This is a genomic window from Streptomyces sp. CA-288835, from assembly GCF_050936385.1.
Classification (GTDB): Bacteria; Actinomycetota; Actinomycetes; order Streptomycetales; family Streptomycetaceae; genus Streptomyces.
Genome location: NZ_JBNJMW010000001.1, coordinates 3,816,779 through 3,873,143, shown reverse-complemented (window position 1 = coordinate 3,873,143; position 56,365 = coordinate 3,816,779). Strand labels below are relative to the sequence as shown.

The window sequence follows — 56,365 nt, the reverse complement described above, 5'->3', positions numbered from 1 at the left end:
GCGGCGATGAAGGCGTCCGGGGTGCAGTTCGTGACGCTGCTCGCGCTGTCCGACGAGGGGGCGCCCGCATACGACCGGGAGCATGCGGCGGCGCTCGCGGCGCTCGACGCACCGGCGTTCGCGTGCACGCCCGACCTGTTCCCGGAGGTGATGGCGGCGGCGATCGAGAAGCGCCCGCTGCCGATACCGGACACCGGAAGCCCGGTACGGTAAAAAGGGGCCGCGCGGGGCTAGTTGGAGGAAACCGGACATGAATGTCCAACGGGCACGGGGGGCTTGCGTAACCTCCCGACTCGCATGCAAGGATCGTCGCGACTTCAACGGTGCGCAGTGTGCCGCCCCGCCCGTTCGTACCCGTCGTACCCGCCTCGTCCCGCCGCACGGGAGGCTCTCCCCGTTTTGACCGTGTCGACCCTGTCAGCCGCACTGCCCGGTGCCGCTCTGCGCATGACGCGCACGGCGGCCGGGCGGCGTGCCCTGCAAGTGGGGTTGCTAGTGGGCGGGTTGTTCGTGCTCGGGTTGCTGTGCGGGGAACGAGCGGACGCGGCGGACGGTGCGGACACCGTGACTTCGAGTGTGACGGCGACCGGCGTCGTGAGGTCGGTGACGGATTCGGCCGAGCGCGTGGTCACGGGCTCGGTCGGAGCGGTTGCGCAGGGCGTGAAGCAGGCGGGGGCGGAGCGGCTGGGTCCGGAGCAGCGGACGGCGACTCCGGACGGTTCCGGGGCTGAAGCCACCGGGGCCGGACCCTCCGGCGGACATGGCGGGAGCCGATCCCGCGATGTACTCGACGGGCTCAGCGGCCTCGTCGGCCTCAGCGATCCGTCGTCCGAAGCGGACGGCTCGCACGGAGCTGACGGCTCCTCCGAAGCGGGCGGCTCCTCCGAAGCCGAAGCCGGCCCAGAAGGTGCCAGCCCCGCCCGCGGCCAGGGCGCCGCTCCGGGCCAGGGTGCCGGCCCGAGTGAGGGCGCCGCTCGGGGCTTGGGTGCCAACCCCGGCACCAGCTCGAAGCCCGGCGTTGAGACCCCGGCCCGCCCCCGCACCGTCGACCCCCTGGCCCCCGTCCACAAGACGACCCGCCCGGCGAACGACCCCGTGAGCGACGGAGTCCACCGCGTCGTCCGCCGCGTCACGGAGCAGGCCATACGCCCGGTGGCCGAGCAGGTCGTTCGGCCCGTCACCGACAAGGTCATACGCCCGGCCACCGCTGGCGTCGTACGGCCGATAGATGGCCTGGTGGAACAGGTCGTGGGCGCTGGGACCGCCAAGCCCCAAGCGCCCGGGTCGCCCTGGTGGCCGCCCCTGGCCCTACTTCCCGGGCTTGAACTGCCCGCACTCCCGCACCTGCCGGGGCTACCCGTTCAGCCGGGTCAGACCTTGCCGGTGGGTTCGCAGCCGCAGGTGCCCGGTGGGGCCGCGGACGAGAACGGGTCGGCTGGGCAGGACACCGGAGAGAAGTCCGGCGACGGTTCCATGGGCGCGTACGGGCCGCAGTTCAGCGGCGGTCACGCGGCGCCCGGTGCCGGTGTGCACGACAACGATGAGGGTGCGCGGGGTGCCGCGCAGCCGCCCGCGCACCAGGAGCACGAGGGTGCCCCGAAGGGTGCGCTCGGGCATGGTTCCGCGGCGGACAACGGTTCGCCGCGGCATGGCGACGCGCATGCCGTCGCGTTCAGCAACCGGGCTCAGCTGAGGCTGGTGCCCGGTATCGCCGCGGCGGTGACCGCGGCCGAGACCAGGGACAGGTACCGGGACATTCCCGTATTCCCCGGCTAGGGCAGTCCTTCCCGCGTTGACCTGCCGCGCGGGGGCGGAACAGGTCTGCCCGTCGTCCGGACATCCCTCTGATCTCCGGACACAGCCAACGGGATCCGGACCGGAGCCGCTGCTGACCCCACCGGTCCTCAACTCCCCGGACCGCTAAGGGACTCGGCGCCGCATCCGACACCGGAAGCCCCCCACTCCCGAAGTCATCAAGTCTCGGTATCCCGAAGGATCTGAAGCACGCATGCACAAGAACATCCGCCGTTCCATCGTCATCGCCGCCGGAGTCACCGGCGCGTGGGCGCTCGGCTCAGCCGTCGCCAGCGCTGACGAACTGCCCAAGTCGACCGCCTCGGTACCCGACGCGTCCCTGTCTGTGGACGACGTGGACGACGCGGTCGGCAACGCGGCCCAAGAGGCCGACAGCCCCGTCGGCGAAGTGGCCGACGACGTCCTGCACGACGTCTCCGACGCCTCCGCCACCGCCTCCGACGCATCCACCGTCACCGACAAGATCGCCGACATCACCGGCGCCACGACCGCCACGGCGCAGAACACCGCCTCCGGTACGACGGCCAAGGCGCACGACGCCGTCGCCGGTACCACCGCAAAGGCGAAGGCGACCGCCTCCGCAGAGACCAGGACGAAGGCGGCCGACCAGGCCCGTCAGTACGTCGAAGCCGAACTGCCCGCTCTGCCCGCCCACGAGATCGCCCGGGCGAAGGCGGCCGCGCAGGAGGCCAAGTCCGAGGCGGCGCACGCCGTTTCCGACGCCGCTGGCCCGCAGGGCGAGGTCGACTACCTCTTCGGCCCGCTGTCGACGTTCGCCCCGGAGGTCGAGCAGGCGCTCGCCGCCGCGCAGACGAGGCTCGCGGCCACCGAGCGCACCGGGGCGGGCGTACCGTCCGACGCCCGGGCCCAGGTCCGGCAGACGGTCGCCACCGCCGACCGGACGGTCGCGTCCGCGGGCCGCACGACCGCCCCCGTCCGCACCACGGCCGACACCGCCCGCCAGACCGTGAACGGTGCCCCGGCCCAGGCGCAGGCCACCGTCATCGCCCTCCCCACCACGGTCCAGGGCATCCACGAGACCGCCACCCCGGTCGTCAGCGAGACCGCCGCCTCCACCCTCCCGCCCTTCGCCGCCGACGCCGTCCACGGCGTCACGCCCGTCGCGAACGAGGCCTTCCACGGCGTCGCGCCGGTCGCAGGCCAGGCCGTCAGCGGCGTCACCCCGATCGCCAACCAGGCCATCAACGACGCCGTACCCGTAGCCAACCAGGCCATCGCCGAGACGACGGCGCTGGCCTACGGAGTCGCGGCCGACGCGCAGACGCACGCGCACGGTGTCGCGGGCGAAGCACAGACGTACGCAGGCGGAGTCACCCAGGCCACCACCCCGTACGCACATGGCATCGCCGGCAACGCACACACGTACGCGAACGGCGTCGTCAGCGACACCACCCCCTACGCGACCGGCCTCGTCGGCCAGGTCACCGAGGACACCGCGGCCTCCGTGCTCCCGCCGGTCGCCCGTACCGCCGTGGACGGTGTCGTGCCCGTCGCCGGGCAGGCCGCGGGTGACGCGGGCGTGCTCGCGGACGGTGTCGTCGGCGAGGTGCGGCCCTTCGCGGACGGCGTTGTTGGTGACGTACCGCCGGTCGCGTACGGAGTGGTGGGCCAGGCCGGCCCGTTCGCGCAGGGTGTCGCCGGGCAGGTGCCGCCGTTCGCCGAGGGCGTTGGCGGGGCAGTGCAGCCGGTCGTGGACGCCGTCGTCGGTTACGCGGAGCCCGTCGTGCAGGGCGTCGGCGGCAGTGCCACGACGTTCGCGTACGGCGTCACGGGCGATGTGCAGCCCTTCGCGGACGGCGTTGCCTGTGAGGTCTCCCCGTTCGCGGGCGATGTCGCCGGACAGGCCGGGCCCCTCGCGCAGGACCTGACCGGAACCGTCGAGACCGCAGGCGGACCGCTGGTCCAGAACGCGGCCACCGGCGCCCAGGGCGTCGCCGAGTCCGTCACCCCGAGCTACCTGCCGGGCGCCGCACACGGCACTGCGTACGGCGCCGCGTTCGGCATCTGACCGGACTGCCGTACGCCCAGCCGTACGGCACCCGACCGACTCCGCGGGAACCAGCCGGGCAGCCGAAATCCATCGGCCGGCCGACCGAAAACCCGCGGACAGGGGCGGGTGGTCCCCAATGGGGTGGGGACCGTCCGCCCCGCAACCCCTGAGTGGCTGTTCGCGCGTTCCTCAGGGGCTGTTACAGGGGCCTCACCAGGCCAACCCCAGCCTGGTGAGGCCCTGATCAGAGCCACATCGGACCCGCATCTGTGACCGTAATCACCGCTCAGGTGTGATCTGCGATTTACGACCCCACGGTCAGCGGCGATAACCTGCCAGACGGACATGCCGCGTGCTGGCCACCGTGCCCACGCCCTCTTGGTGACCGCGCAGTCACGTTGCCCTCGCGGCACGCCCACGCAGACCAACGAACCGCGAGATACCTGATAGGGACGGACGCGCGTGGACCTGTTCGAGTACCAGGCGAGGGACCTCTTCGCCAAGCACGGTGTACCGGTGCTGGCCGGTGAAGTCATCGACACGCCTGAGGGGGCGCGCGCGGCGACCGAGCGTCTTGGCGGCAAGTCCGTCGTCAAGGCCCAGGTCAAGGTCGGCGGCCGAGGGAAGGCCGGCGGCGTGAAGCTGGCCGGCTCCCCGGACGAGGCCGTCGCCCGCGCGACGGACATCCTCGGCATGGACATCAAGGGCCACACGGTCCACAAGGTGATGATCGCCGAGACGGCTCCCGAGATCCTCGAGGAGTACTACGTCTCGTACCTCCTCGACCGCACCAACCGCACCTTCCTCGCCATGGCGTCCGTACAGGGCGGCGTGGAGATCGAGGTCGTCGCGGAGGAGAACCCCGACGCCCTCGCGAAGGTGCCGGTCGACGCCAATGAGGGCGTCTCGATCGAGAAGGCCCGCGAGATCGTCGCCCAGGCGAAGTTCCCGGCCGAGGTCGCCGACCAGGTCGCCGACATCCTGGTGACGCTGTGGGAGACCTTCATCAAGGAGGACGCCCTCCTCGTCGAGGTCAACCCGCTCGCCAAGGTCGCCTCCGGCAAGGTCATCGCCCTCGACGGCAAGGTCTCGCTCGACGAGAACGCCGACTTCCGCCAGCCGGACCACGCGGCGCTGGAGGACAAGGAGGCGGCCGACCCGCTCGAGGCCGCCGCCAAGGCCAAGAACCTCAACTACGTCAAGCTCGACGGCGAGGTCGGCATCATCGGCAACGGCGCGGGTCTCGTCATGAGCACCCTCGACGTGGTCGCGTACGCCGGTGAGAACCACGGCGGCGTCAAGCCCGCCAACTTCCTCGACATCGGCGGCGGCGCCTCCGCCCAGGTCATGGCCAACGGCCTGGAGATCATCCTGGGCGACCCGGCCGTCAAGTCCGTCTTCGTCAACGTCTTCGGTGGCATCACCGCCTGTGACGAGGTCGCCAACGGCATCGTGCAGGCCCTGGCCCTGCTCGCCGAGAAGGGCGAAGAGGTCACCAAGCCGCTGGTCGTGCGCCTCGACGGCAACAACGCGGAGCTGGGCCGGCAGATCCTGTCGGACGCCAACCACCCGCTCGTCCAGCGCGTGGACACCATGGACGGCGCGGCCGACAAGGCCGCCGAACTCGCGGCTGCGAAGTAAGGAAGAGGGACTCAGACCACCATGGCTATCTTCCTCGACAAGGACAGCAAGGTCATCGTCCAGGGCATGACCGGTGCCACGGGCATGAAGCACACCAAGCTCATGCTGGCCGACGGCACCAACATCGTCGGCGGCGTGAACCCGCGCAAGGCCGGCACCTCCGTCGACATCGACGGCAACGAGATCCCGGTCTTCGGCACGGTCGCCGAGGCGATCGAGAAGACGGGCGCCAACGTATCCGTCCTCTTCGTACCGCCGGCCTTCGCCAAGGCCGCCGTGGTCGAGGCCATCGACGCCGAGATCCCCCTCGCGGTCGTGATCACCGAGGGCATCGCGGTCCACGACTCCGCCGCGTTCTACGCCTACGCGGTCGAGAAGGGCAACAAGACGCGGATCATCGGCCCGAACTGCCCGGGTCTGATCACTCCCGGTCAGTCGAACGCCGGCATCATCCCCGGCGACATCACCAAGCCGGGCCGCATCGGCCTGGTCTCGAAGTCCGGCACGCTGACGTACCAGATGATGTACGAGCTCCGTGACATCGGCTTCTCCTCTGCCGTCGGCATCGGTGGCGACCCGGTCATCGGTACGACGCACATCGACGCGCTCGCCGCGTTCGAGGCCGACCCCGACACCGACCTGATCGTCATGATCGGTGAGATCGGTGGCGACGCCGAGGAGCGTGCGGCTGACTTCATCAAGGCCAATGTGTCGAAGCCGGTCGTCGGTTACGTCGCGGGCTTCACCGCGCCCGAGGGCAAGACGATGGGCCACGCCGGCGCCATCGTCTCTGGTTCCTCGGGTACGGCCGCGGCCAAGAAGGAGGCCCTTGAGGCCGCCGGTGTGAAGGTGGGCAAGACGCCGACTGAGACGGCGAAGCTGGCGCGCGCCATTCTGGCTGGCTGAGCAGGTTCTTCAGCTGAACGTTGGGTGGGCTCGTACCCCTTGGTGGGGCGGGCCCATCTTGCGTTTCCCGGGGTGGGGCCTTGTTGGGGTGGCACCCGGTGCTGCGCTGCTGTGCCCACCCTCCCCCACTCTCGGCTGCGCTCGAGCGGGGGGACCCCCATCGCCCTACGGAACGATTGCCCACAGCGGTTGCGGGACGACTGCCCGCAGCGGTTGCGGGACGACTGCCCGCAGCGCGCTAACGGCCTTCTGGGAGCAGTCTTTCGGCGCCGTTCGTTGATTCTGACCTCAGCTTTGCTCGTAGTTTCTGCTCTTTGGTCGAGAGGGTGCCGGGGACTGCTCGGGGTGGTACGCCGTGGATCTTTTCGCCGGGGGGTACCGGAGGTTCGTAGTGGCTCGGGGCTGTCTTGACGGTGACGGCCGTCGCCGCGACGAGCAGTGTGGTGCAGGCGATGGCTGCGCGGGTCCAGAGCTGGGCTCGGCGTTCGCTGCTCGTGCGGACCATTGCGGGTTTGGGGGCAGACCGTCGGCCTTGGCGCTCCTTGTCCGCGAGTTTCGACAGTCTCGCCAGGCGGCGTCGTAGCTCCTGGGGATCCGTCAGGTCCGGGAAGTGCTCGGCGATGGCCTCGCGTGCGTGCAGCAGGCGGTTCGCCGTCGCGACGGTGCTCGCCTCCGTCTCGGCCGCGGTCTCCGGGAGGCCCACGCCGAGGCCGTCGTGGAGGAGCAGCGTGCGCCGGTACGGGGGCGGAAGGCTCAGCAGTACGGAGAGCAGGCGGCGGTCGCTCGGGGTGGCGGGCGGTGTGTCCGGGCGCCGGTGGCAGAGGCGCAGCCGGTGCCAGGGCGACAGCGCGTACTCGTGCGCCACCGCCCGAACCCAGCCCGCCGGGTCCGGGTCGACTGCCACCTCCGGCCAGCGCTGCCACGCCAGTTGGAACGCACGGTCCACGGACTCGCGCGCCAACTTCCGCTGTCCGGTGAGGAGATACGTCTGCTGTACGAGGCTGGGGGCGCAGAACTCGTAGAGCGCGTCGAAGGCTCGGGCGGGGGTGAGGGCGGGGGGTTCGGCCTCGGCTACGGGCTCCTGCTCGGCCGCAGGTCGGGCCTGCGGCTCGGGCACGGGCTCGACGGGCACTGGTTCGGGCTTGGATTCAGCCTTGGCAGCGACCGGAGCCGGGCCCGCCAACTCCTGCAACAGCCGTGCGTATGCTTCCCGCCTGCGTCCCTGTGGCGTGGTGCGGCCGGTCTCCCAGGACTGGACCGTCTTGGGGGTGACGCCCACTCTGGCGGCGACCTCGGCCTGGCTCAGGGAGCGGGACTGGCGGAGGCGGCGACGTTCCGTGGGGGGCGGCAGCGGGCTGGCGGGGCTTCTGGCAGGGCTTTGTGTCACTGGGCGCCCCTCCAGACGTAAAAGTGCATAAAACGCATTTTGAGCGACGCGTCCAGAGTTCGCCCATTACGCCGGGAAAGTGTGTGGCGTTGGGAGTATGGCGACGTGACTCACCCGACTCACTCGGCCTACTCGAGACACCCGGCCAAGCCGGCGACGCCGGTCAAGCCGGGCCATCCGACGCGCCTGACCGACCGCGATCCGATCCCGCCGTCCTGGCCTCCATGGTTGCCCGGAGCGGTTGCCGGTTTCGTCGGTGGTGTTCTCGCTGCGGGGCTGGGGCTCGGCTTGTTCGCCGTGCTCGTGATGCTTCTGTGGATCAGTTCGCCCTACCCGGACAGTGGTCCCCACGGGGCGTTGCACATGGCCGCTTCTCTGTGGCTGCTGGCGCACGGCGTTGAGTTCGTCCGCATCGAGACGCTCTCCGGTGTGCCCGCGCCGGTCGGTGTCACACCGCTGCTGCTGGTCGCGTTGCCGGCTTGGCTGCTGCACCGGGCGGGCCGCGATGCGGCGGAGGGTGACGGCCGGGGCCCGATGCCTACCGCTCGCAGTGCGTGGGGCGGTGTGGTCGTGGGCTACCTGGTGGTCGGGGTGGCGGTCGTGTTGTACGCCTTGGGCGGTGTGTTGCGGCCGACGTTGACGGTGGGCGTGGTGTGGCCGCCGCTGTTCGTCACGGCCGTGGCGGGGGCGGGGGTGTGGACGGCGTACGGGCGGCCCGGCGGGCCCCTGCCGCCGTTCGTTCGTCGCGCCCTTCCCGAGGGTGTACGCCATCTCGTCGCGAACGGTGTTCTCGGGGCCGCCGGGCGGGCGGCGGGGGCCGGGGTGGCGGTGCTTGTCGGAGGCGGGGCCTTGCTGGTGGGCGTGGCGCTGGTCTGGGACGGGGCGTTGGCGCGGGCCTCGGTTCTGGAGCTCACCGAGGCGTGGTCGGGGCGTGTTGCTGTACTCCTGCTGGCGCTGGCTTTGTTGCCGAACGCGGCGGTGTGGGGGGCGGCGTACGCGCTCGGTCCCGGCTTTGCTCTCGGGGCCGGGTACGGGACGGATCCCTTGGCCTCGTCGGCCGCGCCGTTGCTGCCGCGCTTTCCTCTGTTTGCGGCGTTGCCGGATGCGGGGGCGGGGACGCCGCTTCACTGGGCCGTGGTGGCGGTGCCGGTGGTTGCGGGAGTGGTGGTGGCGTGGTTTGCGGTGGGGGTGGGGGTGCCGAGGGGTGGGGGCTCGGGCGACGTGGGGGATCCGGCTGAGCGCGGTGAGGTGTGGTCGCGTGGGCGGGTCGCTGGAACCGTGGCGCTTGCGGCGGGTTTGTGTGGGGTCGGCCTCGCGGTGCTTGCCGCTCTCGCGGGTGGGTCGCTTGGGGTGGCCGTGCTGGCCGACTTCGGGCCTGTTTGGTGGCAGACGGGGTCTGCGGCGGTTGGGTGGGTTGCGGGGGTGGGGGTGCCGGTGGCGGTGGGGCTGCGGGCGTGGCGGTTGCGCGGGCCGCGCGGGGAGGCCCGCGAATCCGAGGTCCCGCCTCAGGATGCGGGCAAGTTGTGGCCCGCATCCTGGTCCGCGTCCTGGCCCGACTGGCTGCGGCTGCCCCGGCGCCGTCGGCGGGAGGTGTCGCGGGTCGCAGAGGAGGACGCCGGCCTCGAGCCATACGACTTCCTGCCGGTCGATCCCGTCGAATCGGTCGACCCCTTCGCTCCCGAGGCCGCTGGGGTGGGAGGGTTTTCTTCCCCAGCCCCGCCCCTTCCCGAAACTGGGGCTGCGCCCCAGGCCCCGCCAGGGGTGGGGAGTGACATGACTGGGGCTGCGCCCCAAGGCCCCCCGCCAGGGGGTGGTGGGTGACACTGCGTGTCGCGGCTGCGGGTGCGTTGTGGCTGGTCGCGCCCACGCGGCGGAGCCGCATATGGGCACCGCCCTGCGACTGCCTCCGGCGGTTGAGCAGGGCGCCTACCGGGAGGGTGGGTTCTGTTTCATGGGCGACTGCCGGTCCGTCGTGGCTTGTCGCGCAGTTCCCCGCGCCCCTAACGGGGCGCTCCCCGAACCGCCAGCCACAAAGCTCACCAGCCGCCATGGTCACCAGCCACAACGAAACCGGCACCCTCCCGCCGGGGGGAGGGGACGTGGGCCGGTGCGTCCTATGCCCGTCGCTTAGCTTCGGTCTGGGCACACCAGGACCCTGTGGAAGCACGGGGTCGTATGCCCTGTTGGCGACGGGCTGACGCACCGGACCGCGGCCCCGCACCCACCAACCACCTAGGGGCGCGGGGAACTGCGCGACCAGCCACAACGAACCGTCAGGGGACAACGCACCCAACCGCCGCAGGCAGGGAACCCCTCAACTACGCGACCCCAACAACCCCCGCAACTCCTCCGGCAGGAGCTTGTCGCAGGACTCCCTCGCCGTGTTGGTCAGCGAGTCGTTCACGCACGTGTAGTAGTCGCGGTACACGAGCTGCGCCGTGAAACCCGCTGCGACTATGGCGAGCGCCAGCGACGCGGTGACCAGGCCGCTGATCGCCGCCGTGGTCTGGGGGCGGGCGCCCGGCGGGGGCGCCGGGGTGTCCGGGTCCGGCGTGCGCGGCTTGGCGCGCAGCGTGCTGATGCCCCAGTACAGGGCCAGCGCACCGAGCAGCAGCGCCACATACGGCCAGCTGAAGAGCGCGAAGAAGAAGGCCCATATGCCCGAGAGCAGGGCATAGCGGGCGCGACGCTGGATCGGGTCCGTCGGGTCCCAGCGCGGAGCTGCGTTGGGACCGCCAGATCCTTCCGGGCCGCCCTGCCCGCCGGGGCCACCGGAGGCACCGGGCCGGTCACCGAAACCGCCGCCTTGCGCGGGCCCCGGCTGCCGGTCGCTCCACTGGCTGCCCCAGGGGGAGTGCCCGCCACTGCCGCTCTGCCCCTCGTCAGACCCCTGCCCGTCCGCGGGCCGACGCGGCTGCCACGGCCGGTCCGGCGAGCCCTCCGGCGGAGGCGCGAAGGGGTTGTCGTCCGCCGGCGGAGGCGCCCCTTGCCCGCCCTGCGACGACGAGTCCCCACCACCGGAGGCACCGGATGCACCGGAGGCGCCAGAGGAACCCGAACCACCCTCCGCCCCCTCACCCTCCCGCGGCGGAGTGGCCGACGACGACGAGTGCCGCTCCCGTAGCAGCAGTCCTCCGCGCCCGCCACCCCGCACAGGCGCGACCCCCGACGGCCGGTCGGAAGCGAACGACGGGAAGGACGGGAACGATGAGGGGAAGGACGGGATCGACGAGATCGACGGGAGCGGCGAGAACGACGGGACGTACGCACCCCGCCCCCCTCCCTCCGCGACCCCCGAGGGGCCGGACGCGAGGGAGGGAAGGAGTGGGAGGAGTCGGAGGCTGCGGTCCGGCATCAGGTGTGCGTCTTCCCCTTGGCGAATCAGGTCTGCGGATCAAGCTTGCGGATCAAGTCTGCGAATCATGTTGGTGAGCGGTGGAGCGATATCGATCGTTCGGGCTGGTCGAGCGGGCGGTGAAGCAAGCGGGTGGAGCATACGGCGAGCGGCAGGTCGAGGTTTCCGTTCCCGTCCCGCCCTCCGAGTTTCGTCCCCGCCCCTGGTCAACGTCCCGTGCGGCAGAGGCGTTCCCCCCACCTGGACCGTGTTCCCCGGCGGATGCTTCCCAGACGCTACCTTCCGGCCACGCCCCCGTCCCAAGAGGGCCGAACGCTGTGCCGGTATCGTTGCTGACGGTCGGCCGCTTCGTAGACTTCCCCGTATCAGGGGGCGTGAAGCATTCGTACGACCCTACAAACGCTCTCCCGAGAAAGGGCCCTGCCGTGGCCGCCAATCCCGTGGCCAAGCGCCTCGTCGTGCTGGTCTCCGGATCAGGTACGAACTTGCAGGCTCTCCTCGACGCGATCGCGATGCAGGGGCGTGCCATCTACGGGGCCGAGATCGTCGCGGTCGGCGCAGACCGTACGGGCATCGAGGGCCTCGCGCGGGCCGAGCGCGCGGGACTTCCCACCTTTGTGTGCCGCGTGAAGGACCACGCGACCAGGGAAGAGTGGGACAGTGCGTTGACCGAGGCCACGGCGGCGTACGAGCCGGATCTGGTCGTCTCGGCCGGGTTCATGAAGATCGTGGGCAAGGAGTTCCTGGCCCGCTTCGGCGGCCGGTTCGTGAACACCCACCCCGCGCTGCTGCCCAGCTTCCCGGGAGCGCACGGTGTCCGCGACGCCCTCGCGTATGGCGTGAAGGTCACCGGCTGCACCGTCCACTTCGTCGACGACGGCGTCGACACCGGCCCGATCATCGCTCAGGGCGTGGTCGAGGTCCGGGACGAGGACTACGAGGCCGAAGGTGCCGCTCTCCATGAGCGCATCAAGGATGTCGAACGAAGGCTGCTCGTCGATGTCGTGGGGCGGCTCGCCCGTCACGGCTATCGCATCGAGGGACGAAAGGTAGTTATCCCGTGACCGCCGAAGTGACCACGGAAGGCACACAGCGCCCGATCAAGCGTGCGCTCATCAGCGTCTACGACAAGACCGGGCTCGAGGACCTCGCCCGCGGGCTGCACGAGGCCGGGGTCGCGCTCGTCTCCACCGGTTCCACGGCCGGCCGGATCGCCGCCGCCGGCGTACCGGTCACCAAGGTCGAGGAACTCACCGGGTTCCCCGAGTGCCTGGACGGCCGCGTCAAGACGCTGCACCCGCGCGTGCACGCCGGGATCCTCGCCGATCTGCGCCTCGAGGACCATCGCAACCAGCTGACCGAGCTGGGCGTCGAGCCCTTCGATCTCGTCGTCGTGAACCTCTACCCCTTCACCGAGACCGTCGCCTCGGGCGCCTCGCCCGACGAGTGCGTCGAGCAGATCGACATCGGCGGGCCTTCCATGGTCCGCGCCGCCGCCAAGAACCACCCCTCCGTCGCGGTCGTCGTCAGCCCTGACCGCTACGGCGACGTCCTCAAGGCGGTCGCGGACGGCGGCTTCGACCTCACGGCCCGCAAGCGGCTCGCGGCAGAAGCGTTCCGGCACACCGCCGAGTACGACGTGGCGGTCGCGGGCTGGTTCGCCGGAGACTACGCGGGCGATGGCACGGAGTTCCCGGGCTTCATCGGCGTCACGTACGAGCGCAAGAACGTGCTCCGGTACGGCGAGAACCCGCACCAGCCCGCCGCTCTGTACACCGGAGGCTGTGGCGGTCTCGCCGAGGCCGAGCAGTTGCACGGCAAGGAGATGTCGTACAACAACTACACGGACACCGATGCCGCGCGCCGGGCCGCGTACGACCACAGTGAGCCCTGCGTCGCGATCATCAAGCACGCCAACCCGTGCGGCATCGCGATCGGCGCGGACGTCGCCGAGGCGCACCGTAAGGCCCACGCCTGCGACCCGCTGTCCGCCTTCGGTGGTGTGATCGCCGTCAACCGTCCGGTGTCCGTGGCGATGGCCGAGCAGGTCGCCGAGATCTTCACCGAGGTCATCGTCGCCCCGGACTACGAGGAGGGCGCGGTCGAGGTCCTCGCCCGCAAGAAGAACATCCGCGTCCTTCGCTGCCCCGAAGGCCCGCAGCCCCCGGCCGAGTTCAAGCCGATCGACGGCGGCGGTCTCGCCCAGGTCAAGGACGTACTCCAGGCCGAGGGCGACGACCCCGCGAACTGGACCCTCGCCACCGGCGAGGCCCTCTCCGCCGACGAGTTGGCGGACCTGGCCTTCGCCTGGCGGGCCTGCCGGGCCGTGAAGTCCAACGCCATCCTGCTTGCGAAGGACGGGGCTTCGGTCGGGGTCGGGATGGGGCAGGTGAACCGGGTCGACTCCTGCAAGCTGGCCGTTGAGCGCGCCGGGGCCGAGCGGGCCCGTGACTCGTATGTCGCGTCGGACGCGTTCTTCCCGTTCCCCGACAACATCGATGTCCTGAGCGCCGCCGGCGTCAAGGCCATCGTCCAGCCGGGCGGTTCGGTCCGTGACGAGCAGGTCGTGGAGGCCGCGCAGAAGGCGGGCATCACGATGTACTTCACGGGGACGCGCCACTTCTTCCACTGACGCGGACACGGTCACTGACTGGAAGCGCGAACGGCCCGCCGGTGCACCACCGGCGGGCCGTTCCGTTCCCGTTTCCGTTACGTCCTACTGACTGTTTACGTCCTACTGCGCAGCGCCGCCCAGGTGTTGGGCCCCACGTCGCCGTCGACGCTCAGTCCCTTGGCGCCCTGGAACCGCTTCACCGCCCGCAAGGTGGCCTGGCCGAACTGGCCGTCCACGCCCGCGGCCCCGACGCCGTACCCGCGTTTGGTGAGCATGCACTGCACCTGCGTCACCCGGCGGTTCTTGTCGCCGAGTTGCGTGAGCTGGGTGCCGGAGTAGTACGTGCACTGGGTGATCCACGGCGGTTTGGCCGGCTCGGCCGTGCTCCTGGTCGGGGAGGGGCCCGGTGTGGTGCCGCCACCGCTCCCTCCACTGCCACCGCCGTTCCCGCTGGACGGTGTGGCCGACGGGGTCGCCGTAGGCGTGCTGTCCTGCTCCCCGTCCGCGTCGCCCCCGCCCGCGGCTCCAGCTCCGTCCCCTCCGGGGGAGGCGCTCTCCTTGTCGCGCCCGTCCTCCTTCTCTTCCTTCTCCTTGCTGGGGGAGGGGGAGGAATCGGAGGCGCTGGGCAGCGGTGCCCTCGCCTTGTCATCGGGGGTGCGGGTCTCGGAGGCCGTAGGCGACGAAGACGCTTCCGTGTCCTCGTTCGCCGGCCGGGTGAGCAGGAATGCGCTCACGGCGACGGCACACACCGCAAGCCCCGCGACGACGGCGAAGTACACCTTCCTGCGACCGCGCCCGCGACCGCCCCCATTCCCTTGCCCGCCGTCCGGCGGATGACCGGTCGTGGACCCCGGCTGCGGTAAGCCAACCGAGGGCGGACCAAACTGCCCCGGAGGCGTCGGCGCACCGTACGGACCCGGTGGAGTCTGTGATCCAGAGCCGTACGGCGGTGTCTGTGCCCCTACCCCGTACGCACCCGGAGGTGTCTGCGGCGCCCCCGCCCCGTACGACCCCGGCGGCGTAGCCGGCCCGAACCCCGGCCCCGGAGCAGGGGCAGCCCCCTGCGTAGGCGTGCGCAAATGACCGGTCTGCTGGACGGAGGCGTGCCGCAGTACCTCGGCGGCTTGGCGGCGGTCGAGGAGACGGGAGTCGAGCGGCGTCTGCCAAGGGGGCGGCGTGGAGCTGCTGTCGCCGTACGCCTCGGCCGCCTCGATCAGTTCCTGTGGGCTCGGCCGCCCGGCGGGATCCTTGGTCAGGCAGGTGTCGAGCAGGTCGGCCAACGAGGCGTCCATGGCCTCGAGTTCGCGCATGATCTCCGCGTTGGGCTCCTCGTACGCGACCCGGTGCAGTACGTCGACTCCGGTGCCGTCACCGAACGGAGCGTGCCCGGTGGTGGCGTACACGAGCGTGCCCGCGAGCGAGAACACGTCCGAGGCGGTGTCGCAGCGGCCCTCCCTGAGGTACTCGGGGGACATGAAGGAGGGGGTGCCGACGCGGTTGCCGGTGCCGGTGATCGCGCTGGCGTCCACGGCCTGCGAGATGCCGAAGTCGATGACGTGAGCGCCCTGTTCGGACAGGATCACGTTGGACGGCTTGAGGTCCCGGTGTACGACTCCTTCGGCGGACAACGCCGACAGGGCCCGGCCGAGTTCCGCGACGAGGCGCCAGGCGCCGGCCGGTTCCAGTACACCGCATTCCTTGACGGCATCCGTGAGGCTGAGGCCGGGCAGATACCGCGTGGCCATCCACAGCAGCTCGTCCTGGAACCCGGTACCCAGCAGCTCCGGCGCGTGCGGCGGCCCGACCCGGGCGTGCACGGCCGCCTCGCGCTCGAACCGCCGCCGGAAGTCGGCGTCTTCGGCGTACTCGGGCCGGATCACCTTGACCGCGGCGAGCCCCGCCCCGTCGTCGATCGGCCGCGCCAGATACACCCGCCCCATCCCGCCGCTGCCGAGCCGCCCCAGCGGTACGTACGGGCCGATCTGCCGCGGATCCGAGGGCTGCAGCGGGGTGGCACCGGCCTGCTCCAGCGCGGCGTTCCCGGTCGCCGACGAGTGCGGCGACTCGGGTCGCTGGTCTGACATGGGTCCCCCGGGTGGTCTTCCTTCACAAGGTGCTTTTGTGCCACAACAGTTACCCGAGGCTATCGCGAGCTCATGGGTCCTGCCGCCGTCTCAGACCAACGGCTGCTCTGCGTCGAGCCGTTGGTCTGAGTAACTCTGCGGCGGTACGGCAGGAACAGCGGCTCACGGAGTCCGGAAGACTGCTACTCCAACGGCGTTGACCGTGGGTGTGCCCGGCCACAGAATCGGCTGGCCCGTACGGGACTTGTCGACGTGGTACTTGATGGTGATGCCCCAAGACTGGGCGCAGGGCCAGCCGACGCGTGGCGTGCAGGACTGGAGAAAGCCCTCGAACAGCCACTTCTTGACCCCGGACGTCTGAGAGGTCTCGTCAATCTCGGCCCTCTTGATGAAGATCCCCAAGTTGTCCCCGGTGCCGTTCGTCCAGGACGAGGTGCTGGCCGTCCAGTTGTCCGGATTGGAGCCGCACAGCTTGAACTTGACGTTGATCTGACCGTACCGAACCTTGCTGATCGCCGACCCGGGGTAGTACTTCAATGTCTTGTACGTGCACGTCGCCGCTTCCGCAGGGGCGGCACCGGTTATCGGCACCGCGAAGCCGATGACCGCCAGAAGAGCGACGACGAGCGTCACGGCTGCGTTCTTCCTAGGTTTACGCACGATGATTCCCTCCCGTTTTACTTGTGCAGGGACAGGTCATGCGTGCCCCTGCGGGTCCGTGCCAGCGTGAGGGATTCCGGTCCGGGGCAGAACCTCTAAGGTTTTAGGGCAGCAGGGGAAGGGGCATCCCTATAGCCCTGTCGCCTCGGCGCGACGGTGTCAGTCAGCAGCCCCGTCCCCGCAGTGTTCGATCCACCTATGGGACAGCGGTGCGTAGGTGCCCGCCAGGTTTCCTTGGGCGCGTTGGGCGGTGCAGCCGGTTCGGTTGCGGGAGTTCTTGCGGGTGATGTCCTCGCCGACAGGTGTGAAGTCCCGACCTCGGTAGTAGGCCACGCCCCCGAGGCCTGTCGCCTCGTCGCCGTTGTTGAAGATCGACTTCACTGGGCGGTCGCGGGTCCACATGCAGGTCTCCTTCCCCGACAGCCAGTCGGCGTCGTCGCCCTTCCAACTGCACATCTCGCCCATGCCGAACTCCTCGCTGAAGAAGCAGACAGATCCGAAGGGGCAGCGGTGATAGCCGTACGTCGGCCCGTCGTCCCGCATCGCGTACGTCACTGTCGCGGCCAGCGCCAGCACGGCCGCCGCGACGCCGGTCGCCAGGGCGGGGCGGAGCCACTTGCGCGGGCGGAGCCGGGGCAGGCGGGGCGAGCGGGTGGTTCCGGCCGCCTGTTCCACCCGGCGCAGCAGCGAGGCTGTGTCGGTGCAACGGGCGGCGCGTTCCTCGTGCGACGGGGCCAGGCAGTCCGTGATGATCTCCCGCCAGTCCGGGGGGAGTTCGGGGGCCAGGCGTAGTTCCTCGGCGCCGCGCGCGTATCGCACCGTCGCGTCGCGGCGGGCCTCCGTGATGCCGCCCGGCAGGGGGAAAACACCGGTCAGGACGAGGTGGGCCAGCACGCCGAAGGCCCAGATGTCGGCGGTCGGGCGGATCTGCTGACCGCGTTCGCTGATCTCGGACCAGAGCAGTTCCGGTGGTGTGTAGTCGGGGGTGGCGAAGGCTGGGGCGTACGCGTGGGTGCCCTCCATCTCCGCGGCCAGGTTGAAGTCGGCGAGACGGGCGGAACCGTCCTTCATCAGCAGGACGTTGGCGGGCTTGAGATCGCCGTGCACCCAGCCCGCGGCGTGCAACTGGTGCAGTCCCTCGCAGACCTGGGCGAGCAGGCCGGGACCGGATTCCGGAGTGGGCGACCGGTCCAGCAGCGCTGCGAGCGAACCTTCGGCCCGTTCCAGTACGAGGACGGTGGCGCCGTCGAGTTCGGGGTGCTGAGGGTCGTCGACCGTCAGCGCCTCGTACATCCGGATCAGCCGTGGTGAGCGTAGCCGCTTCAGCAACTCTTGTTCGCGATGGGCGAGTTCGCGCAGATGGTGTAGTTGGCGCGGGGTACGGGTGCCCGTCGGCAGGAACTTGAGCGCCGCGTGCCAGGGCAGCGGGCCGGCTCCCTGGCCGGCGACGGTCTCCCCGCCGTCGCCCCCGCCCTCATCACCGGTGCGCCGGGCCGCGTAGACGCTGCCGAACGCGCCCGACGCGAGCGGCTCGCGCACCTCCCAGGGGCCCACCCGGTAGCCCTTCGGAACGGGGACGGCGTACGAGGGTCCGTTCACCGCGCCACCTCGCTGGGGACCGCCGCGAGGACGACGAGATCGTCCTCCCGTACGAGGTCGAAACGGAGCGCGAGCGAGACCAGCGACTCCTTCTTGCCGTAGAGGCGTGGGCCGGGTTCCGCCGTGTCCGGGGCGGGTCTCAGGCGGAGCTTGACCGCCAGGTAGTCGATGTTCCAGTAGACGGAGGAACGGTTGGCCGCGGGCCAGGTGTGCCGCAGGCGTTCCACGAGCTGGTCGACGGTGGGCAGCGGGGCGTGGGGCTCACCGCGTAGCCGCGGTTCGCACAGGGCGGCCAGCACCGCGAAGTACCGCTTGGTGCGGTCGAGGGCGAACGCCTGGGCCGTGGTGGCGCCGGAGAGCCCTGGGCGGTCCGCGCTGCGGTAGGTGTGGCGCGGCGCCCACACGTCGAAGCTGAGCAGATCGCCCGCCGCGGGCAGTACCACGCGCGAGAACTCGAACGACACGGGCGCGTCCAGACGGCCCGGAGCGACCTTGATGTGCTCGCCCGCGCCCTCCGGGTTCTCCACCACGTAGGTCTGCTCCTGGCTGAGGTTGCTCAGGATCCAGAAGGCCCGGTGCGCGGTGATCTCCCCGGCGATCCGGGAGACCCCTGCGTGTGCGATCGCAAGCCCGTTGCCGGCCTCGGACCGGCCGAAGGTGAGCCGCTCACCCGCCGAGAGCTTGATCTGGTCGTCCGATCCAGTGCCGCACGGCGGCACCACAATGACGCTGTACATGGAGTAGTCCCCCTCCTCCTGGCCCAACGAGGGTCAGACTAAGGCGTGTTACTGGGGACATGTCGCGGCGGCGCGACGAGGACACGGCCGTTGAGTGCGCAACAGAACTAAGCCACGCGGATCAATCACTGTTCGTTCGCCTGATGTTCACCCGTTGCCTGCTTGCGAACGGGACGACCCCTGTTCACGCGCCTTGCGGAAGCTCGCACCACACCGTCTTGCCGCCCGTCCCTTGATCCACGCCCCACCGCAGCGCGACCGCGTCGAGCAGCAGGAGCCCGCGGCCCGTCTCGTCGTCCGGCCCCGGTCGACGCCGGATGAGCCAGGCGTACGCGTCCGGGTCGCTGACCTCGAGCCGCGCCCGGCCACCGTCCGTACGGGCCAGACGCACCGTCACGGGGGTGCCCTCGCCGAGGTGATTGATCACGTTCGCCAGCAACTCACTGACGCAGAGCTGCACTTCGGGACAGGGCCGGGCCAGGTACTCGCGCACAGCGCGCCGTACCTCGGGAACGGCCTTGGGGACCGCGAGCAGTTCGAGGACCAGGGGCTTCACCGGCTGCCCGCCGCCTTGTCCAGGGCCTCGGCCAGCTTGCGGGCGGTCGCGGTGTTGCAGTTGCCGAGCGCGACGAGGCCTCCGTGGCGGGGTGGGTAGGTTCCGGCGAAGGTTGTCGCCTCTACGCCGAGGGACGGCAACGTGATGCCGTGCGCTGCGAGCGCGGTGCGGAGTTGTTCCACGTACTCCTGTACGTCGTGGGGGTCGCCGTGGTGGGTCATGGCGGCAGGCCTTCCTGTGCGTTGTGTGACGAACTCGTCACACCTTGACGTCAGGCGGCGTACCGTAAAAGGGGTTTGGGGTCCACGGCCCTGGGTGTGGAAACAGGTGGTCAACGATGGTTGCGCGCAAGGACATTGACGGTTCAGCGAGCGTTCCCGAGTTCTACGGCAAGGAGTTGCGGTGGAAGCGGGAGGAGATGGGGCTCACGCTGCAGGAGACGGTGGAGGGCAGCTTCTACGCCCCTACCTACCTGAGCGAGATCGAGCGGGGCCAGCGGAGAATGCCCGAGGACCTCGCCGGACATGTGGACCGGGTGCTGAAGACGGATGGGTTTTTCGGGCGACGGTGCGAGGACGTACGGAAGGCCAAGCGGAAGGGGCACGCTGGGTACTACGAGCGGGCCTTGGAGGCAGAGAAGCACGCGAAGACCATTGAGGTGTGGGCCCCAACGGTTCTGCCCGGCCTGTTGCAGACGGCCGCGTACGCGCGTGCGGTGGTGCGGGCCACGCATCCGCTGGCGCCCGACGATGAGGTGGAGGAGAAGGTCAGCGCCCGCATGGAGCGGGCTCGCCTCTTCGAGAACGACCACAAGAAGCCGCTGTACTGGGCGATCTTGCACGAGTCGATCCTGCGCCACCCCATCCTGCCGCCGGAGGAGATGGCCGAACAGCTCGACCGCATCGCGGCGCTGGCGAGGCGCCACCGGATCGCTCCACAGATCCTTCCGTGGAACAGTGGGCCGCATCCCTTCATGCTCGGCACGGCCATGATCATGACTTTCCCGGACGCCCCTCCGCTCGCGTATACGGAGTCTCTGCACAGCGGTGACACCATCGACGATCCGGCCCTCGTGGAGGAGTACCGCAGGTCGTACGATCTGCTCAGGGCCGCCGCACTGCCGCCTGAGGCGTCCCTCGCCATGATCGAGGAAGCGGCAGAGGACTATCGAAATGGCAAGCAAGCAGATTGACTTGAGCGCCGCCGTCTGGCGCAAGAGCAGCTACAGCAATGGCTCCGGCGGAGAGTGCGTGGAGGTCGCCGAGGGCTTCGTCGGCGCCGCCCGCTGGCGCAAGTCCAGTTACAGCAACGGCGACGGCGACGGCGGGGACTGTGTGGAAGTCGCCGAAGGCTTCCCCGGCGCCGCGCACTGGCGCAAGAGCAGCCACAGCAACGGCTCCGGCGGGGACTGTGTCGAGGTCCGCGACGACCTCCCCTGCCTCGTCCCCGTCCGCGACTCGAAGAACCCCCAGGGCTACGCCCTCCTCTTCCCCGCGAACGCCTGGGCTCCCTTCATCACCGCGATCAAGGGCGGCGACGTACCGACGAGTTGATCGCCTATGGAGCCTCGACACCGGAAATCCGGTACCTGCTCACCGCGGCGTCGCGGATCTGAGCCGTCTGCTCGGGCTCGGGGCCCGTGCCGCGGAAGCGTTCGAGGTCCTCGTCCGTCTCCCAACGCTCGTACACGTTGATCCGATTCGGCTCGATCAGGTCGGCTGACAGGGCGAAGTCGAGGCAGCCGGGGGCGGCCCGGGCCTGCTCGATCACCTTCGAGCACCCGGCGAGGTACGCGTCGCGGGCGGCAGCGTCCACGTACAGCTTTCCGGCAATGATGATCACGTTTGCTCCAAGTCGTGTGGTGTGGTGCAGCGCTACCGAGACAGACCGCAGCGGCACGGCAAACTCATCGGTCACACGACGAGACACCGCTTAGTGTCGGAATCGTGGAGACAACACATCGGCCCGCAGCGCGGGTGATCTGCCTGGACGCCGCCCACCGCCTCCTCCTTCTCCACTGGCGCGACCCGTTTGACGGGTCACGGCTCTGGGAGCCGCCCGGCGGGGGCATCGAACCCGGCGAGACCCCGCTGAAAGCGGCACGTCGCGAACTGGCCGAGGAAACCGGCCTGGACCCCGCCGCGGTCCTCGACCGTTCGGTACCGGTCGACCGCGACGTGCGGTGGAACGGCAAGCGGTACGTCGGCCAGGAACACTTCTTCGTAGCCCATTTCACCGAGCACCAACCGGAGTTGTCACAAACCGGCCTGCTCCCCGACGAACGAGCCAACCTCCACGGCCACGCCTGGCTCACATGGCTCGACCTGAACTCGCTACCGGACCGAATCGAACCGCCACAACTACCGGCCGTACTCCGAGCGCTGGCGCCCGAGGGCCCCTGGCACGACATCGTTCAGTGACCCGGAAGGGCACCGTCAGAATCGCGATTCGCGGACTCCGGCGTCAGCTGAGGCGGCGGTGGTAACGCAACTTGTTGAGAGAGGCGCCGCCGGTCGTGTCCTCCACGGCCGTTCCGTCCGGGCGCCAGCCTGCGGCTTCGTAGAATCGCCGGGCCCGTTCGTTGGCCTCCAGGACCCACAAGGTGGCTTGCGTGTAGTCGGCCTGTCCCAGGGTCCTCATAGTGGCCTGCATCAACTGCCTTCCGATCCCGGTGCCCCAGGCCTCGGGTATCGCGTAGAGCGTGCCGATTTCCGCGACGGCAGGGGTCTCCTGAGACGGGCCGAAGCTCGCGAATCCGACGATGCCTGCCTCGGTTTCGGCTACCAGCAATCCCGTCCGCGGCCACTGGGCCTCCGCGATGCGTGCCTTCCAATCGGCCTCTTCGCGGTTCTGGTCCATGGCATCGAGGTAGTGCTGGGGAACCAGACCCGCAAAGGCCGCCTGCCAGGAGCGCACATAGACGCCGGCGACCGCTGATGCGTCATCAGGTGACGCTTGTCGAGTCTGCATGGCCGTCATTCTTCAGTTCGCCGCAATCCGGGGCGAGTTGTTTTCGCGAGGGTGACATCGAGTGCTGCCCTCGGACCCGCCGGCAGGCGACGTGCGCCGCAACGCGCCAGGGCCGTGCCCCTCCCTCGCAGGGTAGGACACGGCCCTTGGCGTAGGTGGCGTGAGGGCGCCCGTCAGGCTCAGACCTTGACGACCACCGTGCTGCAGACCTTGTCGGCAAAGGTCTGCTTCTTGTCGTCCCACAGCGGCCACAGGTAGCCGATGTAGCAGGCGGCGCCGTCGAGGAAGTGGGCGATGCGGCGGACGAATGCCATGCCGAAGCCGAGTGGCTGGCCGTCGCTCTCTCGCAGCAGTCGGATGCCCATGGTCTTCTTGCCGATGGTCTGGCCGGTCTTGCCCTCCTGCATGATCATCCAGACCGCCACGCCGATTATGATGACAAAGCCGATGACGCTGAGGATGGCCCCCACTGAGTCACCGATCGCCGCCCCGATCACCACGGGGATGTAGGCGACGAGGAGGACGAGCGAGTCCACCAGTGTCGCGAGCACTCGCGAACCCCAGTGGGCATAGGGGGGCGTACCGCCGTACATCTGCCCCTGCTGCGGGTACTGTCCGCCGGGCTGCTGGGGGTAGCCGTAACCCTGCTGGGGCGGGACACCCTGCGGGGCCTGCTGCGGGTAGCCGTAACCGGGCTGGCCCTGCGGCGGCTGCTGCTGCGGGTAGCCGTACGGCTGCTGCCCACCCTGCGGGGGCGGCTGTCCGTACGGGTTGTTCGGGTCGCCAAAGCTCATGGCGGTGATTCCTCCGTTGGAAAGTGCGGGGACGACGCGGCTTGTACGGAGGAAAGATCGAAGATCGAGCTGATCGCGGTCTGTCCCCCGTGCACTACCCGCGGCACTGCGCGCTCATCGTTCTAAAGGCCAGGCGTATTTGTCCAGCCAGATCCCGGAGGAGTTGTGCAAGTGCAACATCGCTGATCTTCGATGGATACGAGGGACCGTGGCCGATTCACCGGTCGACCATGCGCACATGCAAGTGGCGCTCCCCGGAACTGCCTTCCGGAGAACGCCCTCGTGCTCACGGCGTCAACTGCGGCTCAGTGACGCGGGCGGCTGAACCAGGCGGCGCCGTCCGACCGGCCCACGAACACCGCGATGAGGATCGCGAGCACGGTGTGCACCAGGCCGACGAGGATGAACGGGTAGATGCCCAGGACCGCGGTGATGACGGCGAACACCAAGGCGGCGATACGGATACCGCCGCCGCCGCTGCCCATCTTCGCCCCGAGGACGACCGCGAAGACGCCCCAGGCCAGGACCCCGACGGTCGCCAGCCACAGCACGGGTGTCGAGAAGTCGGCGAGCTGCTGGAACTCGACCTCGTTCTGGAGAGTCGGGTCCTCCTTGGCCGCCTGCAACGCGGCGGCGGAGAGCGCCATCAGGATGGCGCCGATCACCTGAAGACCGGCGATCACGAACAGCATCACGCGCGCGGCCTTCACACCGCCCGGCATCTCCATCGGACCGCCGGGGTAGCCGCCGTACGGCTGCTGCTGGAGGGGCGGCGCCTGCGGGTAGCCGTAACCCGGCTGTCCCTGCGGAGCGCCGAAGCCGGGCTGAGCCGGGGGCTGCTGGGACGGGTATCCGGGCTGCTGGCCCTGCGGCGCACCGTAGGGGTTGTTCGGGTCGCCGAAACTCATGGCGTCTTTCCTCCGTCGTGACGTAAGTGCGGGGACGACGCGGCACATTTCGGAGGAAAGTTCTACAGATGCGGCCCGTCCCCCCGGTACTGCCCGCGGCACTGTGACCGTCATCGTCCTTAACGCGCCGCTTATTTGTCCAGACGGATTCCATATGCGTTGTGCAAGTGCAACCTCGGTGATCTTGGGCGGAGTTCGAGACCCGGTTGTGACGGGGGTCACATCGGGTGTGTGAACCGGAAGCGCGGGCCGTTACGACGAAGAGGTGTGATGGGGGAGCCGCGCGATTCGGAGGCAGAAGCGGACCTTGTGGCGGCTGTCGCCGAGGGGGACCGCGATGCTTTCGGGCTGCTCTACCGTCACTACGCGCCTTGGCTGATCGGCCGGTTGCGGCACCGCTGCGCGGATGACTCGCTGCTCGACGACATCGTGCAGGAGACGTTCTGCGACCTGTGGCGCACGTGTGCGGCCGGCCGGCAGCAGCAGGTCGCGGACATGGGCGGCTGGTTGTGGCGCATCGCCTCCCGGCGGCTCGCGGACCAGGCCCGCGCGGGTGGCGCCCGCTCGCGGCTGCAGCAGGCGCTGCAGCGGCTGCGTACGCCCGTCGAACCGTCGGCCGAGGAGAAGGCGCTCGCCGGCGGCCGGCACGGCGATCTGGCCGATGCGTTGGCCCGGCTGCCCGTGGAGCTCCGGCATGTCATGCAGGCGACGGTGGTCGACGGCCTGACGGTGCGGCAGGCCGCGAACGTCCTCGGGGTACCGCCCGGCACGGTGAAGACGCGTGCCATGCGCGCCCGCAAGTTGCTCAAGCGGGAACTCGAGGGGTCGCGGTCGCGGCCCGGTTGGAGAGGAGGCGAGGATGACGCAGCAGGGATTGCCGCAGGAGAGTCCTGACCACCACACACCAGATCACCACACACCTGACGACCACACTCCTGACCCGCACACACCTGACGCGTTGCTGCGCGGCTATGCGCGCGGTGAGACGCCGCCGCACGCCCTGCGGGCCGTCGAGTCGCACCTCGACCGCTGTCCACTCTGCCGCTCACGGCTGTACGGCCACACCGACCCACAGATCCTGGACACCTTCTGGCAGCGCATCGACGTGGCGATCGACGCACCCGTACCGGGCAGGGCGGAGCGGCTGTTGCTCCGGTTCGGAGTGCCGGACCATGTGGCGCGCCTGGTCGCGGCGACTCCGGCGCTGCGTACGTCCTGGGTGGGTGCCGCCGCCCTGACCTTGCTGCTTGCCGCGCTGATCGCGCGCCTCGCCGAGCCGGCCGGGACGCCGGTGCTCTTCCTCGGTCTCGCGCCGCTGCTGCCCGTCGCCGGAGTGGCCGTCTCCTACGGCCGGCGCTGGGACCCCGCGCACGAGATGGGCCTGGTGACACCCATACGAGCCTTCCGGCTCGTGCTGCTGCGCACCGCGGTGGTCCTCGGCACCTGCATAGCCCTTACGGGCGCCGCCAGTCTCGCCCTGCCCGGACTCGGCCTCGCCACCTTCGGGTGGCTGCTGCCCGGCTGTGCGCTCACCGCCGTGAGCCTCGCGCTGGCGGCACGTATGGATTCCACGGCGGCGGCCGGCGCGACCGGGGCCGGCTGGCTCGCCGTCCTGATAGCCACCCACGACTCGGACGCGGTCTTCAGCGCGACGGGACAGATGGCCTCGGCCGCGGTGCTCGCCATGGCCTCGGCGGCCGTGCTGCTCTCCCGTACCGCATTCGACCGGCCCGCCTACCGACAGGGGACTGCCCGATGACCGATCACACCGTCGAGGTAAGGGAGTTGAGCGTGCGCTACCGGCGCTCTGTCGCGCTCGAACCCGTGTCCTTGTCGCTGCAGACGGGCGTCACGGGCCTGCTCGGGCCCAATGGCGCGGGCAAGACGACCCTGCTGCGGGCCCTGGCCACCGCACTCGACCCCGACGCCGGGGAGATCCGGGTGCTGGGTCGGGATCCCCGCGATCCCCGTCAGCGGACGGAGATCAGGCGGCACCTCGGCTTCCTGCCGCAGGACCCCGGATTCCACCCGAACTTCACCGCCTTCGAGTTCGTGGACTACGTCGCGATCCTCAAGGAGATGACGCACCGCGGCCGCAGACACGACGAGGTGCGCCGGGTGCTCGATGCCGTGGGCCTCAGTGAGCAGCGCGGCAAGCGGATCCGGGCGCTGTCGGGAGGTATGAAGCAGCGGGTGGTGCTCGCCGCGGCCCTCGCGGGCGAGCCCGAACTGCTCATCCTCGACGAACCGACCGTCGGCCTCGACCCCGAACAGCGGCTGCGCTTCCGCGAGTTGATCGCCGATATCGGAGAGGGGCGGACCGTCCTGCTCTCCACTCATCAGACCGAGGACGTCGCCGCCCTGTGCAGCCGCGTCGTCGTGCTCGACCACGGCGTCGTCAAGTTCGACGGCGATCCGGTCGGCCTGAACGCCGTCGCCCAGGGCCGGGTGTGGAGCAGCGCCGAGCGCGACCCGCAGGCGCTGGCCGGATGGCGTACGGGCAACGGGACGTTCCGCAACATCGGAAGCCCGCCGCCTGGTGCCGCGACCGTGGACCCGGCACTGGAGGACGGCTATCTGCTGCTCCTCGACGACACCGGACGGCGGGCCGGTCAGGGGGCCGCGGCATGAGCGGCACGATGACCGAGACCCCGGTGCGTGCCGAAAGCTCCGCCCCCTCCGCGGCGGCCGCCGCCACGCGCTCGCTCGCCCGCGCCGAAGCCGTACGGCTGCTGCGGCACCCCGCCGTACTCGCCGCGTTCGCGCTGTACCTGGTCCAGTGGACGTACGGCGCGTACTCCGGCGACGACCGCTATCCGGTGCTGCACGACGAGGACCGCTACACCCAGCTGTCGCTCCTGCTGATCGCGGCGGGAACACTGCTCGCGGCCAACCTCGCCGCACTCCGCTCGTACCGGCACGGCACCGACGCGATGTTCGACCTCCTGGTGCTTCCGCCCTGGCGGCGCACCTGGGCCTTGCTGCTCGCCCTGCTGCCGGTGACCGTGCTGTCGGCGGTCCTGGCCGGGGCCCGCATCGGATACGCGGCCGCTCAGGACGCGGCGGTCGGCAGACCCTCCGTGGCGGAGCTCGCCACCGGACCGCTCGTGGTGCTCCTGGCCGGAGCCATCGGCGTCTTGGCGGCCCGCGTCGTCCGGTCCGTGGTGGCCGCGCCGCTCACCATTGCCGCGCTCGGGATCATGACGGTGGTGGGCGCACTGCAGGCGAAGTCGGATGCGCGGTGGTGGGGTCTGGTCGGCATCGAGGACGAGGGCGTTCCACCGCAGCCCACCTCGCTCACCTACCGTCCCGTGAGCTGGCATCTGCTCTATCTGGCCGCCCTGGTGATACTGGTGGCCGCGGTGGCGGTGCTCCGCGCGGGCGGTCGCTCGACCCCGTTCAAGGCGACGGCCGGAGTCGCCCTGCTCGCGGTGCTCGTCACGGGTTTCGCACAGCAGCGCGGACTGCCGGACGAGGTGCGTGAGGCCCGTACGAGCGCCGAGAACGCCCCGTCGTCGCAGCAGGTGTGTGTCGAACGCGACGGCATCGACTACTGCGCCTTCCCCGAGTTCAAGGACAGGCATCGGCAGTGGGCGGAGGTGACCGGGGGAGTGCTGCGCTGGGTGCCGCAGGACGTGCGGGAGAAGCGGTATTCCGTACGCCAGCACGTCTTCCTGAACACGGTGGACGAGGGCGTCGTACCCCCGTTGCCGGTGGCGCGGTGGGCCGCCGACGACCGTGCGGCCGGGACGCCGGGCGCCGTCCCCATCGGGACCGACTGGGGCACGCACAGCGATCTCGCGGGGGACCACATGCTCGGCTTCGCCGGGAGCTTCGCGCACCGCGCGATGACCGGCGAAGCCCCCACATATCCCCAGAACCAAGCGATCTGCCGTGCTCGCGGGGCGATCACGCTGTGGCTCGCGGTCCAAGCGACCGACGAGACCCGGGAGGCCTACGACTCGTTGGCCGGGCGATCCTTCGGCGGTCTCGCGCTCAACACCTTCGACGCCGCCACCGGCTTCGGTGTCGACGGGCGGGAACTGGACCTCGTACGGACCCTGCTGACGCGGCCCGACGCCGAGGTCGGCGCCAAGGTGAAGCAGTCGTGGACGGAACTCACCGCGCCGGACACCACGATCGACGAGGCGGCCGCCCTCCTGGGCGTCCCGACTCCGCCGGCCGCGCCCGAAGGTGAGGAGAGCAGGTGCGAGTGAATGCTTCCACGGGTGCGGTGCTGCGTACGCTCCTCGGGCCCGACCTACGGGCTGCCCGCACCCTTCCGCTGGTCGGCGCGGGCGTGGTGGGCGTGGCCGGTACGGCCTGCCCCGCGCTGTTCTCCGCGCACGTCCAGCCGGACGCGGCCGCCGTGCTGTTGCGGATCGCGACCGTACTGACCGCCATCGGCCTTGCCTGCCTCCTTGACGATCCCGCGGTCCGGACGACCGTGGTGGTGCCTGTTTCGCGATGGCTGCGGAGCGGGCTGCGGATGGCTGTGGGCCTGCTGGCCTTCGGACTCTTCTGGGGTGCCTCGGCGGGCCTCGCCCGGCTGGGGGTGGCGGCCGACGCACGGCAGTCGTTCCCTGTCGGCGGGCTTGCGGTGGAAGCCCTGACGCTCGCCGTCGGCACGCTGGCCCTCGCCCTGTTCGGTGTGCGGCGCTCGGCGGAGGGAGCGGGCAGCCTGATAGCCGCGCCCGCGCTCACGCTCCTCGTGGTGGCGGCGCTGTTCCTGCCGGACGGCCTGGAGCTGTTTCTCATACCCGGTGATCCGGACTGGAGCGATGCCACCCTGCGGTGCGCGGTGCTGCTGGTCGTCGCCATGGCCGGCTGCGCGGCACAGCTGCGGGATGGGCCGCGTGTGAGACGTCCTTCCCCAGCCGCGGCTCCTTCGCCCGCTTCTGCTGAGCGGGCAGTCCGCTGACGGCGCGGCGCAACATCGCCGATCTTGAAGGGAGGCCATGGAGCGACCTGATTGGAACGATGGGCCGGTCATCCGGGAGGATGGGTTCATGACCGCCCAGATTCTCGATGGCAAGGCCACCGCAGCCGCGATCAAGTCCGATCTGACCGTCCGCGTGGCGGCCCTGAAGGAGAAGGGCATCACGCCCGGTCTCGGGACCGTGCTGGTGGGCGATGACCCCGGCAGCCAGAAGTACGTCGCGGGCAAGCATCGCGACTGCGCACAGGTCGGTATCGCCTCGATCCAGCGGGAGCTGCCCGCGACCGCCACGCAGGAGGAGATCGAGGCGGCCGTCCGCGAGCTCAACGAGGACCCGGCCTGCACGGGATACATCGTCCAGCTCCCGCTGCCCAGAGGCATCGACGAGAACCGTGTCCTGGAGCTGATGGACCCGGACAAGGACGCGGACGGTCTGCACCCGATGAACCTCGGCCGTCTCGTACTGAACGAGCCGGCGCCGCTGCCCTGCACGCCGAACGGCATCCTCACCCTCCTGCGTCGACACGGCGTGGAGATCAAGGGCGCCGAGGTCGTGGTCGTCGGCCGGGGTGTGACGATCGGCCGCCCGATGCCGCTGCTGCTGACCCGGCGCAGCGAGAACGCGACGGTGACGCAGTGCCACACCGGTACGCGTGATCTGGCTTCCCACCTGAAGCGGGCGGACATCATCATCGCCGCGGCCGGCTCCGCTCACCTCGTCCGCCCCGAGGACGTCAAGCCGGGCGCCGCGGTCCTCGACGTCGGCGTCTCCCGCAGCGCCGAGGGCAAGATCGTCGGCGACGTCCATCCGGGAGTCGCCGAGGTCGCCGCCTGGATCTCCCCGAACCCCGGCGGAGTCGGCCCCATGACCCGGGCCCAACTCCTCGTCAACGTGGTCGAGGCGGCGGAACGCAGTGCCGGCTGAGGACACGACCGAGAACCGGGACACGACGGAGAACCGGGACACGACGGAGAACCGGGACGCGAGCGAATCGCCGGCGGCGACGCGGGCGGGTGCCGCCGAGCCGGATTCCGGTTCCGGTTCGCGTTCCGCTTCCGCGGAGGCCCCGAAGGCGTCCGCCGACCCGTCGCGGAACGGAGAGTCGCGGGGCGCGCAGCCGCAGGGTGTGGAGCAGGAGGACGCCGAGTCGTCGCAGGACGGCGGTGCGGACTCCGCCGAGGCGGGCGACGAACTGCCGCGGGAGGGCGCGATCGTCACCCGGGACGCCGTCAGCACCGTCGGCCCCGACGGGCAGCCGCAGCGGACCACTCGGCGCTTTCCGCGGGTCACCAAGGACACCGCACGCCCGGAGGGCGGAGGGCGCGCCGCGTCCGGGGACGCGCCCGCGCCCGCGCGGCAGTGGCCGATGCTCACCGTCGCGGGGACCGTCGGGCTCGGGCTGCTGCTCACCGCGTTCGACGTCTTCCGTTACGGCACGCTGCTGATCGGAGTGGCACTGCTCGCGGCCGGCATACTGCGCTGGGCGCTGCCCGGCGTGGGCATGCTCGCCGTCCGCTCCCGCTTCACGGACCTCGTCACGTACGGCGTCCTGGGCGTGACCATCGTGCTGCTCGCGCTGATGATCCAGCCCAAACCGAAGCTGGAGATCCCGTTCCTGGAGGAGATCCTGCGCTACACGGTCCGCTGAGCACGAGCGCCCATGGCGGAGGCCCGCACTCTCCCCCGAGTCGGAGTGCGGGCCTCCGTGTTTCCCCACGGTGGCTCAGTGGACATGTGGTGCCGCGGCCTCAGCAGTTGACGTACGACGTCGTGATGCTGGTGAACCGCTTGTCACCAACCGTGCCGTCCCGGCCATGTCAGCCGCCAGATCCGGCGGGGTTTCCGGGGGTAGCGGGGACGTCCCACGCTCTGACCTGCTGGGATGCCATGGCCAATGACAATCGGGTGGGACAGGGGATGCCGTTCCGGTTGGGTAACGTGCCCTTGCGGGACGCAACCGCATCACCCCTGCGTGAACGTCCTCCCATCTGACGCAACCTCATATACGTACGCACGCGCCAAACGATCACGGGGGGTGGCGACATGGCGCGCTGGAAGGAACTGCCCGACTCGCTCGACCAGCGGGAGCGGCAACTCATCGTTCAGCTGCGGCGTTTGAAGGACCGCAGCGGACTCAGCCTGTCCGCGCTCGCGGCGAAGACCACGTACAGCTCCTCGTCATGGGAGCGCTGGCTCAACGGCAAGAAGCCGGTTCCCCGCGGGGCCGTGACCGAACTCGCGCGCGTCTGCGGTACGGACCCGACCAGGCTGCTCGTCCTCCACGAGGTGGCGGAGGGAGCGCGCCAGACGGCTCCCGGGGCCTCCGGTGCCGAGGCGGAGCCCAAGGAGGAGCCGGCCGCCACCACGCGAACCGCCGCCTCGCGCACGGTCACCATGCGAACCTCCGCCTTGCGAATGGCGACCGAACCTCGTCGCTCGAGCGACCCACCCGACGTACGGCGGCGCCCGCGCCCCCGCCTCGTCCTCGGTGCCGTCGCCGCGCTGCTCGTCGCGTTCGGCGCGGGGACGATCGTCGGCCTGTCCTGGCAGGACGACTCCGGCGGTCCCGGTCAGGGCGTTTCCGGTCAGCAGACCGCGCTCCCCGCCGAGAGCTACCGGCGCGGACAGACGTACGACTGCGACATCTCGCGCAAGGACGGCGGACTGTACGCCGGGTACAGCGCCTCCGAGCAGGTGCTGCTCGACATCAACCACGTCGGCTGGGACGTCGTCGAGGCGCAGTGCCTGCTCGCCCGGCACGGCTTCGACCTCGGCGACATCGACGGGGTGTACGGCGAGGAGACCAAGCGCGCGGCCTGGGCGTTCCAGGAGAAGCGCAAGATCGCCCGGGACGGCATCGTCGGCCCGGACACCTGGCGGGAGCTGCGCAAGTGACTCCGGAAGTAAGCCAACTGACCGCAGACCTGAGGGGGTTACGGGAAGCGGCGGGCCTGAGCCTGAGCGAGCTCGCCGCCCGCACCCTGTACAGCAAGTCCTCCTGGGCTCGCTATCTCAATGGCGAGAAGCCCGTTCCGTACGACGCTGTCGTTGCCCTCTGCCGGGTCGCGGGCGAGCGGCCCGAACGGCTCCTCGCGCTGTGGGAACTGGCCGACGCGGAGTGGAGCGGCCGGGGGAGGAGCGCTGCGGAGGCTGAGGAAGAGGCGGAGGCGGAGGCCGGTGTGCGGCACGGCCGCCGGGTACGCCGGGTGGCGTTCGGCGCGGGCGCGGTCGTCGCCGCCGGGGTGTGCGCCGCGGTGCTCCTGCTGCCGGACCAGTCTGCGGACAGCGCGGTGCCCCCAGCGACGTACTCATCCGGCCCGACGTACTCGCCCGGCTGCACCGGACGCGACTGCGACGGCCAGAACCCCGTCGACATGGGCTGCGGCGGCGACAACATGGTGACCACGGCCGCTCAGCGCACCTTCGCCGACGGACAGCGCGTGGAGTTGCGCCACGGCACCGCATGCGACGCGGTGTGGGCGCGTGCGACGGGGCTGCGGATCGGGGACCGGGTCGAGCTGACCCGCTCCGGGGCCAGCCCCAAGGAAGTACGGGCGAAAGTGCGGAACGACACAACCCGCTATCTCGCGACGACGATGACGCCCGCGGACGACCCGGCCGGGACCCGTGTCTGCCTGATTCCGGCCAAGGGTGAGCGCGTCTGCATCAAGGCCTGAGCCCGGTTTGCACCCTGAATGCGTCCGGATTGCGCCTGGTTTGCATCGGTACGTGAGTCTGGGTTCGGCGGGTGCCGACGGCGCCCGTCCACTCCCCCGAGCGAGGACGGACGCCGCCTGTGCTCAAGAGTCATGGGCGCGCCAACAGGGCTTCAATACCTGTCAGTTCCCTGTGGCACGGAGGTGACCGTTCCGGTACCTCGTGCCAGAAGTGCGACGTGTCCCGTAACGATCTGTACTTCACCCGCCGGTAGGTATGCGATTCCTCTGATGCTTCCGGTTCACTAGTGACAGGCGATGTCGTGTATGTGTTCCCGTTGTGTCGATGTATTGACAAGTTCGGGGATTTGATCTGATCACGTCCAACAGCAGGGATAACGTGGGCAATCGGGATGGTCCGGGACGTCCGGTGCGTTGACCAGGGGGGTCAAGCAGGTCGCACGGGATCTCGGTGGGACACTGGACCGCATACCAGCGGGCGTGCAACGGTGCATGCCCACGGCTCGAAATGCTCCTGTGCGCCCACACCCGGGGAACTGAGATCCTGGCTCCGCGCATCCCTGTGGGTAGGCCGGACGGGGACTCGGCAGAGGGCGTCACGCGCGAGGAAAGAAAAGCACGCACGGGGGGAAGAGGGGGAGCAATGCCTCGTTGGAGGGCCTTGCCGGATGAACTCGATCCGCAGGTCAGGGAGTTCGCCAGCCAGCTGCGTCGACTTGTCGACCGCAGCGGGCTGAGCGTCGCTGCCGTGGCCGACCGCACCGGTTACAGCAAGACATCCTGGGAGCGGTACCTGAACGGCCGGCTGCTCGCGCCCAAGGGCGCGATCGTGGCGCTGGCCGAGGTGACCGGCACGAATCCGGTCCACCTGACCACGATGTGGGAGCTGGCCGAGCGGGCGTGGAGCCGTTCGGAGATGCGCCACGACATGACCATGGAGGCCATACGGATCTCCCAGGCGCGCGCCGCGCTCGGGGAGCTGGGCCCCAACCCTCCCAAGGCCAAGGGCGGCAGCCGAGGCAAGCCGGCGGCGAGCAAGGCAGCCGCTGCGGCTCCGCCCAAGTCGGCGGGCGCCGGGGCCGCATCCTCGGCGCCGCCGCGTAGTCCTTCGTCCGGCGGGGACGCGCCGACGTCGTTCCTGGGGCGGATTCCGCAGCAGGAGTCGTCGGGTTCGTCGGGTTCCTCGAGCTCGGCGGGTTCTGCTGGTTCGTCCGGTAGGTCTGGTACGTCCACTCCTGGTGCGCCTTCGGCTCCCCGTGCGGGGAGTTGGGGGGTTGCTCCTCCGCCGGGTCAGTACGGATCGGCTGGATCGTCCGGCAAGCCGGGTCAGTACGGGCAGTCGGGTTATCCCGGACAGTCCGGACAGTCCGCGCAGTCCGGGTACTCCGCGCCGACCGGGCCGTCCGGGCCGGCCGGAGGGCCGCCCGAGGACGCCCGGCCGCCGCGCTCCGGTGGTTCGCCGGACGCTCCGCGGCGGAAGCGGCGGGTCACGATGTTCCTCGCGGGTGTCGTCGGCGCGCTCGTGATGATCGCGGCCGCCCTCTATCTCACCGACCCCGGCGGTGGCGGGAGCGGCGACGAGGCGAAGCCGACCCCTACCCCGACCGTCAGCAAGAACCTGCCGTCCGGTGTCGAGTGCAGCGGCAAGGACTGCACGGGCCAGGACCCCGAGAACATGGGCTGCGGCGGCGAGTTGGCGACGACCACCGACAGCGTCTCGGTCGGCACGGCCCTCATCGAGGTCCGCTACAGCGAGACCTGCGGAGCCGCCTGGGCCCGCATCACGCAGGCCGCGGTCGGCGACGAGGTCCAGATCAGCACGGCGGGCGCGGCGGAGCAGACGGGTCGGGTGAAGGTGGACACCGACACGTATACGCCGATGGTGGCGGTGAAGGACGAGGCTGATGTGAAGGCTTGCGCCACGTTGGCCTCTGGCGAGGAAGGGTGCACGACTGGCTCCGCCGGTTAAGCGGTTGGGTTCGTTTTTGGCTGCGGCGCCGTTGTGGCTGGTCGCGCAGTTCCCCGCGCCCCTTGGGTGGTTGGTGGGTGCGGGGCCGCGGTCCGGTGCGTCAGCCCGTCGCCAACAGGGCATACGACCCCGTGCTGACACAGGGTTCTGGTGTGCCCAGACCGAAGCTAAGCGACGGGCATAGGACGCACCGGCCCACGTCCCCTCCCCCCGGCGGGAGAGTGCCGCTTTCGCCGTGGCTGGCGAGCAAGGCGACTGGTGAGCTTTGTGGCGGGCGGTTCGGGGAGCGCCCCGTTAGGGGCGCGGGGAACTGCGCGACAAGCCACGACGGACCGGCAGTCGCCCATGAAACAGAACCCACCCTCCCGGTAGGCGCCCTGCTCAACCGCCGGAGGCAGTCGCGGGGCTGGGGAATTGTCCGACCAGCCACAACGGGTCCGCAGTCGACCGGGAACCGAACTCGCCCTCCTGGTGGGCGAACAACAGGAATGAGTCGCCGACTCGGGGGCAGGCGAACCCCAACCCCCACGGGATCCGGCACCGGCCGGGAGGACGGCACCCACCTCCCGGCCCCGATAAGCCGGCACCCCACCCGGCGGCCGCCGTCACCCCCTCTCCCGACCGGCGGCCGCCACTCCGTGGCTCGGCCCGCGGAGCGGCTTGTGGGGTGGGCCACACGGACCCGGAGGTCCGAGATCCCGGATGCGCGATAGCCTGATCGCTGGATCTCTCTTGACGCCAAGAGATCGATCAAAAGTCCGGGGCAGTGCCGCCCCACCGCCAGCTGTCATACGGAGAACGCCATGACCCGCACTCCCGTGAACGTCACCGTCACCGGCGCGGCCGGCCAGATCGGTTACGCCCTGCTCTTCCGCATCGCCTCCGGCCAGCTGCTCGGCGCGGACGTGCCGGTCAAGTTGCGCCTCCTGGAGATCACCCCGGCGCTGAAGGCCGCCGAGGGCACGGCGATGGAGCTCGACGACTGCGCCTTCCCGCTCCTTCAGGGCATCGACATCTCCGACGACCCGAACGTCGCCTTCGCCGGCGCGAATGTAGCCCTCCTGGTCGGCGCCCGCCCCCGTACGAAGGGCATGGAGCGCGGCGACCTGCTCGAGGCCAACGGCGGCATCTTCAAGCCGCAGGGCAAGGCCATCAACGACCACGCCGCGGACGACATCAAGGTCCTCGTCGTCGGCAACCCGGCCAACACCAACGCGCTCATCGCGCAGGCCGCCGCCCCGGACGTACCGGCCGAGCGCTTCACCGCGATGACCCGCCTCGACCACAACCGCGCGCTGAGCCAGCTCGCGAAGAAGACGGGCTCCTCGGTCGCCGACATCAAGCGCCTGACCATCTGGGGCAACCACTCCGCCACCCAGTACCCCGACATCTTCCACGCCACGGTCGCCGGCAAGAACGCCGCCGAGACCGTCAACGACGAGAAGTGGCTGGCCGAGGACTTCATCCCGACCGTCGCCAAGCGCGGCGCGGCCATCATCGAGGCCCGTGGCGCCTCCTCGGCGGCCTCCGCCGCCAACGCCGCCATCGACCACGTCCACACCTGGGTCAACGGCACGGCCGAGGGCGACTGGACGTCGATGGGTATCCCGTCGGACGGCTCGTACGGCGTCCCGGAGGGCCTGATCTCCTCCTTCCCGGTCACCGCGAAGGACGGCCAGTACGAGATCGTCCAGGGCCTCGACATCAACGACTTCTCCCGCGCCCGCATCGACGCGTCGGTGAAGGAGCTGGAGGAGGAGCGCGAGGCCGTCCGCGGTCTCGGCCTCATCTGAGGATTCTGGTCTGAGGGTCTGAGAGCCAGAAGGGCTGACCTGAGCCGACCCCGGCATTCCGCAGTATTCCGCGAGCCCGTACGGCCACACCCGGCCGTGCGGGCTCGTGCTTTCCCCGCGTACGGCAACGCTCATGCGCCGATGCGGAAGGCTTCACCTGTTCGGGTGGCATTTCCGTTCGCCTCTCCCGTCTCCGTGATCTCTTCGCTAGCGTCAACTCCCTTGTCCATCAATGGAATTCGCCCGCAGCCGGTATGCGCAGCCGGTATGCGCCTGCGGGAAACGGGAGTGTCGGGAGCATGGGAAGCGAACCGTCGAGGCGGCGCTGGGGCCACACCGAGGCCACCAGGCTGCTGTGCGCGGGTGCCCACCTGGACGCGGGGTTCCGCAGGCGCGTCATCGACGAACTCGTCGGGCACCCGGAGCGCCCGGTGGCGCCGCCGCTCGGTGCGGACGTTCTGCCCGTCCTCGCGCACGCGCTGCGCGCCCGCCGCGACGAGGTGCTGATCGCCCTACTGCTGCTCGCGGTGTGGATCGGGTTCCTGGTCAGCGATGTGGTGATGATCAAGGACACCACGGAGGACAGCGTCGGGGGCGACACGGGACTGTCCCTCGTCGACTACGTCCGGGGAGTCTTCGGGTCGGACTACGGGGACGAGTTGGGGGCGCCGGGCCTGTTCGGCGGGCTGGTGCCGGGCACCTGGACCATGTCGTACGCCTCGGTCGTCCTGCTGCTGTGGTGCGCCCGGATTATCTCCGGCCGGGGCTCGGACACCGCCATGGTGCGGCGGCTGAAGCTGCCGCCCGCGCTGGCCTGGCTGAATCGGCGCCTCGGCTGGCTGGGGGTTGCGTTCGCCTGGCTGACCTGCCTCGTGTATTGGGTGCAGGCCTGGGCCGGGGCAAAGGACAACCCGTACCCCGTGATCTTCCCGCTGCTGCTCGCCGTCGTCGTCTGGCGCCACCAGTGGCATCGGAAGCAGACGCTGCGTATGGCGCTGGCCCGGCAGACGTTCGCCGAGACGCCCGACCCCGGCCTGCCCGGCCGCTACGAGGCCCTCGCCGAGCGCATCCGCCGGGAGCAGGACGCCTCGCTCACGCTCTACGACGTCAACCGCCCGTTCGTCGGTGCCGGAGTGCCCCGTAAGCCCTGGACGGTCGTACTGGAACTGCGGCGCAGGGAGGCGGGGGAGAGCGGCAACGGCGTACCGGCGCCCCGGCCGGAGGCCGCGCAGCTCACCGCGCGCGAGGTCATCGACATGATCACCCCTCGGCTGCGGGCGCTGAAGACGTCGGCCGGGGACGGGAGCCGGGACCGGCTGCGGGAGCTGGAGATCGAGGAGTTCGTCTACCTTCCGTCCGGTGTGGGCCGCGACGAGCCGCTCGTCATCGGACCGGACGACTCCCATACCGCGGGTGTGTACGAGTCCGCGCAGGTCGACCGGCACTTGGCCGAGTCCGTGGGGGAGGGCGGGGAGGCCCGTCGGCACTTCCTGCGGATCAGGGTGGGGGCCTGGAACGAGCAGGTCGTCGTCTCGCTGCTGGTCCGGGTGCACACCCAGGGCGGCATGCTCGTACTCGAAGTGGTGCCGCATGTGCTCGGGCCGATCGTGCCGGAGTTCCGGCAGGTCGACGCCATCGTGGGGCGTCCGCCGGAGGGCCCCGTGCGGGATGCCGTCCGCGCTCTCGTCGACGCCCCGGCGGTCGGTCTGGCGACCGGGATCGCGGCCCTGCGCACCCTGGGCTCCGCACTGCGGCAGTGGTCGGCCCGTCCCGAACAGGCCGCGCCCGACGCCCCCTTGGTCTCGCTGCGTGAGCTGGCCGGTACCGACGCGCTGTCCCTCTTCCAGGAGATGGACGTCGCCCGCTACATCAGGACCCTCCAGGACCGGATCGGCGAAGGCGTACGGGACGCCCTCCAGGCCCACGGCTACCGCACCGACCGCCTGGAGCAGAACATCACCAACATCCACAACAGCGGGCTCTACATCAAGGAGATGTCCGGCGGCGCCCTCGCCACGGGCGCGCACGGCCAGGCCACGCACACGGAGAGGAGCACGGTATGAGCACCGACGGGGGAGCGAGCGGGGGGTCGGGCGGCGGGCCGCAGATCCATATCGGTTCGATCAGCGGGGGCTCCCAGGCCTTCGGCGACCACGGCAAGGCCGAGTCGGTCAACTACACGGCCGTGACTGCCGACCCGGGGTACGGGGAGCTGCTCACCACCGTACGGGCGCTGCGTACCGAACTCGGGCGGCAGGAGCGTACGGCCGAGAGCGAGGCACTTGGCGCCGAACTGGCCGAAGTGGAGGGCGAGATCGCCCGCACCGGGCGCAGCACGCCAGGACCGCTCACCCGGGTCCGGGACCGTCTCGCGGACTACGGTCCCGCCGCGGCGACCGCCGCGTCCGTGACCGCCGTCACCCAGGCGATCACTCAACTGCTCGGCTGAGCCCGAGAGACGACGATGTCAGAGGGACAACGATGGTGAAGGTCCAACGATGGTGAGGGTCTTCGACGCCGACCGCCAGGACTGGGCGGGGCCCGAAGAGGAACAGCAGATCGTCGTGGACCAGCGGCGCGACGAAGTACGCCAGCGCCAGGCGCTGCGTGGGACCGTCGCGGTCCTCGCGGTCTGCTCACTGGCCTTCGGCACCTGGGCGCTGGGCTGGAAGGACGAGCCGGGACCGCAGGGGTACTTCACGGCCCGCGAGACGCCGGCACCCGGACAGAGCGGGGAGACGAACGGCGACCCGAGCGGTGGTACGGACACCGGGGACCCGGCGTCCCCGAGCCAGACGGCCACCCTGCCCCCCGAATACGAGCCCGTGCAGGACGAGGAAGGCTTCCGTGTGGCCGTCAAGGAGGACTGGGTCGCGAACCGGCAGACGTCCGACTCCCTCCACGGCTTCGACGTCGTCAACTACCGCAGCACCGACGGTTCCCGCCGCCTCCAGATCTACGAGGTGCTGGAGGCCAGCCCGGACGACTCGCTCCAGGAGTTCGTGTCCGCCGGCACCGCCAAGCCCGACGGCTTCGAACAGCTCTCCCTGGAAAGCCTCGAGGACGGCGGCCGCCCGGCCGCCCGCCTCGAATACCTCGCGGACTCCCTCAAGGGCGAGGAGGAGATCGGCACCTGGCACGTCGTCGACCACCGCTTCGAATCCCTGGACGGCAAGCTGTACGCGATCACCGTCTACGGCCCGGAGTCGGACGGCTTCGACGACGAACGACAGGTCCTGGAAACGGCGTTGACCTGGTTCTGTCCACCGGCCATGGTCTGCCCGGAGCCGGTCACGGAGTGAGGGGCGGCTTGGGCAGCGTCTTCTCGAAGAAGTACGCCCCGTACACGTCGTCGTTGTAGCGGGGGATCTCGGTGTAGCCGCACGCCCGGTACATCGCCTGTGCCTCGGTGAGTGTGGCGTGTGTGTCGAGGCGTACGGCTCCGTAGCCGAGCTTTGCCGCCTGCCGCTCCAGTTCGGCGAGCAGTCGGCGGGCGAGGCCGAGGCGGCGGGCGTCCTGGTGCACCCAGACATGCCGGATCTCGCCGACGCCGGGTTCGAGCCGGCGCAGAGCCGCGCAGCCGACCGTTCGGCCTTCCTCGTACGCGATGAGGAAGGCGCCGGTGTCCCCCGACACCTCGTGCGGCTGGACGAGGGCCGCCCGGTCGTAGCCCTCGGGGAAACGGGCGTCGATGTCGGCGGCGTAGGCGTCGAGGCAGGCACGGGCGTCCGGGGCGGCTCCGTCGACGAGCTCGACCGTGATCGCGGCGAGCCTGAGCAGCCGCTGGGCGGTGCCGAGGGACTCGGTCAGCTGCTCGCGCTGGGCCGGCGTCAGCCCGCTGAGCAGCCCCTCGGCGAGACGGTTGGCCCGCCGGTTCTGCTCCTTCACCTCGACGCGTCCGGCCGGGGTCAGCTCCGCGAGCCGCAGCCGGGTGTCCTGCGGATGCACGGTGATCCGCACCAGCCCCTGTGTCTCCAGGGCCTTGGCCATCCGGCTCAGGTACCCGGCGTCCAAGCCGAGTCGGCTGCGCAGCTCGCGGAGCGAGGCCCCGTCCCCGATCTCGTACAGAAGGCGGGCCTCGCCGAGGGGCCGGTCCTGGCCGAGGTAGTGGTCGTCGAGGGCGCCGATGCGGCGGGTGAAGTAGCGGTTGAAGCGGCGAAGGGTGGTCACATGCTCTGTGGACACTGGCTCCATATTTCTTTGACTGTAGTCAAAGGTGTGGAGTGCGTCTAGGAGTTGTCGGAAGTGGGTGGCGGGGGCAGGAGCCGAGCGGGCACAGTCCGTACGTGAGCGGTTACGCAGATGAAGTGCCCGGCTATCTGACGTTCCGGGTGACTCCGCAGGAAGGGCCGATCGCGGCCTTCGCCGAGCAGGAGGCCTGGCAGGCACGGGAGCGGTACCCGCAGTTGCTGGGGGTGGGGATTCCCGAGTTCTTCCATGCGCGGGAGTGCGAGCAGGGCGGCTGGCAGCTGTCCGACTACGGCAGCGATACGCCGCAGGGGGCGCGGGACATGCTGGGTTCGCACTTCCGGCGCAGCGCCAAGGAGGCCGAGGACGCCGGGGACGCGAGCGCCCGGGGCAAGTGGATGGCTGCGGCCAAGCGCATGGACCGCGAGGTCGTCGATGAGCTGACCGTTCTGGGCGGCCGGTTCAGGATCGTCCGCGCCTCGCGGTTCATCCGCATGGGCGGCAACGGCCCCGAGCCGCCGCGCCCTTCCGATCCCGATCCGCTCGACGCCGATCATGTACGTCCCCGGGGCCAGGTGATCGACCCGTACACCGGTACGGGGCTGGCCGACGGCATCCTCAAGCTGGACCTGGTTCGCTTCGTCGGCGTCGTTCCGGGTGCGCCGCCGGACGTCGCCGACGACGCGCGGCGGGCTCTGGCGACCCATCCGGGGGGTGTCCTCCTCCCCGCCGTGTTCATGATCTCCGAGCGGGTGGACGGCAGTTGGAAGCCGCACAATCCTGGGGCGTCGCATCGCTCGCCCCGGGCCGCGCGCGACGTTCTGGCCTCGTATCTGCGCGTCATGGGCCCCTTCGAGCTTCGCCTCGACGAGGCCGCACGCGAGGAGTACGCGCGGGCCGCCGACCGCCTCGACGAGAAGCGCAGCAACGTGGCGAGTGTCGCGGGCCGCCGCTTTCGCGTCACCCGCGTCGAGCGGTTGGTCCGCATCGGGCCCGACGGCCCCGAGGGTCCCCGCCCCTCCGACCGGTCGCGCAGCCGTGCGGGGTGCCTCCGGCGGTTTGGCGGGTGCGGGTTGAGTGTGGCTGGTCGCGCAGTTCCCCGCGCCCCTGGGTTCGTGGGGGTGCGGGGCCGCGGTCCGGTGCGTCAGCCCGTCGCCAACAGGGCATACGACCCCGTGCTGACACAGGGTTCTCGTATGCCCAGACCGAAGCTAAGCGACGGGCATAGGACGCACCGGCCCACGTCCCCTCCCGCCGGCGGGAAGCTGCGGGTAGTAGGGGCGCGGGCTTTCCGCGTGGGCGGGTTCGGGGCGCGGGCCCCTTCCGGGTGCGGGCAGTCGCAGGCTTTTCAGGGGCGCGGGGAACTGCGCGACAAGCCACAACGCACCCGCAGCCGCGACACGCAGTGTCACCCACCACCCCTGGCGGGGGTCTGGGGCGAAGCCCCAGGTCAGGGAAAGGGCTCCGTGTAACAGGAGCCGTTTCTCATAGTGACGCGGCACACTGGCGGGGACGGGCATGAAACGTCCTGCCCGGGGCAGGGGCACACCGCTCCTCGGAAGTGGCACGGCTGTGCCGCAGGGGCGTACAGGAACGGAAGGCAGCACCGACCATGGCGGGACCAGCGGAGCGACAGGCGCAGCAGACGATTCACGTGGGCGGGGAGTGGCGCGCGGCCGTCTCCGGGGAGACACGTGAGGTGCTCGATCCGGCGGACGCCAAGCCGTTCGCCGTGGTTGCGGAGGGTGACGGACGGGATGCGGACGCGGCCATCGAGGCCGCCCGCCGCGCCTTCGACGAAGGGCCCTGGCGCCACACCCCCGCCGTAGAGCGGAGCGCCCTGCTGCGTCGCGTCGCCGATCTCCTCGTACGCGATCGTGAGCGGCTCGGGCTGCTGGAAAGCCGGGACGCCGGCAAGACGCTCGAAGAGGGGCGCGTCGACATCGACTGTGTCGCCGACGCCTTCCGGTACTTCGCCGATCTCGTCGTGGGGGAGGGCGGCGGACGGGTCGTCGATGCCGGGTCCGAGGACATCCACAGCGTTGTCGTGCATGAACCCGTCGGCGTGTGCGCCATGATCACGCCCTGGAACTATCCGCTGCTGCAAGCGAGTTGGAAGATCGCGCCCGCACTCGCTGCCGGGAACACCTTCGTCGTCAAGCCCAGCGAGATCACTCCGCTCACCACGATCGCCGTGGTGGAACTGCTCCAGGAGGCCGGGCTGCCCGACGGCGTCGCGAACATCGTCACCGGCCCCGGACACACCGTGGGCGCCCGCCTCGCCGAGCACCCCGGTGTCGACCTCGTCTCCTTCACCGGCGGTCTCATCAGCGGGATCAAGGTCGCCCAGGCCGCCGCCGTCACGGTCAAGAAGGTCGCCCTCGAACTCGGCGGCAAGAACCCCAACGTCGTCTTCGCCGACGCCTGCGCCACGGAGGAAGGCTTCGACACCGCCGTCGACCAGGCCCTGAACGCCGCGTTCATCCACAGCGGCCAGGTCTGCTCCGCCGGCGGACGCCTCATCATCGAGGAGTCCGTACGCGAACGCTTCGTCGCCGAACTCGCCCGCCGGGCCGGCAAGATCCGCCTCGGCCGGGGCACCGAGGACGGCGTCGAGTGCGGTCCGCTCGTCTCCGAGCAGCAGCGGGAGAAGACCGAGGCGTACGTCGCTTCCGCCCTCGCGGAGGGCGCGGTGCTGCGGTCCGGCGGCAAGCGGCCCGAACCGTCGGCGGAACGGCCCGCGACCGGCTACTTCTACGAGCCCACCGTCCTCGACCAGTGCCACCGCGAGATGAAGGTCGTACGCGAGGAGGTCTTCGGGCCCGTACTGACCGTCGAGACGTTCCGTACGGAGGACGAGGCCGTCGCGCTCGCCAACGACACCGAGTACGGGCTCGCGGGCGGCGTCTGGACCTCCGACGCGGGCCGGGCCCGCCGCGTCGCCGCGCGGCTGCGGCACGGCACCATCTGGATCAACGACTTCCACCCCTACCTCCCGCAGGCGGAGTGGGGCGGCTTCGGAAAGAGCGGCGTCGGGCGGGAGCTGGGTCCCACCGGTCTCGACGAGTACCGCGAGAGCAAGCACGTGTACCAGAACCTCGCGCCGAAGCCGGTGCGGTGGTTCGCGGGCTGACGCCCCCGCCCCTGACCCCGCCAAGGAACCGCCAAGCGCAGCACCTTGTACGACCCCGAGGAGTACTCCCCCATGCCTGAGCAGCACACGTACGACTATGTCGTCATCGGCGGCGGTACCGCCGGCTCCGTCATCGCCTCACGCCTGACCGAGGACCCGGACGTCACCGTCGCCGTGATCGAGGGCGGCCCCAGCGACGTCGACCGCGAGGACGTTCTCACCCTGCGCCGCTGGATGGGGCTGCTCGGCGGGGAGCTGGACTACGACTATCCGACGACCCGGCAGCCGCGCGGCAACTCGCATATCCGGCACAGCCGCGCCCGGGTGCTCGGCGGCTGCTCCTCGCACAACACGCTGATCGCGTTCAAGCCGCTGCCGTCCGACTGGGACGAGTGGGAGGCGAGCGGGGCCAAGGGCTGGGGCGCGGTGCCGATGGAGGCGTACTACGCCCGGCTGCGCAACAACATCGTCGCCGTCGACGAGAAGGACCGGAACGCCATCGCCCGCGATTTCGTCGACGCCGCCCAGGCCGCGCTGGACGTGCCGCGCGTGGACGGCTTCAACAAGAAGCCGTTCAGCGAGGGCGTCGGCTTCTTCGACCTCGCGTACCACCCGGAGAACAACAAGCGGTCCTCCGCCTCGGTCGCGTACCTCCACCCCTTCCTGGACCGGCCGAACCTGACGATCCTGCTGGAGACCTGGGCGTACAGGCTGGAGCTCGAAGGGACGCGGGCGCGCGGAGTGCACGTACGGACCAAGGACGGCGAGGAGATCCTCGTACGCGCGGAGAACGAAGTCCTGTTGTGCGCGGGCGCCGTGGACTCACCGCGGCTGCTGATGCACTCCGGTATCGGGCCCGCCCGCGACCTGGAGGCGCTCGGCATTCCCGTCGTGCATGACCTGCCCGGCGTCGGCGAGAACCTGCTCGACCACCCCGAATCGGTGATCGTCTGGGAGACGAACGGGCCGATCCCCGAGAACTCCGCGATGGATTCCGACGCGGGTTTGTTCGTGCGCCGCGATCCCGACCATCCGGGTCCTGACCTGATGTTCCACTTCTACCAGATCCCGTTCACGGACAACCCGGAGCGCCTGGGGTACAAACGCCCTGCTCACGGCGTCTCCATGACCCCCAACATCCCCAAGCCGCACAGCCGCGGCAGGCTGTATCTGACGAGCGCCGACCCGGCTGAGAAGCCTGCTCTCGACTTCCGCTACTTCACGGACGAGGACGACTACGACGGTCGCACCCTGGTCGACGGCATCAGGATCGCCCGCGAGATCGCCAAGTCCGAACCGCTGGCAGGCTGGCTGAAGCGCGAGGTCGCCCCCGGCCCCGAGGTCACGGGCGACGAGGAGCTCAGCGTGTACGCGCGCTCGGTGGCCCACACGGTCTACCACCCGGCCGGCACCTGCCGAATGGGCGCCCCCGACGACCAACTCGCTGTAGTAGACCCCCAGTTGAAGATCCGCGGCCTGGACGGCATCCGAATCGCCGACGCCTCCGTCTTCCCGACGATGCCCGCCGTGAACCCGATGATCGGGGTACTCATGGTCGGCGAGAAGTGTGTGGACCTGCTCGGCAGTGGCGAGTGATGGCCACGTCAACTCGCTGACTCCTGAGGAGGCGGCGAAGGAGTGGGTGGACAGCCACGAATCGACTTGGCGGACGTGGCTGTCCGAGTGACCGTCAGCAGGTGTCCGTGACGCTCACCAGGCGTTCGGCTCCGCGGAGAGGTTCTCGTCGGCCAGGCGTTGCGCTGCGGCGCGCGCCTGGCCGAGCCAGTCGTCGTGCAGGGCTCGGGCCATGCCGGTCAGCGCCTCGGTGGCGCGGCGCTGCAGACGGGGACCGAACGTGATGCGTGTGGCCCCGAGTCGGCCGAGCTCTGCCGGTGCGGGACCTTCCAGTCGCGCGTAGGCGTTGATCGGACCCGGGATCGCGGCCCGGAGCGCCGGGAGGGCATCCGCCGGGGCGCCGATCGGGTACACGCAGTCGGCGCCCGCCGCCACGTACAACGCGGCCCGCTCGACGGCCCGTTCGGGATCGGCGACCCCGCGCGAGAACGTGTCGACACGCGCGTTGACGAACAGCCGGTCGCCCGCGACGGCCCGTACCTCGGCCAGCCAGTCGGCGTGCCGCGCCGGGTCCTTGAGGACGCCCTCGTGCGAGTCCTCGAGGTTGCAGCCGACGGCACCCGTCTCAAGGAGCCGCTCCACCAGCTCCTTGGGGGCGAGCCCGTAGCCATCCTCGATGTCTGCGGAGACGGGCACGTCGACGGACCGTACGATCCGGGCGATCGCCGCGAACATCTCGTCCGCCGGGGTGCGCCCGTCCTCGTATCCGAGCGAGGCGGCGACCCCCGCGCTGGGTGTCGCGAGCGCCGGGAAACCGGCCTCGGCGAACACGCGTGCGCTGGCGGCGTCCCACGGGCCGGGCAGGATCAGGGGATCGCCCGGTGCGCGGCCCTGGTGCAGAGAGCGGAAGGTCTCGGCCTTGGTCACCACGTGTGGCACCCCGGCGGAAAGAACTGCGTGCGAGCCGTCACTTGTGCCGGCCCGCCTGGTAGTGCCCCGCGACCATACGGCAGGTCACGCCGAACCGGTTCCATGCGTTGATCACCGTGATCGCGGCGATCAGGTGCGCCAACTCGGCCTCGTCGAACTGCTTGGCGGCCGCGTCGTACACGTCGTCCGGCACGAAACCGTCCGTCAGGACCGTGACCGCCTCCGTCAGCGCGAGCGCCGCGACTTCCTTCGCCGTGTAGAAGTGCTGCGACTCCTCCCACGCGCTGAGCTGGATGATCCGCTCGACACTCTCGCCCGCCGTGAGCGCGTCCTTTGAGTGCATGTCGACGCAGAACGCGCAGTGGTTGATCTGCGATGCGCGGATCTTCACCAGCTCGAGGAGCGTGGGGTCGACGCCCTGCCGGGCTGCCGTGTCCAGCCTGGTCATGGCCTTGTAGACGTCGGGCGCGAGCTTGGCCCACGCGAGCCGGGGGGCGTGTTCGGGGACGTACGAGGTGGAGTCGGTCGTGCTCCTGGTCGTGTTGTCGGTCGTCTCGTTCGTCGTCATGACTGTGACCCTACGGTTCGAATAGCCCAGGAGTATGGTCCATTTCCATGGAGGAAACCTGGGCCACTTTGGGTGTCGATCTGCATCTCGAAGTGGGCGGCTCCCGGCTGCGCCGAGGGCTCACCGACGCCTTGCGTGAGGCGGTGCGGAGCGGGCGGCTCGCGCCTGGGACGCGGCTGCCGTCATCGCGGTCGCTTGCCGCCGACCTTGGCATCGCGCGCAACACGGTCGCCGAGGCGTACGCCGATCTCGTCGCCGAGGGCTGGCTCACCGCGCGCCAGGGTTCGGGCACGCGGGTCGCGGAACGGGCCGCGGTGGCGCCGGACTCGGCAACGGCGCCCCGGCCTCGTTCGCCCCGCGGACCGACGCACAACCTCGAACCCGGCAACCCCGACCTCGCCTCCTTTCCCCGCGCCGAGTGGCTCAAGTCGGCCCGCCGCGCACTGTCCGCGGCACCTCACGACGCCCTCGGCTACGGCGACCCACGGGGCCGCATCGAACTCCGCACCGCCCTCGCCGACTACCTCGCCCGCGCCCGCGGTGTACGGACCGACCCCGACCGCATCGTCATCTGCTCCGGCTTCGTACACGGCCTGCGGCTGCTCACCGCTGTCCTGCGGCAACGAGGGCTGAGCTCGCTCGCCGTGGAGTCGTACGGGCTCGACGTGCACTGGGGAGTGGCGGAGGCGGCGGGGTTGCGGACGGTGCCGCTGCGGTTCGACGAACTGGGGACGTGCACCGGCGACCTGGCGGGGGCGGCAGCCGTGGCGGGTACGCGCTCCGACGCCCTGGCCGACGTACGGGCGGTCCTGCTCACCCCCTCGCACCAGTTCCCGATGGGCGTGGCGCTGCGGCCCGAGCGGCGGGCCGCCGTCGTGGACTGGGCGCGGCGGACCGGCGGGCTGATCCTGGAGGACGACTACGACGGGGAGTTCCGTTACGACCGTCAGCCGGTGGGCGCCCTCCAGGGCCTCGACCCGGACCGCGTCGTGTATGTGGGCACCGCGAGCAAGTCCCTGGCACCGGGGCTGCGGCTCGGCTGGCTGGTCCTGCCGCCGTCGCTGGCGTCGGAGGTCGTGTCGGCGAAGGGCGGGACGGACTGGTCGTGTGGGGTTCTGGACCAGCTGGCCCTGGCGGAGTTCATCACCTCGGGCGCGTACGACCGTCACGTCCGCGCGTCCCGGCTGCGCTATCGCCGCCGCCGCGACCAGCTCGTCGCGGCGCTCGCGTCCCGCGCCCCGTCGGTGCGGGCCACCGGTATCGCGGCCGGCCTCCACGCCGTCCTCCAACTTCCGCCCGGCACTGAGCAGTCGGTGGTCCGGGCGGCGGCATGGCAGGGCCTGCTGCTGCATGGCTTGACCCGCTACCGCCACGCGGACGCTGCGGCTGAACCGTACGACGCCGTTGTCGTGGGCTACGGCACACCTCCGGACCACGCGTGGACGGGTGCCCTGGACGCATTGTGCAGGGTTCTCCCTTAGCGCCCAATTGCGGCCAGGGCCCGATCACGGCTGCCGGGATCGGATCGATAAGCTGACGGTGGATTACTTGACAGCGAACGGTCACGACCGGTTACAGAACGAACGGTCACGGGGGAGCGGACATGGCGGACTCACGACAGCAACTGCGTTCGGGCACGGTCGTGCTCGGCGGCATGGGACTTCTGGCGGTGGCACTCACCTCCTGCTCCTCGGACCCCGACAAGCGCTGCGTCGACCGCGACAGTTACAACGCGGCCAAGGGCTACAAGGTCGTCTCCGACAAGAACTGCAAGTCGACCGGCTCCGGGAGCAGCAAGAGCCGCAAGAGCCGGAAGGGCTCCGCCGACGACGCCTGGTACTACGGCGGCGAGGAGAGCAACGGCTGGGTCGACGGCGGCTCCTTCAGTGTGGACCGCGGCGGCTTCGGCGACGGCGACAGCAGCTCGGGCGGCTGAGCGACCGAGCCCGATGACAACCGCCATGGAACGCCGTACCCTCATCCCGCGCCCCGGCTGGCAGCAGACCGTCGAGGAGCAGGGCCTCATCTATCCGCTCACCCGCTACCCGGACGACTCCCTGCGCCCGTACTGGGACGAGTCCGCCCACTACGTCTTCTCCCTCCCCGAGGTCGAGGCCCTGGAGGAGGTCGTCGAAGAGCTCCACCGCATGTGCCTGGTCGCCGCCGCGCACATCGTCGAGCAGGACCGCTTCGCCGACCTCGGCATCACCGACCCCCGGGTGGCCGAAGCGGTCGCCGAGGCCTGGCACCGGCGGTCCGAACTCCCTTCTCTCTACGGCCGGTTCGACCTCCGGTACGACGGCATCGGCCCCGCGAAACTCCTGGAGTACAACGCCGATACGCCGACCTCGCTGGTCGAGGCCGCCAGCCCTCAGTGGTTCTGGATGGAAGAACGCTTCCCCGGCGCCGACCAGTGGAACTCCCTCCACGAACGCCTCGTCGACGCCTGGAAGAAACAGTCCGCCCTCCTCCCACCGGGCAGCCCTCTCTACTTCGCGCACTCCGCCGCCGACGAACTCGGCGAGGACCTGATGACCGTCGCGTATCTGAAGGAGACCGCGGAACAGGCCAGCCTGGACACCGACTGGATCTCCATGGAGGAGATCGGCTGGGACCGCCTCTCCAACCGCTTCGTCGACAAGCAACTCCGCTTCATCCGCAGCTGCTTCAAGCTCTACCCGTGGGAATGGCTGACCACCGACCGCTTCGGCGGGCACGTCCTGGACAGCCTCGACAACGGCGGCGGCACAGGCTCCACGCTGTGGATCGAACCCGCCTGGAAGATGCTCCTGTCCAACAAGGCCCTCCTCGCCATCCTCTGGGAGCTGTACCCCGACCACCCGAACCTCCTCCCGGCCTACCTCGATGGCCCACGGGAACTGGCGACCACGACGGGTTACGTCGCCAAGCCCCTCCTCGGCCGCGAGGGCGCCGGCGTCACGGTCCACGACCCCGGAAACGCCCCCGTGATCCGTGAAGAGCCCTGCTGCTACCAGAAGTTGGCCCCCCTTCCCTCCTTCGACGGCAACCGTGTCGTCCTCGGCGCCTGGGTCGTCGAGGACGAGTCGGCGGGCCTCGGCATCCGCGAGTCCACCGGCCTGATCACGGACGAGTACGCCCGCTTCCTGCCACATGTGATCCTCTGAGCCTGGCCCGCCTCTCCGAGCCCGGGTCCCTAGACGCCTAGTACGGCCCGGAGTTGGGCGAGTCCCCAGTCCAGGTCCTCCTTGCTGATCACCAGTGGCGGCGCTATCCGGATGGTGGCGCCGTGGGTGTCCTTGACCAGGACGCCCCGGTCCATGAGCTTCTCGGAGACCTCCCGGCCGGTGCCGTAGGCCGGGGCTATGTCGATCCCCGCCCACAGCCCGCGCCCCCGGACCTGCGTCACCCTGCCCGTATCGCGCAACACCGCCAGCTCACGATGCAGATGCTCACCCAACTCCGCGGACCGCGCCTGGAACTCCCCGGACCGCAGCATGGCGATGACCTCGATCGCCACCGCACAGGCCAGCGGATTGCCGCCGAACGTCGAACCGTGTTCCCCGGGCCGGAACACCCCCAGCACCTCGGCGCTCGACACCACCGCCGACACCGGCACGACCCCGCCCCCAAGCGCCTTGCCCAGCACATACATGTCCGGCACCACCCCCTCGTGCTCACATGCGAAGGTCCTGCCCGTCCGCCCCAGTCCCGACTGGATCTCATCCGCTATGAACAAGACATTCCGCTCCCGCGTCAACTCCCGTACGCCCGCGAGATAACCGGCCGGCGGCACCAGCACCCCCGCCTCGCCCTGGATCGGCTCCAGCAGCACGGCGACCGTGTTCTCCGTGACGGCCTCGCGCATCGCGGTCAGATCGCCGTACGGCACGATCTCGAAGCCCGGTGTGTACGGCCCGAAGTCCGCCCGTGCCTCCGGGTCCGTGGAGAAGCTGATGATCGTCGTCGTACGCCCGTGGAAGTTGTCGCTCGCCACGACGATCTTTGCCATCCCGTCGAGCACGCCTTTGACCTTGTAGCCCCACTTCCGCGCGGTCTTCACGGCTGACTCCACCGCCTCCGCGCCCGTGTTCATCGGCAGCACCATCTCCATGCCGCACAGCTCCGCCAGCTGCGCGCAGAACTCGGCGAAGCGGTCGTGATGAAACGCCCGCGATGTCAGCGTCACCCGCTCCAGTTGCGCTCTGGCCGCATCGATCAGCCGTCTGTTGCGGTGCCCGAAATTGAGCGCTGAGTATCCGGCCAGCAGGTCGAGAAAACGGCGCCCCTCGACATCCGTCATCCACGCCCCGTCCGCCGTGGCCACGACGACCGGCAGCGGGTGGTAGTTGTGCGCGCTGTTCGCTTCGGCCGAGGCGATCAACACCTCCGTACGCGTCACGGGAACTCCCGCCTCCTCTCGGCACGCTTGCTCTGGGATCCAGGGGGTCCGGGGTTATCCGGTGACCCGGGGTATCCGGGGTGTCTGGGCGGGTTTGCGGCCCCTTCCCATCGTCGCTCGCGTCCGCCTCGCATCATCGCTCGCATGGTGGACTCGGGGGTATGGCGATGGGCGGGCCCGGTAGGCTGATCGGCGGGCCGTGACTGGCGCGCTGGGATGGGACCGACCATCGGGGAGCGGCCCGTGACGAACAAGTGCCGTGCGCCTGGGCCGAACCGTGAACGCCACGTCCGGAGGTCCCTCATGTCCGACAAGTCTGCGCCCCTCTCCACCGAATCCACCGCCTTCCGCAGCGCCCTCGAAGTGATCCGCGCCGTCGAGCCCCGGATCGCCGACGCCATCGGCCAGGAGGTCGCCGACCAGCGCGAGATGCTCAAGCTGATCGCCTCCGAGAACTACGCCTCTCCGGCCACCCTGCTGGCCATGGGCAACTGGTTCAGCGACAAGTACGCCGAGGGCACGATCGGCCGCCGCTTCTACGCCGGCTGCCGCAACGTCGACACCGTCGAAGCCCTCGCCGCCGAGCACGCCCGCGAACTCTTCGGCGCCCAGCACGCCTACGCCCAGCCGCACTCCGGCATCGACGCCAACCTCGTCGCCTTCTGGGCGGTCCTCGCCGACCGCGTGGAGGCCCCGGCGCTCGTGAAGGCCGGTGTCCGCAACGTCAACGACCTCTCCGAGGCCGACTGGGCCGAGCTCCGTCAGGCCTTCGGCAACCAGCGCATGCTCGGCATGTCCCTGGACGCCGGCGGCCACCTCACCCACGGCTTCCGCCCGAACATCTCCGGCAAGATGTTCGACCAGCGCTCCTATGGCACCGACCCCGCCACCGGCCTCATCGACTACGAGGCCCTGCGCACCTCCGCTCGTGAGTTCAAGCCCCTGATCATCGTGGCCGGCTATTCCGCCTACCCCCGTCTCGTGAACTTCCGCATCATGCGTGAGATCGCCGACGAGGTCGGGGCGACGCTGATGGTCGACATGGCGCACTTCGCGGGCCTCGTCGCCGGCAAGGTCCTCACCGGCGACTTCGATCCCGTCCCGCACGCCCAGATCGTCACGACCACCACCCATAAGTCGCTGCGCGGCCCGCGCGGCGGCATGGTCCTGTGCGACGACTCCCTCAAGGACCAGGTCGACCGCGGCTGCCCCATGGTGCTCGGCGGCCCCCTTCCTCATGTCATGGCCGCCAAGGCCGTCGCGCTCGCCGAGGCCCGCCGCCCCGAGTTCCGTGACTACGCCCAGGCCGTCGTCGACAACTCCCGCGCCCTCGCCGAAGGCCTGATGCGGCGGGGAGCCACCCTCGTCACCGGCGGCACCGACAACCACCTCAACCTGATCGACGTCGCCACCTCCTACGGCCTCACCGGCCGCCAGGCCGAGACCGCACTGCTCGACTCGGGCATCGTCACCAACCGCAACGCCATCCCCGCCGACCCCAACGGCGCTTGGTACACCTCCGGTATCCGCATCGGCACCCCCGCCCTCACCACGCGTGGCCTGGGCACCGCCGAGATGGACGAGGTCGCCGGCCTGATCGACCGGGTCCTCACGACCGCGGAGCCCGGCACCACCGCCAAGGGCACTCCCTCCAAGGCCCAGCACGTGCTCGACCCGAAGATCGCGGACGAGATCTCCCGCCGTGCCACGGACCTGGTGGCCGGCTTCCCGCTGTACCCGGAGATCGACCTGGGCTGACGCCAAGGGAGGCGACTGCTCGTCTCACAAATCGATCAGTTCCTGTCGTGGTTCCCGCGGCGGCCCGGAGTCGTGCTGTGCACGGCGTATCAGGAGGCCGCCGCCGGAGCCCAGGGCCAGGCCCGCTGCCAGACCCGGTATCGCCCACCACCAGTCGGTTCCGTCGTCTGCCCCTGCGGCGGCCGTAGTCACCGGGGTCTTCCTGGCGGCGTCGGGCGGCATCGCGGCCGATGCGTCGTCCGACTCTTCCTGCGGCCCTGAATCCGGGTTTGACCCCTCCGGGTGTTTGCTCATGACGCCGAGGTCGGTGAGCAGGGACCGGAGCTCGTCGGGCCTCTCCGACTTGTGCCAGATCTCCTTCGGTGGCTGCGCCGCTTCAGGCCCCGCTGTGATCTGCGTGGAGATCCAGACGTTCCGGGAGCCCGTCACGTCAGGGTGCACCATGTCCACCCGCCAGGGACTGACGTCATGGATCATCCACGTGATGTTGATCCGGCCGCCTATGGAGTTGGGGTCCGGCGGCTTCTCCTGCAACTTCTCGAGGTCGCCGCCCTCCTGGGGGAGCAGGTCCCTGAGGCGCATGTATTCCTCGTCGTTGTTGTACAGCGACGCCGTCTCCCCGCTGTTGGGTGATACGAGCAGCACACTCGTCGGCCCGCCCGCCACCGCGGTTGACGCCCCTGTCAGTACCAGAGCGACCCCCACCGTCAACGCCCCGGCTGCCGCCGTCAGTTCACGAACCCTGCGCATCGGACCCCCAGTCGATCCCGGATGCGGCCCGTCCGCACCCCGTCACTTCTGGTACACCGCTCGACCCGCCGAGGTTCCCACTCGGCCCGCACGACTTCCGACCACTTCACGACGCCTGCTCCATGGGCTCGCACCACACGGCCCCCTGCTCCACGGCCTCGACTCACTGCCCTTACTCCACGGACTCCGCAACAGCCACCGCCCGCTCCCGCGACTCCACACCCTCGAGCCGCAGGGTCCGCTGCTCCGCCCGCTGCGCCCCGTGGTGCTGCCACAGCAGCGTCGGCCCAGCCGTGCGGACCGTCCTGGCGTACTCGTGGCCGCCGGCGTCGACCAAGGCGAGCTCGAGGCGGTGCGGCTCGGCGAACCACAGGCCCGAGTCGCCGTTCACAGCGACCGGCTCGTACGGCACCGTCGTCGACTTCCAGAACAGCGGAGAGAGCGTCGCCCGGAACTGGTCGAGCCGTATCACCTCACCGTCCCCGGTGTCCCAGCACAGCGACAGGACCCGGCGGTCGGCCGACACCTGTGCCGCCGACGGGTGCCCCAACTCCCTTGGCAGCAGCGGCTCGAACCCCGCTCGCCGGGCAGCTCCGGCCACGCTCAGGCCCTGCTCGCAGCCCGGCACGGGAGACGGAGAGGCGTGCGGCCCCGACGGCTCGTACCGCACCCCGACGCCGCCGAAGCCGAACCAGTCGACGACCGCCGCCCGCACCGGAGGCGTGAGCACCAGCACCGTCAGCAGTCCACACAGCGCGGCGGTCAGCGAACGCCAGCGCTGTCGCGCCCACCGCCGAGCCGACCGGATTCGCGTAGCCGATCTCGATGGCTCGTCCACCGGGACCGGCACCTGCTCGGCCAGTATCTGCCCCAGCACCCGCTCGACCATCGACTCGGTCCCGCTCGCACCCGGCGGATCCAGCGACCGCCCGAGCGCACGCAACTCCTCGGGCAGCCGGTCCGCGTTCCGGCGCGCACGCCCCGGCTCGTCGGGGGCACGACCACCCGGGGACTCCGCGCCCCCGTGCTCGTACGACTCACTCATGCTCATCACCTCCTTCCCGGGGCTGGAAATCCGGCAGCAGTCGCTGCAGCTTGCGCAAGGCGCGATTGAGCCGGGACTTGACCGTCCCGCGTGGCCAGCCCAGGGCTTGGGCCGTCTCCGGCTCGTCCATCTCCAGCAGATAGCGGTACGTGACGACCAGCCGATGCTCCTCGCTCAGCCGGTCCAGGGCGGCCAGCAGCGCCGCCCGGCGCTCGACCTCCAGTGCCGCGACCGCCGGGTCCGCCGACTCCGGTATCACCGGCTCAGCCTCCGCCAGCGCGGCCTCACGCCCCACGACCGTGCGCTGGCGCACCGCCGTCCGCACTGTGTTCCTCGTCTCATTGGCGACGATCGAGAGGAGCCACGGTCTGAATGCCGCGCCGTCCCGAAAGCGCCCCAAGGTGCAGTACGCCTTGAAGAAGGCCTGCTGCACCACGTCCTCCGCGTCCGCACCCGCGCCCAGTGCCGCGGCCGCTCTGAGTGCGATGCCCGTATGGGCACGCACCAGCTCCGCATACGCCTCCGGCTCTCCGTCGCGTACACGTGCGATCACCGCGGCCTCATCGACGATGCGGCCCCCCTCCCGCGTCCTCACACTCTTGTTACACCGCCGGAGACGGATCGGTTCCCATCTGTTTCGGACCAGTTCCGGAGCGACTCCCGACACCTGAGAGAATGAGCCCATGGCCTCTGACCGCCCGCCCGTCTCCCACCACCACCCTCAGGGGAATGGCTCCGCCATGCAGCGTCCTCTTCGCGTGCTTTCCGGAATCCAGCCCACAGCAGGCTCGTTCCACCTCGGCAATTACCTCGGCGCCGTCCGTCAGTGGGTGGCCCTGCAGGAGACCCACGACGCGTTCTACACGGTCGTCGACCTGCATGCGATCACCCTTCCGCAGGACCCCGCCGAGCTGCGCTCCAACACCCGGCTCGCCGCCGCCCAGCTGCTGGCCGCCGGGCTCGACCCGGAGCGGTGCACGCTCTTCGTTCAGAGCCATGTCCCCGAGCACGCCCAGCTCGCCTGGATCATGAACTGCCTCACCGGTTTCGGCGAGGCATCCCGTATGACCCAGTTCAAGGACAAGTCCTCCAGGCAGGGCGCGGACCGGGCCTCCGTGGGTTTGTTCACGTACCCGATCCTCCAGGTCGCGGACATCCTGCTGTACCAGGCCAACGAGGTGCCGGTCGGCGAGGACCAGAGGCAGCACATCGAGCTCACACGCGACCTCGCCGAGCGCTTCAACGGCCGCTTCGGGCAGACGTTCACGGTCCCGGCGCCGCACATCCTCAAGGAGACGGCGAAGATCTACGACCTTCAGGACCCGTCGATCAAGATGAGCAAGTCGGCGTCGACCCCGAAGGGCCTCATCAACCTCCTCGACGAGCCCAGGGCGACCGCCAAGAAGGTCAAGAGTGCGGTCACCGACACCGGCACGGAGATCCGCTACGACGCCGCGAACAAACCCGGCATCAGCAACCTGCTGAGCATCTACTCCACCCTCACCGGAGCCGGTATCGCGGAACTGGAGCAGAAGTACGCAGGCAAGGGCTACGGTGCGCTCAAGACGGACCTGGCCGAGGTCATGGTCGACTTCGTGACGCCGTTCCGGGAGCGTACGCA

General features: G+C 70.2%; 52 protein-coding genes and 1 riboswitch (2 of these 53 cut by a window edge). Of the genes, 33 read left to right on the top strand and 19 right to left on the bottom strand.

The genetic code is table 11. From position 1 onward, the window contains the following. From ACQEVY_RS17380 to sucD, 5 genes are all read left to right on the top strand, one after another. On the top strand, positions 1–213 hold the final stretch of the coding sequence (locus tag ACQEVY_RS17380; protein WP_432949441.1) for a VWA domain-containing protein. 996 nt of this gene lie to the left of the window's left edge; only the last 213 of its 1,209 coding nucleotides appear in the window; the start codon falls outside the window, past its left edge; it ends in the stop codon at positions 211–213. Between the two features lie 192 nt (positions 214–405). Continuing rightward, complete coding sequence (locus ACQEVY_RS17375) at positions 406–1,776, top strand: hypothetical protein (protein WP_432949439.1); 1,371 nt, start codon at positions 406–408, stop codon at positions 1,774–1,776. Positions 1,777–2,008: 232 nt separating this feature from the next. Next, on the top strand, positions 2,009–3,844 hold the full coding sequence (locus tag ACQEVY_RS17370) for a hypothetical protein (protein ID WP_432949437.1): 1,836 nt from the start codon (positions 2,009–2,011) through the stop codon (positions 3,842–3,844). Between the two features lie 444 nt (positions 3,845–4,288). Continuing rightward, complete coding sequence (gene sucC / locus ACQEVY_RS17365) at positions 4,289–5,467, top strand: ADP-forming succinate--CoA ligase subunit beta (RefSeq protein ID WP_432949435.1); 1,179 nt, start codon at positions 4,289–4,291, stop codon at positions 5,465–5,467. 21 nt (positions 5,468–5,488) lie between these two features. Then, positions 5,489–6,373 carry a succinate--CoA ligase subunit alpha gene (sucD, locus tag ACQEVY_RS17360; protein ID WP_033329097.1) on the top strand — a complete coding sequence of 295 codons (885 nt, stop codon included), beginning with the start codon at positions 5,489–5,491 and terminating at the stop codon, positions 6,371–6,373. 238 nt (positions 6,374–6,611) lie between these two features. Here sucD and ACQEVY_RS17355 read toward each other — a convergent pair whose 3' ends face one another. After that, entirely contained in the window at positions 6,612–7,760 is a 1,149-nt protein-coding gene (locus ACQEVY_RS17355) for a helix-turn-helix domain-containing protein (protein WP_432949432.1), read from the bottom strand. A gap of 105 nt (positions 7,761–7,865) precedes the next feature. On the opposite strand from ACQEVY_RS17355, the gene ACQEVY_RS17350 reads away from it, so the two are divergent. Then, positions 7,866–9,581 (top strand): cell division protein PerM, encoded by a 1,716-nt coding sequence (locus ACQEVY_RS17350; RefSeq protein ID WP_432949430.1) that lies wholly within the window; start codon positions 7,866–7,868, stop codon positions 9,579–9,581. A 493-nt stretch (positions 9,582–10,074) separates the two neighbouring features. Here ACQEVY_RS17350 and ACQEVY_RS17345 read toward each other — a convergent pair whose 3' ends face one another. Further along, complete coding sequence (locus tag ACQEVY_RS17345) at positions 10,075–11,115, bottom strand: hypothetical protein (RefSeq protein WP_432949426.1); 1,041 nt, start codon at positions 11,113–11,115, stop codon at positions 10,075–10,077. Between the two features lie 425 nt (positions 11,116–11,540). Between ACQEVY_RS17345 and purN the strand changes: the two genes are divergently transcribed. Next, on the top strand, positions 11,541–12,179 hold the full coding sequence (gene purN, locus ACQEVY_RS17340; protein WP_432949424.1) for a phosphoribosylglycinamide formyltransferase: 639 nt from the start codon (positions 11,541–11,543) through the stop codon (positions 12,177–12,179). Continuing rightward, positions 12,176–13,747: a bifunctional phosphoribosylaminoimidazolecarboxamide formyltransferase/IMP cyclohydrolase gene (purH, locus tag ACQEVY_RS17335; RefSeq protein ID WP_432949422.1), complete on the top strand. Its 1,572-nt coding sequence runs from the start codon at positions 12,176–12,178 to the stop codon at positions 13,745–13,747. Before purN ends, purH begins: the two co-directional genes overlap by 4 nt. 95 nt (positions 13,748–13,842) lie before the next feature. Here the strand turns inward: purH and ACQEVY_RS17330 are convergent, their stop codons facing one another. The 6 genes from ACQEVY_RS17330 to ACQEVY_RS17305 all read right to left on the bottom strand — a co-directional run bounded on the left by ACQEVY_RS17330 (position 13,843) and on the right by ACQEVY_RS17305 (position 19,586). Continuing rightward, positions 13,843–15,813 carry a protein kinase domain-containing protein gene (locus ACQEVY_RS17330; RefSeq protein WP_432949420.1) on the bottom strand — a complete coding sequence of 657 codons (1,971 nt, stop codon included), beginning with the start codon at positions 15,811–15,813 and terminating at the stop codon, positions 13,843–13,845. Between the two features lie 162 nt (positions 15,814–15,975). Next, positions 15,976–16,473: a hypothetical protein gene (locus tag ACQEVY_RS17325; protein ID WP_432949418.1), complete on the bottom strand. Its 498-nt coding sequence runs from the start codon at positions 16,471–16,473 to the stop codon at positions 15,976–15,978. A gap of 159 nt (positions 16,474–16,632) precedes the next feature. Next, positions 16,633–18,072, bottom strand: coding sequence for a serine/threonine-protein kinase (locus ACQEVY_RS17320; RefSeq protein ID WP_432949416.1), 1,440 nt, complete (start codon positions 18,070–18,072; stop codon positions 16,633–16,635). Then, positions 18,069–18,809 (bottom strand): FHA domain-containing protein, encoded by a 741-nt coding sequence (locus tag ACQEVY_RS17315; RefSeq protein WP_432949414.1) that lies wholly within the window; start codon positions 18,807–18,809, stop codon positions 18,069–18,071. The genes ACQEVY_RS17320 and ACQEVY_RS17315 overlap by 4 nt, the downstream gene beginning before the upstream one ends. A gap of 184 nt (positions 18,810–18,993) precedes the next feature. After that, on the bottom strand, positions 18,994–19,365 hold the full coding sequence (locus ACQEVY_RS17310; protein WP_432949412.1) for an ATP-binding protein: 372 nt from the start codon (positions 19,363–19,365) through the stop codon (positions 18,994–18,996). Next, positions 19,362–19,586 (bottom strand): hypothetical protein, encoded by a 225-nt coding sequence (locus ACQEVY_RS17305; RefSeq protein ID WP_432949410.1) that lies wholly within the window; start codon positions 19,584–19,586, stop codon positions 19,362–19,364. Before ACQEVY_RS17305 ends, ACQEVY_RS17310 begins: the two co-directional genes overlap by 4 nt. A gap of 116 nt (positions 19,587–19,702) precedes the next feature. Here ACQEVY_RS17305 and ACQEVY_RS17300 point away from each other — a divergent pair, with 116 nt between their 5' ends. Both ACQEVY_RS17300 and ACQEVY_RS17295 read left to right on the top strand, forming a co-directional pair. Beyond that, positions 19,703–20,557, top strand: coding sequence for a helix-turn-helix domain-containing protein (locus tag ACQEVY_RS17300; RefSeq protein WP_432949408.1), 855 nt, complete (start codon positions 19,703–19,705; stop codon positions 20,555–20,557). Continuing rightward, on the top strand, positions 20,538–20,918 hold the full coding sequence (locus ACQEVY_RS17295) for a DUF397 domain-containing protein (RefSeq protein WP_432949406.1): 381 nt from the start codon (positions 20,538–20,540) through the stop codon (positions 20,916–20,918). The genes ACQEVY_RS17300 and ACQEVY_RS17295 overlap by 20 nt, the downstream gene beginning before the upstream one ends. 4 nt (positions 20,919–20,922) lie before the next feature. On the opposite strand, the gene ACQEVY_RS17290 is transcribed toward ACQEVY_RS17295, so the two are convergent. Then, positions 20,923–21,207: a putative quinol monooxygenase gene (locus tag ACQEVY_RS17290; RefSeq protein WP_432949404.1), complete on the bottom strand. Its 285-nt coding sequence runs from the start codon at positions 21,205–21,207 to the stop codon at positions 20,923–20,925. Between the two features lie 104 nt (positions 21,208–21,311). Between ACQEVY_RS17290 and ACQEVY_RS17285 the strand changes: the two genes are divergently transcribed. Then, a complete protein-coding gene (locus tag ACQEVY_RS17285) occupies positions 21,312–21,785 on the top strand; it encodes an NUDIX hydrolase (protein ID WP_432949402.1) in 474 nt (157 codons plus the stop codon). Positions 21,786–21,828: 43 nt separating this feature from the next. Here ACQEVY_RS17285 and ACQEVY_RS17280 read toward each other — a convergent pair whose 3' ends face one another. The 3 genes from ACQEVY_RS17280 to ACQEVY_RS17270 all read right to left on the bottom strand — a co-directional run bounded on the left by ACQEVY_RS17280 (position 21,829) and on the right by ACQEVY_RS17270 (position 24,037). Continuing rightward, a complete protein-coding gene (locus ACQEVY_RS17280; RefSeq protein ID WP_432949400.1) occupies positions 21,829–22,335 on the bottom strand; it encodes an N-acetyltransferase family protein in 507 nt (168 codons plus the stop codon). Positions 22,336–22,514: 179 nt separating this feature from the next. Next, positions 22,515–23,129 (bottom strand): RDD family protein, encoded by a 615-nt coding sequence (locus ACQEVY_RS17275; RefSeq protein WP_432949398.1) that lies wholly within the window; start codon positions 23,127–23,129, stop codon positions 22,515–22,517. A gap of 305 nt (positions 23,130–23,434) precedes the next feature. Continuing rightward, positions 23,435–24,037, bottom strand: coding sequence for a hypothetical protein (locus ACQEVY_RS17270; protein ID WP_432949396.1), 603 nt, complete (start codon positions 24,035–24,037; stop codon positions 23,435–23,437). Between the two features lie 270 nt (positions 24,038–24,307). On the opposite strand from ACQEVY_RS17270, the gene ACQEVY_RS17265 reads away from it, so the two are divergent. From ACQEVY_RS17265 to ACQEVY_RS17200, 14 genes are all read left to right on the top strand, one after another. Next, positions 24,308–24,931 carry an RNA polymerase sigma factor gene (locus tag ACQEVY_RS17265; protein ID WP_432949394.1) on the top strand — a complete coding sequence of 208 codons (624 nt, stop codon included), beginning with the start codon at positions 24,308–24,310 and terminating at the stop codon, positions 24,929–24,931. Then, positions 24,897–25,796, top strand: coding sequence for a zf-HC2 domain-containing protein (locus ACQEVY_RS17260; protein WP_432949392.1), 900 nt, complete (start codon positions 24,897–24,899; stop codon positions 25,794–25,796). The genes ACQEVY_RS17265 and ACQEVY_RS17260 overlap by 35 nt, the downstream gene beginning before the upstream one ends. Beyond that, the gene (locus tag ACQEVY_RS17255; RefSeq protein ID WP_432949390.1) at positions 25,793–26,668 is read left to right on the top strand and encodes an ABC transporter ATP-binding protein; all 876 of its coding nucleotides are present in this window, start codon (positions 25,793–25,795) and stop codon (positions 26,666–26,668) included. Before ACQEVY_RS17260 ends, ACQEVY_RS17255 begins: the two co-directional genes overlap by 4 nt. Then, on the top strand, positions 26,665–28,254 hold the full coding sequence (locus ACQEVY_RS17250; RefSeq protein WP_432949388.1) for an ABC transporter permease: 1,590 nt from the start codon (positions 26,665–26,667) through the stop codon (positions 28,252–28,254). Before ACQEVY_RS17255 ends, ACQEVY_RS17250 begins: the two co-directional genes overlap by 4 nt. Further along, entirely contained in the window at positions 28,245–28,958 is a 714-nt protein-coding gene (locus tag ACQEVY_RS17245; RefSeq protein ID WP_432949386.1) for an ABC transporter, read from the top strand. Before ACQEVY_RS17250 ends, ACQEVY_RS17245 begins: the two co-directional genes overlap by 10 nt. Before the next feature lie 88 nt (positions 28,959–29,046). Then, positions 29,047–29,901, top strand: coding sequence for a bifunctional methylenetetrahydrofolate dehydrogenase/methenyltetrahydrofolate cyclohydrolase (locus ACQEVY_RS17240; RefSeq protein ID WP_432949384.1), 855 nt, complete (start codon positions 29,047–29,049; stop codon positions 29,899–29,901). Continuing rightward, positions 29,891–30,625, top strand: coding sequence for a DUF3017 domain-containing protein (locus tag ACQEVY_RS17235; protein ID WP_432949382.1), 735 nt, complete (start codon positions 29,891–29,893; stop codon positions 30,623–30,625). Before ACQEVY_RS17240 ends, ACQEVY_RS17235 begins: the two co-directional genes overlap by 11 nt. Positions 30,626–31,020: 395 nt before the next feature. Beyond that, positions 31,021–31,872 carry a helix-turn-helix domain-containing protein gene (locus tag ACQEVY_RS17230; RefSeq protein ID WP_432949380.1) on the top strand — a complete coding sequence of 284 codons (852 nt, stop codon included), beginning with the start codon at positions 31,021–31,023 and terminating at the stop codon, positions 31,870–31,872. Further along, entirely contained in the window at positions 31,869–32,654 is a 786-nt protein-coding gene (locus ACQEVY_RS17225; protein WP_432949378.1) for a helix-turn-helix domain-containing protein, read from the top strand. Before ACQEVY_RS17230 ends, ACQEVY_RS17225 begins: the two co-directional genes overlap by 4 nt. Before the next feature lie 643 nt (positions 32,655–33,297). Beyond that, a complete protein-coding gene (locus tag ACQEVY_RS17220; RefSeq protein ID WP_432949376.1) occupies positions 33,298–34,623 on the top strand; it encodes an XRE family transcriptional regulator in 1,326 nt (441 codons plus the stop codon). Positions 34,624–35,426: 803 nt separating this feature from the next. Then, complete coding sequence (locus ACQEVY_RS17215) at positions 35,427–36,416, top strand: malate dehydrogenase (protein WP_432949374.1); 990 nt, start codon at positions 35,427–35,429, stop codon at positions 36,414–36,416. Between the two features lie 299 nt (positions 36,417–36,715). Beyond that, positions 36,716–38,479: a hypothetical protein gene (locus ACQEVY_RS17210; protein WP_432949372.1), complete on the top strand. Its 1,764-nt coding sequence runs from the start codon at positions 36,716–36,718 to the stop codon at positions 38,477–38,479. Then, entirely contained in the window at positions 38,476–38,865 is a 390-nt protein-coding gene (locus ACQEVY_RS17205; protein ID WP_432949370.1) for a hypothetical protein, read from the top strand. Before ACQEVY_RS17210 ends, ACQEVY_RS17205 begins: the two co-directional genes overlap by 4 nt. Positions 38,866–38,914: 49 nt before the next feature. After that, a complete protein-coding gene (locus tag ACQEVY_RS17200; protein ID WP_432949368.1) occupies positions 38,915–39,718 on the top strand; it encodes a hypothetical protein in 804 nt (267 codons plus the stop codon). Here the strand turns inward: ACQEVY_RS17200 and ACQEVY_RS17195 are convergent. Beyond that, a complete protein-coding gene (locus ACQEVY_RS17195; protein WP_432949366.1) occupies positions 39,708–40,610 on the bottom strand; it encodes a GNAT family N-acetyltransferase in 903 nt (300 codons plus the stop codon). The genes ACQEVY_RS17200 and ACQEVY_RS17195 overlap by 11 nt on opposite strands. A 92-nt stretch (positions 40,611–40,702) precedes the next feature. On the opposite strand from ACQEVY_RS17195, the gene ACQEVY_RS17190 reads away from it, so the two are divergent. The 3 genes from ACQEVY_RS17190 (at position 40,703) to ACQEVY_RS17180 (ending at position 45,333) form a co-directional block, all read left to right on the top strand. Next, positions 40,703–42,076, top strand: coding sequence for a DUF5954 family protein (locus ACQEVY_RS17190; protein WP_432949364.1), 1,374 nt, complete (start codon positions 40,703–40,705; stop codon positions 42,074–42,076). A 140-nt stretch (positions 42,077–42,216) separates the two neighbouring features. Beyond that, the gene (locus tag ACQEVY_RS17185; protein ID WP_432949362.1) at positions 42,217–43,737 is read left to right on the top strand and encodes an aldehyde dehydrogenase family protein; all 1,521 of its coding nucleotides are present in this window, start codon (positions 42,217–42,219) and stop codon (positions 43,735–43,737) included. A gap of 72 nt (positions 43,738–43,809) precedes the next feature. Beyond that, positions 43,810–45,333, top strand: coding sequence for a GMC family oxidoreductase (locus ACQEVY_RS17180; RefSeq protein ID WP_432949360.1), 1,524 nt, complete (start codon positions 43,810–43,812; stop codon positions 45,331–45,333). Positions 45,334–45,447: 114 nt separating this feature from the next. Here the strand turns inward: ACQEVY_RS17180 and ACQEVY_RS17175 are convergent, their stop codons facing one another. Both ACQEVY_RS17175 and ACQEVY_RS17170 read right to left on the bottom strand, forming a co-directional pair. Next, entirely contained in the window at positions 45,448–46,239 is a 792-nt protein-coding gene (locus tag ACQEVY_RS17175; RefSeq protein ID WP_432955266.1) for an isocitrate lyase/PEP mutase family protein, read from the bottom strand. 40 nt (positions 46,240–46,279) lie between these two features. Next, a complete protein-coding gene (locus ACQEVY_RS17170; protein WP_432949358.1) occupies positions 46,280–46,810 on the bottom strand; it encodes a carboxymuconolactone decarboxylase family protein in 531 nt (176 codons plus the stop codon). A gap of 47 nt (positions 46,811–46,857) precedes the next feature. On the opposite strand from ACQEVY_RS17170, the gene ACQEVY_RS17165 reads away from it, so the two are divergent. The 3 genes from ACQEVY_RS17165 to ACQEVY_RS17155 all read left to right on the top strand — a co-directional run bounded on the left by ACQEVY_RS17165 (position 46,858) and on the right by ACQEVY_RS17155 (position 49,956). Next, a complete protein-coding gene (locus ACQEVY_RS17165) occupies positions 46,858–48,291 on the top strand; it encodes a PLP-dependent aminotransferase family protein (RefSeq protein WP_432949356.1) in 1,434 nt (477 codons plus the stop codon). Between the two features lie 122 nt (positions 48,292–48,413). Beyond that, entirely contained in the window at positions 48,414–48,746 is a 333-nt protein-coding gene (locus ACQEVY_RS17160; protein ID WP_432949354.1) for a hypothetical protein, read from the top strand. 25 nt (positions 48,747–48,771) lie between these two features. After that, positions 48,772–49,956, top strand: a complete 1,185-nt coding sequence (locus ACQEVY_RS17155; RefSeq protein WP_432949352.1) for a glutathionylspermidine synthase family protein — start codon at positions 48,772–48,774, stop codon at positions 49,954–49,956. Positions 49,957–49,985: 29 nt separating this feature from the next. Here the strand turns inward: ACQEVY_RS17155 and rocD are convergent, their stop codons facing one another. Next, positions 49,986–51,191, bottom strand: coding sequence for an ornithine--oxo-acid transaminase (gene rocD, locus ACQEVY_RS17150; RefSeq protein ID WP_432949350.1), 1,206 nt, complete (start codon positions 51,189–51,191; stop codon positions 49,986–49,988). A gap of 189 nt (positions 51,192–51,380) precedes the next feature. Continuing rightward, positions 51,381–51,469, top strand: a riboswitch (ZMP/ZTP riboswitch). Positions 51,470–51,494: 25 nt separating this feature from the next. On the opposite strand from rocD, the gene ACQEVY_RS17145 reads away from it, so the two are divergent. Further along, positions 51,495–52,949, top strand: coding sequence for a glycine hydroxymethyltransferase (locus ACQEVY_RS17145; protein ID WP_432949348.1), 1,455 nt, complete (start codon positions 51,495–51,497; stop codon positions 52,947–52,949). A gap of 24 nt (positions 52,950–52,973) precedes the next feature. Here the strand turns inward: ACQEVY_RS17145 and ACQEVY_RS17140 are convergent, their stop codons facing one another. The 3 genes from ACQEVY_RS17140 to ACQEVY_RS17130 form a co-directional block, all read right to left on the bottom strand. Continuing rightward, positions 52,974–53,699, bottom strand: coding sequence for a hypothetical protein (locus ACQEVY_RS17140; protein ID WP_432949346.1), 726 nt, complete (start codon positions 53,697–53,699; stop codon positions 52,974–52,976). Between the two features lie 172 nt (positions 53,700–53,871). Then, the gene (locus tag ACQEVY_RS17135; protein WP_432949344.1) at positions 53,872–54,744 is read right to left on the bottom strand and encodes a hypothetical protein; all 873 of its coding nucleotides are present in this window, start codon (positions 54,742–54,744) and stop codon (positions 53,872–53,874) included. After that, positions 54,737–55,297, bottom strand: a complete 561-nt coding sequence (locus ACQEVY_RS17130) for an RNA polymerase sigma factor (RefSeq protein ID WP_328769130.1) — start codon at positions 55,295–55,297, stop codon at positions 54,737–54,739. Before ACQEVY_RS17130 ends, ACQEVY_RS17135 begins: the two co-directional genes overlap by 8 nt. A gap of 187 nt (positions 55,298–55,484) precedes the next feature. On the opposite strand from ACQEVY_RS17130, the gene trpS reads away from it, so the two are divergent. Then, positions 55,485–56,365, top strand: partial view of a tryptophan--tRNA ligase gene (gene trpS / locus ACQEVY_RS17125; protein ID WP_432949341.1) — the 5' portion only. The gene runs 130 nt beyond the window's last position; only the first 881 of its 1,011 coding nucleotides appear in the window; it begins with the start codon at positions 55,485–55,487; its stop codon lies beyond the right edge, outside the window.

Excerpts from the sequence above, each read along its gene's own strand:
- ACQEVY_RS17140 (WP_432949346.1), bottom strand. The coding sequence starts at position 53,699 with ATGCGCAGGGTTCGTGAACTGACGGCGGCAGCCGGGGCGTTGACGGTG.
- ACQEVY_RS17200 (WP_432949368.1), top strand. The coding sequence starts at position 38,915 with ATGGTGAGGGTCTTCGACGCCGACCGCCAGGACTGGGCGGGGCCCGAA.
- sucD (WP_033329097.1), top strand. The coding sequence starts at position 5,489 with ATGGCTATCTTCCTCGACAAGGACAGCAAGGTCATCGTCCAGGGCATG.
- ACQEVY_RS17260 (WP_432949392.1), top strand. The coding sequence starts at position 24,897 with ATGACGCAGCAGGGATTGCCGCAGGAGAGTCCTGACCACCACACACCA.
- ACQEVY_RS17280 (WP_432949400.1), bottom strand. The coding sequence starts at position 22,335 with ATGCAGACTCGACAAGCGTCACCTGATGACGCATCAGCGGTCGCCGGC.
- ACQEVY_RS17170 (WP_432949358.1), bottom strand. The coding sequence starts at position 46,810 with ATGACGACGAACGAGACGACCGACAACACGACCAGGAGCACGACCGAC.
- ACQEVY_RS17220 (WP_432949376.1), top strand. The coding sequence starts at position 33,298 with ATGCCTCGTTGGAGGGCCTTGCCGGATGAACTCGATCCGCAGGTCAGG.
- ACQEVY_RS17250 (WP_432949388.1), top strand. The coding sequence starts at position 26,665 with ATGAGCGGCACGATGACCGAGACCCCGGTGCGTGCCGAAAGCTCCGCC.
- ACQEVY_RS17215 (WP_432949374.1), top strand. The coding sequence starts at position 35,427 with ATGACCCGCACTCCCGTGAACGTCACCGTCACCGGCGCGGCCGGCCAG.
- ACQEVY_RS17185 (WP_432949362.1), top strand. The coding sequence starts at position 42,217 with ATGGCGGGACCAGCGGAGCGACAGGCGCAGCAGACGATTCACGTGGGC.
- ACQEVY_RS17305 (WP_432949410.1), bottom strand. The coding sequence starts at position 19,586 with ATGACCCACCACGGCGACCCCCACGACGTACAGGAGTACGTGGAACAA.
- ACQEVY_RS17275 (WP_432949398.1), bottom strand. The coding sequence starts at position 23,129 with ATGAGCTTTGGCGACCCGAACAACCCGTACGGACAGCCGCCCCCGCAG.
- ACQEVY_RS17180 (WP_432949360.1), top strand. The coding sequence starts at position 43,810 with ATGCCTGAGCAGCACACGTACGACTATGTCGTCATCGGCGGCGGTACC.
- ACQEVY_RS17145 (WP_432949348.1), top strand. The coding sequence starts at position 51,495 with ATGTCCGACAAGTCTGCGCCCCTCTCCACCGAATCCACCGCCTTCCGC.
- ACQEVY_RS17240 (WP_432949384.1), top strand. The coding sequence starts at position 29,047 with ATGACCGCCCAGATTCTCGATGGCAAGGCCACCGCAGCCGCGATCAAG.
- ACQEVY_RS17265 (WP_432949394.1), top strand. The coding sequence starts at position 24,308 with ATGGGGGAGCCGCGCGATTCGGAGGCAGAAGCGGACCTTGTGGCGGCT.
- ACQEVY_RS17315 (WP_432949414.1), bottom strand. The coding sequence starts at position 18,809 with ATGTACAGCGTCATTGTGGTGCCGCCGTGCGGCACTGGATCGGACGAC.
- ACQEVY_RS17205 (WP_432949370.1), top strand. The coding sequence starts at position 38,476 with ATGAGCACCGACGGGGGAGCGAGCGGGGGGTCGGGCGGCGGGCCGCAG.
- ACQEVY_RS17155 (WP_432949352.1), top strand. The coding sequence starts at position 48,772 with ATGGAACGCCGTACCCTCATCCCGCGCCCCGGCTGGCAGCAGACCGTC.
- ACQEVY_RS17230 (WP_432949380.1), top strand. The coding sequence starts at position 31,021 with ATGGCGCGCTGGAAGGAACTGCCCGACTCGCTCGACCAGCGGGAGCGG.
- ACQEVY_RS17270 (WP_432949396.1), bottom strand. The coding sequence starts at position 24,037 with ATGAGTTTCGGCGACCCGAACAACCCCTACGGTGCGCCGCAGGGCCAG.
- ACQEVY_RS17210 (WP_432949372.1), top strand. The coding sequence starts at position 36,716 with ATGGGAAGCGAACCGTCGAGGCGGCGCTGGGGCCACACCGAGGCCACC.
- ACQEVY_RS17330 (WP_432949420.1), bottom strand. The coding sequence starts at position 15,813 with ATGTCAGACCAGCGACCCGAGTCGCCGCACTCGTCGGCGACCGGGAAC.
- ACQEVY_RS17165 (WP_432949356.1), top strand. The coding sequence starts at position 46,858 with ATGGAGGAAACCTGGGCCACTTTGGGTGTCGATCTGCATCTCGAAGTG.
- ACQEVY_RS17135 (WP_432949344.1), bottom strand. The coding sequence starts at position 54,744 with ATGAGTGAGTCGTACGAGCACGGGGGCGCGGAGTCCCCGGGTGGTCGT.
- ACQEVY_RS17370 (WP_432949437.1), top strand. The coding sequence starts at position 2,009 with ATGCACAAGAACATCCGCCGTTCCATCGTCATCGCCGCCGGAGTCACC.
- ACQEVY_RS17300 (WP_432949408.1), top strand. The coding sequence starts at position 19,703 with ATGGTTGCGCGCAAGGACATTGACGGTTCAGCGAGCGTTCCCGAGTTC.
- ACQEVY_RS17345 (WP_432949426.1), bottom strand. The coding sequence starts at position 11,115 with ATGCCGGACCGCAGCCTCCGACTCCTCCCACTCCTTCCCTCCCTCGCG.
- ACQEVY_RS17160 (WP_432949354.1), top strand. The coding sequence starts at position 48,414 with ATGGCGGACTCACGACAGCAACTGCGTTCGGGCACGGTCGTGCTCGGC.
- ACQEVY_RS17295 (WP_432949406.1), top strand. The coding sequence starts at position 20,538 with ATGGCAAGCAAGCAGATTGACTTGAGCGCCGCCGTCTGGCGCAAGAGC.
- ACQEVY_RS17255 (WP_432949390.1), top strand. The coding sequence starts at position 25,793 with ATGACCGATCACACCGTCGAGGTAAGGGAGTTGAGCGTGCGCTACCGG.
- ACQEVY_RS17195 (WP_432949366.1), bottom strand. The coding sequence starts at position 40,610 with ATGGAGCCAGTGTCCACAGAGCATGTGACCACCCTTCGCCGCTTCAAC.